Here is a 43,487-nt window from a genome sequence, read left to right on the forward strand (position 1 = left end):
ACGTGGAACTTCTATGGTCGCGAAGAAAGTCAGCGCTCCAAACATCACCAAGACTCGATTGCTGGATGCGACAGAGGCTCTCTTCATAAAGTATGGCTACGACGCCGTTCTGCTTCGGCAGATTACCGAGCGTGCCCAGGTGAACCTGGCCGCGGTGAACTACCACTTCGGGGACAAGGACTCCCTGATGCAGACCCTGCTCAAGCAACGCCTGGAACCGCTCAACGAGCAGCGCCTGGAACTGCTCGCGCGCTGTGAGGCCGAATCCGACGGCCCTCTGGACTGCGACACGTTGCTCGGCGTGCTGTTTGCCCCGGCCATGGGCCTTGAGCGCAGCGATCCCGCCAGCGCCAGTGGGGAAGGGCGTTCATTCATCCGTTTCCTGGGGCGGGTGTACAGCGACACGTCGCCGTTTATCCAGGAATACCTCAAGGTTCACTACCAGCCGGTGTTCCAGCGGTTCTTCGAAGCCTTTGCCCTGGCCCTGCCGGACCTGCCGCGCAATGAGCTCGGCGTGCGCCTGCAATTTGCCCTCAAGGCGATTTCCGGGGTGATGGCCGGTACCGAACTGCGCCTGCTGATGAACTCCATGAGCCTGGGCCGCCCGGCCACGGATGCCGAGGTGATGGCCAAGTTGATCACGTTGGTGTCGGCAGCAATTCGCGTGCCGCAGCAAAGCCCTGAGGCGGAACATGCCTTGGCCAAGGTGCTGGATACCCAGCGCGCGATTCGCGAGCAATCTGCCGCGCCAGCGAGCAAGGCCGCGCGTTGACTCAAATCCCAGGCAAAAAAAAGCCCGCTGGGGCGGCGGGCTTGATGTGCAACATTTGTAACGGATGAGGCTTCACACTACGTTCCAGGATGTGAATAAAACGTGAAAAATATGTAAGAAATGGTGTGTAAATTGCGATAGTTCAAGCATTCAAACCACTACTTCAAATGATCACTCTTCGCTACTGTCAACTTTGACAGCTAGACACGTTGAGTGATCAGGCGTGTGATTTTCCCCTGACTCGTGTACGACCTGCACGGGCTTAAACCCGGAGAAAAATCATGTCTGCCAAACCCAAGGCCCCCAAATCCTCAGTCGAGGACGCCGAGACACCGGCTTCCGCATCCTCTGAATTGTCCGCGTCAGGCACTGCCAGGCCTGCTCCGCGAAAAAAGCCATCTCCCGTGGTGAAGTCGTCGGACACCCGACCCGGGTTTACCATCGATGAGGATCTGAGCTCTCCCTATACCTCCCCTGCGCAGGTTATACCCGTAGAGGGCGCGGCCTATGGTGTGGGCATCCGTCATATTGAGGAGGGGCTGGACGTCGTCTTTGATCGTTGGGAAACATTTACCGAGCTTGACATCTATCGGTTCAAGTGGGGAGATCTGGTGCTGGGGGAGGACACCCTTAAGGCTGACGAAATCACTCATGATCGAGTCTCCCTAAACATTCCTCGTAGCACTGTGCCGTTGGGCTTCGTACACAATGTCTACGGCGAAGTTCAGCGTGTTGGCAGCTCAACCCTCAGTACCTCGCCGCCCCAAGTTATATTTGTAAAGGACACCCGTCCGGGAGGTGCCGACGACCGTCCCGATGAAAAATGGCACTCCAAATTGATGCTGACCCTTTCGGATACATTTATTGACGCTGTCGTCGCAGACAGGGGGGTTACTGCAACGATTCGGGCATGGGAGAACATGCGGGTTAACGACTTGGTGATGTTCTACTGGGGCGAGCATCGTTTTGACCTACTCCCTATCACAGCTGACCAAGTGGATTCTGACCTGACGTTTGTGATTGAGGGTGAATTCATAAAGGCGGCCGGATCAGGTGATTTTGTCGTGCAGTTTTATCTGTATGACGAGGTGCGCAACCGCTCGGGTGAGCTGCAGCCGTGGTGCAAACCGGTACCGGTAGAAGCCAGGTTGGACATAACGTTGCCGCCGGAACCGTTGATCGTCGAAGCGGACGTAATCACCAGGGTCCTGGACGCAGATGCTCTAGGTCAAGCTTCTGCCACTGCCGAAGTGGAGGTGCCGCGTAACAGTGCTTTTTTTCGGGTGGGTGATGTTATCTTGCTCACCGTGCACGGCACGACTCCAACAGGTGAGTATGTGACTGAATCCTTGGGGCTGCCGGTTGACAGGATTCCAAAGTATTACGAATTTCCTATCCGGAACGAGTTGGTCCGCTCACTTATCCAAAGCACCCTGACGGCTTCCTATGTTAGGCAAAGAGACGGTGAAGATGATCTGCCCTCCAGGAATACGACGGTTACCGTTGCCGGCCGGCGTTTTGAATTGCCAAGGCCCCTGGTTCGCCAAGCCCATGGACCGTTCATCGCGCCGAACTTGGCGCTCATTACCGTGGAAATGCCGGACTACCAACCGCCGGGCAGCCCTGGGGACGATTTGACAGTTCGAATTCAGGGGTTCCACTTGGACAACACCTCTGAACTGGTTTCGTCTTCGCGTCTGGCTGGCTCGCATGTGCGCACGCGTGATTTTCTCAATGCCCAATACGCGCGTTTCGAAGGCTTGCGCGACACCAACGTGCACTACATCGTCACTGGCGCATTGGGGGTACGTGAGTCAGACCGCCGTTGGATACAAGTAGGACGCCCAGCGCGAACGCTGCAGGCACCTGTGTTCCAGGATGCAATCAATGGCAACGTCGACCCCGCGCTGGTCGGCAGCGTGGGTACGCTGGAGCTGCGTGCGGATTTCAAACAGGGCGATCTGGTCATCATTAAGTACACGGGCTCCGTCAGTGGGGAAGCGCAGTATGAATACCCGCTGTTTGTAGCGGGCAATCCACTCTTGGTGGATATTCCAAAACAGCTCTTCGATGACAATCTGGACGGCACGCTCACTGCCAGCTTCCTGATTGAGCGCTTTGGTGTCTTCGAGTATTCCGAGGAGGCGGTGGTGACAATCGGCACGGCATTGGGCGAACTGTTCATGCCCGAAGTGCTGCAAGCCAACCCCGACACCCATGAACTCGACCCGATGCATACATGGCCGGAGGGTGCGACGGTCCGGGTGCGTTACGAGTTCATCAAGCTCGCCGACAAAGTCCAGGTTGACTGGGTGGGGCTACCAGGAATAGGCCGCTATTCGGAAATCAAGGAAGGGCAGACCGGAGACCATATCGACTTCACCATCCCGGTCGAAGCCATAGGCTACAACATCCATCCTGATGGCCGTGATATCGAAGTGTCTTTTAAAGTGATCCGCAATGGATTTGCTACACCGTCACCGACACTGGTGGTGCGTTTACTCTCGCTGCATCATTTGCCTGGGCCTCTGATCGACAGCATTGGCGATGACATCGTGTTGCAGAAAACGTTGTTGGACGATCTGGACATGACTCGTGTGTCGCCCTACCCATACGCCGCAGTGGGGCAACGCATGTGGTTGCACTATTTGGGCAGGCTCGACACGGGAGCTCCCTATGAGGAGTCGACGTTTGTCGCCCGCGAGGTTGTCGACGATGATGTCACATTTGGCCCATCGGCATATACGCCAGTGGGTCGTCTGCGCCGCCTTCAAGACTGGTCTGCACTGACGATCAGCTTCTGGGTGACGTTCGATCACAGTTCGCAGAAGGACAACGCTGTGCTATTTGGCGTTCGTCATCATGTGGTCCAGGACCAACCGAACGAATTTCCTCATCCGTCGATCAAAGACTCGACGCCTGCCAGCGGGCCGGAAGTGTCGGTTGACCCACTGACAGTCGAAAACAAGTGCCAGGTGCTGGTGAGCTACCCCAACATGAACGTGGGTGGTACGGACCGGGTAACGCTTCACTGGGCCTTTGAAAATGGTTTGACGATTGATTTGGGGCCGCTGGATGGTTTGGATGGTGGTACGGTTACCTTCAACGTGCCCAATGATTTGGTCGCCAGGAGTGTAAACAGAACTGTTCATTTGCAGTACTTCGTACAGTTGGGTCGAGGTGGCGAGGGTACATCCGATGAGCAGAAAGTCACGTTCGGTACGATTGCGTCCGCCAACCTGCCACGTGCCCTCATCAATGGCGTGGCCCATGGAGGGAGCCTCAATCCACCCACATTTACCGGTGACGGCCGGATCGCAGTTGCCAAATGGCGCTTGAGTAACCCCGGGCAGCGGGTGTGGTTGTCGGCTTCCAGTCCAGGAGCTGACACGCAGGACCTGTTAACGGGCTATCCGATCAACTCGTCGCAGGCTGCCAATGGCCTGCGCGACGAGTTGATCTCGCGCGCCTGGTTATTGGGACTGCCGAATAACAGCGTGGTCACGATCACGTTGGCGGTCACCTTCGACGGCAGTGAGGAGCGCAGTGATGCGATACCTTTCCCTTCCACGCAGTACACCATTCGCCTGACGTCGCCGCTGATTTTCGACCAGACTGCGGTCACCTTGAATGCGCGGACTTACATACTTCCCGGAAATCCCGGTGTATTGCCAGCCTTCGGCGCAGGAAACTCGATCAGGCGCCAGGCTTCGGGCGGTACACCTCGCTACAACTACTCATCAAACAATACATCGGTGGCCGTTGTGGATGGCGACGGGCTGGTGACCGTGCGTGGCAATGGTTCTGCGACGATTACCGTCAGTGATTCGTCGGTGCCGGTGCAGACCCGCAGTTACAACGTTTTTGTCAGCAACGTCGTGCAAGTGTATGGCGTGGGTAGGAACACGTTCAGGAATATCAGTACGGCGGTGGCGAATGCTGGGCTACGCATGCCCAGTCTTGATGAGCTACGCGCCATCAACAATGCCTATGGAGCCAGGTGGCCCATGGGGTATGCGTGGTACTGGTCGGGTAGCTTCTCCCATTCATTTCTCTTTACCAATTATTACTACTTTCTGGATATTCCTGGCGGTGGCACAGGGACGGAAGCCGACAAGTTGCTCGGCGGCCACCTAAATGGTATCGGGTTGAGATAATGCAAGCGTGAAGTGCTGGCCGGTGGATCGTATAGAGAAACCGGCCTTTTCATGATCAGTTGAGTGAGGAGGCTTAGATCTTCCAGCGACCTGCACTATTGGCCAATCTTTGACGCATCGCATCCACATTCGCCGCCAGCTGTACGGTCAACAACCGATAGCCATCCAAAGCACTGTAGATCGGCGCTTTCATTGCAGGCTCACTGCCAATTGCGTGTCCGCTGCGCTCCAACCGCTCCGTCACCCCCGACTTCAACGCCCGCGCCATCCCCACCAACTGCACTCGAATCTGCCGATGTTCAGCTTTTAACATTACCTGCATCCGCGCCATCACCTGTTCATCCCGCGGATCGGGTCGGGTATTGCCAAGAATCTCCAGGGTGCTGATACACATGCGCAAATGGCGCTGGATCGCGTCGAGTTCGGTCATGGAAATCCGCACTTCCTTTGACACGGACGGCATCAACGAACGCAGTTGCACCATCGACGCATTCAAGCGATTGAGCAGCTTGAGATGCTCGTCATCGGTGACCGACTGGCCATTGATGATCCGGCTATAAATAGCGGCGCAATCGCGCAATGCACTGGCCAGGTTGTAACGCCACGAATACACCGCATACAGCGGCAGGGCGAAGGAAAAGGCCAGCGCCAACACGATGCCGATCAGGATATCCACGGTGCGCCACAATCCGTCCGAGACCGGATTGTCACCATGCCCGGCGACGATAAACACCGTGATCGCCGACAGCAGCGCGATATAGCCGCCCTTGCCGATGGCGTGATAGGAAAAGAACCCGCACACCACTGACATCAGCAGATAGGTCAGCAACGGCTGGCCCAGCCATGCCTGTTGCAGCACCAGCGCCAGGCCGACGCTGGCGCCGATCAAGGTGCCATAGGCACGCTCCACGGCTTTCTTGCCGATATTGCCGTGGTGCTGCAAACCGCCGATCACGATCAGCATGGTCACCGATGCCCACTCACCGTGAGGCAGGTTGATGCCGGTGGTCAGCAGGATCGTCGCCAGCAAGCCGATGGACACGCGCACGGCGTGGATCAGCTTGGCATGGCGATAGCGGCGGTACGGGTCGAGCAGGGGGCGCAACAGGCGCCGGGCAAACACAGGCAGATGCAGGTTAATCAACGACGAATCGTCCTCTAGAAAATGTAATCGGTGGTCAGGAAGCTTGAATCGCGGTTGCGCAATATGTCGCTGACCAGCGCCTTGTTGCTCTCCTGGAACTTGGTCGCCACCAGCGTGCGGATCGAAAACACGCGCAATGCGTCATGCACCGACAGCGTGCCCTCGGCCGAGTTCTTGCGCCCGTTGAACGGGAACGTGTCCGGGCCGCGCTGGCACTGGGCGTTGATATTGATCCGGCCGACCTGGTTGGCGAAGGTGTCCACCAGGCGCCCGACTTGCACGGCGTTGGTGCCGAAAATGCTCAACTGTTGGCCGAAATCGGAATCGAGCACGTAGTCGATCACGGTTTCCAGGTCGCGGTAGGGCACGATCGGCACTACCGGGCCGAACTGCTCCTCGTGGTACACACGCATCTGCGGGTTCACCGGGTACAGCACCGCCGGGTAAAAGAACGATCCACGGCTTTCAGCGCCATGCTCATTCACCACCTTGGCACCGTGCTGCGCGGCATCCGCCACCAAGCCGTTGAGGTAATCCACCTTGCCCGCTTCGGGCAATGGCGTCAGCGCCACGCCGTCTTCCCACGGCATGCCGGGTTTGAGCGTGGACAACTTCTGGTTGAATTTCTCGATGAAGCGGTCGACCACGTCTTCATGCACGAAGAGGATTTTCAACGCGGTGCAGCGCTGGCCATTGAACGACAAGGAACCGGTGACCGCTTCGCTGACGGCATTATCCAGGTCGACTTCGGGCAGCACGATGCCGGGATTTTTCGCGTCCAGGCCCAGCGCGGCACGCAGGCGATGCGGCTTGGGATGCAGTTTCTTCAAGTCACTGGCGGCTTTATTGGTGCCAATAAACGCGAAGATATCGATCTTGCCACTGGCCATCAGCGCGCTGACGGTTTCGCGGCCGCTGCCGTAGATCACATTGATCACCCCGGCCGGGAAGCTGTCGCGGAACGCTTCCAGCAAAGGGCGGATCAGCAGTACGCCCAGCTTGGCCGGTTTGAACACCACGGTGTTGCCCATGATCAACGCCGGGATCAGCGTGGTGAAGGTTTCGTTCAGCGGGTAGTTATAGGGGCCCATGCACAACGCTACGCCCAGCGGCACGCGACGGATCTGGCCGAGGGTGTCCTGTTCCAGCTCGAAGCGGCTGGAGCGGCGGTCGAGTTCCTTGAGGGCATTGATGGTGTCGGTGATGTAGTCGCAGGTGCGGTCGAATTCTTTCTGCGAGTCCTTGAGGTTTTTGCCGATTTCCCACATCAGCAGTTTGACCACCGCGTCGCGCTGTTCACGCATGCGCCGCAGAAAGGCTTCGACGTGCTGGATACGTTCGGCCACGCGCATCGTCGGCCATTCTCCCTGACCACGGTCATAGGCACGCACGGCGGCATCCAGAGCGGTGAGGGCGGTGTCGGCGTCCAGCAGCGGTGTGCTGCCGATATGCACACGTTCGTCACCAAACTGCACCGGGCTTTGCACCTTGGCCAACGGGCCGTTCCACACCTGCAACTGGCCGTCGACCAGGTAATCACGCTGTTCAATGGGCGCCCCCAGCTGGAATTGCTCGGGAATCTCGGTGGCGGAGGCGGGAAACAGCTGGGTGAGCAGGTTACTGGTGGTCATGTCGCTACCCCTGGAATAGTTGCAAAACATGACTAGAGAGTCACCCAACAACAGGCTCTATGGCAAGGCTTGCGCGCTTTCTTGTACGCAGCGCTGTGGCTGAAGGTTAAACTGCGCGGCTTTTCAGAAGGAGTTCACATGAGTCAGTACCAGCCGGGCATTCTTGCCGCACCGGTGCCATTGCAGGCACGTCATCTGTTTTTCGCCGTGGATTCGCTGGCCGCCGTGCCCGCTGCGTTGGATGCGCTGGTGCAGTTGACCGATTCGGCGGCGGTGGTCGGTTTTGGCGAGCCGCTGGTAACTGCCTTGGGCGCCCGGATTGAAGGCCTGCGCACATTCCCCACGGTCAGCGGGCCGGGCGCGCACAACCCGACAACCCAACAGGCGTTGTGGGTGTGGCTGCACGGCGTGGATCGCGGTGAATTGCTGTTGCGCAGCCGCGCATTTGAAAAAGCGCTGGCCCCGGCGTTTCGCCTGGTGCAGATGACCGAAGGCTTCCGCTACAAGACCGGCTTCGACCTCACCGACTACGAAGATGGCACCGAAAACCCCCACGATGACGCGGCGGTTGAAGCGGCCCTGACCGACAGCGGCGCCAGCTTTGCCGCGATCCAGCAATGGCAGCACGACCTCGATGGCTTCGCGGCCTTGCCCGCGCAAGAACGCGACCACATCATCGGCCGCCGTCATGGCGACAACGAAGAACTCGACGATGCCCCCGAGTCCGCTCACACCAAGCGTACCGCCCAGGAAAGCTTCACCCCGGAAGCCTTCGTGGTGCGCCGGTCCATGCCTTGGGCCGAGAACGGCCAGGCCGGGTTGATGTTCCTTGCGTTCGGCCACTCCTTCGATGCATTCGAAGCGCAACTGCGCCGCATGAGTGGGCTGGAAGATGGGATTGTCGATGGCCTGTACCGCATCAGCACACCGTTGACCGGTGGTTACTACTGGTGCCCGCCGATCAAGGATGGGCACCTCGACCTGAGTTCGATCACGCCGTAAATCGAAACTGTAGGCGCCGGCTTGTTGTGGCGAGGGAGCCGACTTCTACAGGGTGGTGGGTTTTTTAGATTACGCGGCAGGCGGCCATCAACTGTTTTGCATACCCATCTGCGCAAACAGCGGCATCGTCACCATGCGCGGTTTTGTGTTCTCGACCGACCCGATCAAGCCCGAGTTCAAGCGCATCAACCCGGCGGAGGGCATGAAGAAGATATTTGCCCTGCGCAACCTGGTGGAGTTCATCAAGGGCCTGATCAAGGTGCAGGTGCTGGCGATCGCGTTCTACGTGGTCGGCAAGCATGCGTTGCAGGCCTTGATGGAGTCGACGTTTTTCCTGGTACTCAAGCCGCTGGTATTCACCGTGCTCTGCGCGTTCATCCTGGTGGGCGGTGTGGACGTGATGATGCAGCGCTGATCAAGAGCCAGCGCCGGCGCCAGCGCAACGAGATGCAGGCCTTGGCCACCAAGCTCGGCTTGAGCCGCGCGTCGATGATGATCGGCACTACCGATGGCCGCGCGGTTGATTTAGGCAGTGGCCGGGCTACGCTTGTTGAACGCTTTTGTTACAGAGGAAGTATCTGCTCGGCAGGAGCTGAGGTTGTATCTGTCAGCGTAATGAACGGTGGGGTCGACGGGAGATTTCCGTTGCTCCGCCTCCTGCGCTCAAGGGAGTTTCACCATGACAGATACAAATCGTGAATTGATTCAGAAATGGGCTGACCTCTGGTCTGGCACCTCCAAAGCCGATTTTCTCGGGATTTTTTCAGAGGCTACTGTCTATGAAGACAAGGCCGCGAGGCTAACCATGCGAGGACGGCCCGAGCTGGGTGACTTCTTCGACCTGATCAGAAAGGCCTTGCCCGATTTCAAGGTCATCAGCGACTTGATCAGCCTTGGCGAGCATGGCGGGACGATCCAGTGGCATATGACGGGAACCCATGAGGGCGAGCTGTTCGGCCACGGCGCCTCTCACAAGGCGATCAATGTCGATGGTTGCTGCGTGATCAGGATCAAGGACGGTGAGATCGTGAAGAGCACCGACTACTACGACATGAAAACGCTGTACCGGCAGTTGGGCTTTGACAAAAACTGACGGTTTCCCAAAGCCGGGCTCCATGCAGCAGGGCCCGGAGTGTCGGGTTTCAGGGGTTGTCTACATCGTGGTATTCAGCGCCATTGGGCTTGAGCAAACCATCCTGCTTGAAGTCCTGGATCTGGTCCCATCGAACATCTGCGGGTTGGTGTCTTCGCTGACGACGATTTTCTTTTCGGCCCCAATCCAGTCGCCGCATGTTTTCATCTAGAACCGGGTCGTCTGGCTTTAGGGCCGCTTCGCAGCCCGGCGCGGGGCAAGCCCGCTCACCACAACAGCCCCGCTCACCACAGAAAATCATTCTAGATTGACGTCTCTATCGGTGCTGGAAGCGGGGCAGGGAGGCGATGCGCAACTTAGGCTCCTGCAACCGCGCCCAGTCGAGCGCCGCGCGGATGGTGTTGATTTCCGGGCCGTACAGCGCCAGCCGGGTTTCCGGCGACAGGCCAAGGCGTAGGCGCGGGTGGTTTCCAGCAGGCGATAGCGTTTGAGCGCCTTGGATTCATCGGCGATCAGCAGTGACTTGTCCATCGGAAAGGCGAATATTTCTAATTGTGTCGTTCTGGATGCCGAATAAAACGCTAGGGTTTTGGCACTGTTTTATTGACTGTGTATCGAACTGTATCCCCGCACCCTCCTGATACACCCGAATGACGTTCTATCGCGTTCGCGACACAGACCGGATACACGCCTGGCTTTAACTCTGTTCACCAGCTGGCGCAGGCGGTCACCGACCCCAAGGCGCCCTGGCCACACTCAGTCAAGCCAGGAGACTCACCCCATGAAGCGTCCTTACGCAGCCCTCGCGGCAACTCTCGCCCTGTCCCTCAGCGCCTTCGCGGCCGTGGCCCATGCCGATGAACCCAAGCCCCAGGAAAAATGCTTCGGCGTGGCCCTGGCCGGTGCCAACGATTGCGCCGCAGGCGCTGGCACTTCGTGCGCCGCCACCTCCACCACCGATTACCAGGGCAACGCCTGGGTGCTGGTGGACAAAGGCACCTGCACCCAGATCAAGACCCCTAAAGGCTTTGGCAGCCTGACGGAGCAACCGTGATCCAGCGCCTGCTCCCCGAAGCCCTGCTGTTGCTGGTGGCGCGGGTGGCGATCGCGGCGGTGTTCTTCTTGTCGGGGCGCACCAAGGTCACGGGTTTTCTTGAACTCAAGCCGTCGACCTACACGCTGTTCCGTTCGGAATACGCCTTGCCGCTGATTCCGCCTGATTGGGCTGCGCACCTGGCGACTTACGCCGAGCACCTGTTCCCGCTATTGCTGGTGCTCGGCCTGCTGACCCGTCCGGCCGCGGCTGCGCTGTTGGGCATGACCCTGGTGATCGAGGTGTTTGTGTACCCCGCAGCGTGGCCGGTGCACCTGACCTGGGCGGGCCTGTTGTTGCCGCTGCTGGCGTACGGCGGTGGGGCCTGGTCGCTGGACCGCCTGATCTCAGGCAAACGTTCTTAACTTTGATGGAGATTTCCAATGCGTATGCTTTCTTCACTGGCTATTGCCATGGCCCTGACCGTTCCGATGTTGGCCCAGGCGGCGGATGCCCCACAACCCGGCACCGGTAAAAGCGTGGTGATCGTGCCCGGTTCGTTTGTCGACGGTTCCGGCTGGCGTGTGGTGCACGACATCCTGATTCACAAAGGCTACAAGGTCACCGTGGTGCACCAGGGCCACGAAAGCCTGGCCGCCGATGTGGCCGAGGCGCGTGAAGTGCTGGAACAGCAAGTCGGCCCGGTGGTGCTGGTGGGCCACAGCTCCGGTGGCGGGGTGATCTCGATTGCCGGTGACCGTGACAAGGTCAAGTCGCTGGTCTACGTCTCGGCGCTGCAGCCAGAAGTGGGCGAGAACATGGCCCAGTTGATCGGCTCGATGCCGGCGCCCAGCGATGACATCAAGGCCAGCCGCGACGGTCATCTGTTCTTCGACCGCACCAAGTTCAACGCCGACTTTGCAGCCGACCTGACCACCAACCGCACCGACTTCATGGCCGCCTCCCAAGTGCCGGCGACCACCGCCTTGTTCGGCGGCACCGTGTGGGCTGCGGCCTGGCACAAAAAACCGACCTACGCCGTGGTCTCCACCGAAGACCGTGCCCTGAGCCCGGACCTGCAGCGTTGGATGTACAAGCGCGCCGGTTCCAAGGTTACCGAAATCAAGGCCAGCCACTCGGTGTACATCTCCCAGCCTGAGGCTGTGGCGAAAGTCATCGAAGACGCTGCTTCCGTAATCAAGTAACTCACCCCAACCCCGGAGAAACACCCATGAACACTGCACTCAAATCCCGCCTGAGCCTCGCTGCCGCTGCTGCCCTGATCGCCATGGCGTCTGCTTCGTTCGCCACCGCTGCCAGCGCCGCCGACCAACCGGAAAAACCCGGCCGCTGCTACGGCGTCAACACCTGCAAAGGCACCAGCCTGTGTGCCACCGCCAAGAACGACTGCAAGGGCCTCAATAGCTGCAAAGGCGAAGGCGTGATCGTCAAGACCCCGTCCGAGTGCCTCAAGGCTGGCGGCACACTGACTGAACCGAAGTAATCCACCCGGCGGGCCCCTTGCTGGCTCGCCACTTATTCTTTGCGGAGATCCGCCATGTCGACATCCAACCCTCACTTTTCAGGCTACGGCCTGGGGCTGCGCAAGGAGCATTACTGCGACTTCCTGGAGACTTCGGTGCCTGTGGATTTTGTCGAAGTGATCTCCGAAAACTTTATGGTCGCGGGCGGCCAGCCCCGGCACATTTTACGTCAGGTGCGCGAACGGTATCCGGTGGCGCTGCACGGCGTGTCCATGTCCATCGGCACCGCTGAAGGGCTGGACGGGGATTACTTGAAGCGCCTCAAGGCGCTGGTAGACGAGATTGAACCGCTGTTTGTGTCCGACCACCTGAGTTGGTCGCGCAGCGGTGACTTCAACTCCCATGACTTGTTGCCAGTGCCCTACACCCATGAAGCCCTGGACCGGGTCTGCGCCAACATCCATCAGGCCCAGGACGTGCTGGGCCGCACGATGTTGTTAGAGAACCCCTCGAGTTACCTGGCGTTCGAAGGCGCTTCCATGACCGAGTGGGAATTTATTGCGGCCATGGCCCAGCGTACCGGCTGCGAGTTGCTGCTGGACGTCAACAATGTGTTCGTCAGTGCCAGCAATCACGGTTTCGACGCCCTGGCGTTTCTCAAGGGGATTCCCGCCGAACGTGTGCGCCAGGTGCACCTGGCCGGTCACAGTCAAGGCCGTGACATCTTGATCGACAGCCATGACAGCCCGGTGTGCAGCGGCGTCTGGGAGCTGTACGCCGAGGCCATGAGCCGGCTGGGCCCGGTGGCGACCATGATCGAGCGCGACGATGAGATCCCGCCACTTGCCGAGCTGCTCCAGGAATTGGCCATGGCCCGCACGTTGGGAGCGCAACGATGAACCTGGCGCAGCTACAGCACACCTTTCGCCGCTGGTTGGTGAGTGCCTCGGATGAATCCGCGCAGTCGCTGGGCAATCATCACGCCGGCCTGGCGGTGTACCAGAACAACTACCGCGCGCAGTTGGTCGGGTGCCTGGAGCAGGCGTTTCCCAACCTGCGCCGTTGGGTTGGAGAGGAGGCCTTTCTGGCGGCGAGCATCACCCATATTGACAACCATCCACCCCACGGCTGGACGCTGGACGCTTATCCGGAGGGCTTCTACGCCACCTTGAAGGAGGTGTTCCCACGCAACCCGGATGTGCATGAACTCGCCTGGATCGAGTCAGCCCTGAATGAGGCTTTTGTCGCCGCTGACGCGCAGCCGTTGGCCCTGGAGGTCGTGGCCGAGCTGGATTGGGACACGGCCGTGTTGCAACTGACGCCGTCGTTGCGCTGCCACGCCCTGACCACCAATGCCGAGGCCATCTGGTCGGCGCTGTGGCAGGAAGCGCCCGCGCCGGAAGCGGTGATGCTGGAACAGGCGGGTGGCTTGCTGGTGTGGCGTCGGCAGTTGACGTCGCGTTTACGCCAGGTGGATGCGCTGGAGCTACTGGCCGTGCAACAGCTGCAGGCCGACGGCAGTTTCGCCGGGCTGTGTGAGTTCCTGGTGCAGCGCCTGGGGGAAGAAGCGGGTGTGATGCAGGCAGGGGAATACCTGGCCGGTTGGCTGGGCAGTGAATTAATAGTGGGAGTCAGTCATGTTTGATCGTCGTGGTTTTTTGCTGCTGGCGGCGGTGGTCATGGCCGCGCCGGCGTTGGCGGTGCAACAGGTGAGCACCGATGACCAGGAGATCCGTTATGAACAGTTTGGGCCGGAGGAGGGCCGGGCGATCATTTTGCTGGGGGCAGATGTCAGGCCGTTCTCCGAGGTGACGGCGCCGCTGGCTGCCCAGGGCTTTCGGGTGATCGTGCCGTACTTGCGCACGGCAGACGACGCTGTGCTTGGCCAGGATGTGCTCGACCTGATGAATGCGCTGCACATCCCCGAAGCGGTGTTCGCCGGTGCGGAGCAGGGCGCACGGATCGCTGCGCGGGCCGCGACGTTGAAGCCGAGCCGCTGTGTCGGGCTGGTCACGCTGAACACCGCGCCCCAGGCGGGTTTTGCGCAAGCCGTGGGGTTGATGGCCAGCACCGGGCACTGGCGTTGAGGGTCAGTCGATCAGCTCGACCCGGCCACTGTGCAACCTGTAGATACCGCCGACAATGTGCAGTTTGCCGGCGGCCAGGGCGTCCGCCAGCAGCGTCGACTCGGCCTTGAGCCGCGCTACCGTGTCGCTGACATTTTGCGCAATGGCGTTCGCAAGCAGATCGCCAGGCGCTTTCAAGACCTTGCGCACCGACGGCTTGAACGCGTCGGCCAGGCCCTGGATCTTGCCGGGGAACGTGGCGTTGTCCTTGGTGGCTTTCACCCCGGCGGCAAGGGCGCCGCAGCTGTCGTGCCCGAGCACCATGATCAACGGCGTGCCAAGCACCGCCACCGCGTATTCGAGGCTGGCGAGCCCGTCGTCGGTCACGAAGTTACCCGCCACCCGTACGGCAAACAGGTCGCCAAGGCCGGTATCGAAGGCGTATTCCGGAGTAATCCGTGAATCAGCGCAGCTCAGGACCGCTACGAACGGATTCTGCCCGCCCTCCAACGCCTCGCGCCCGCTCATGAATTCATGGCGCTTGGTGACGCCTTCGGCATAGCGACCGTTGCCTTCCATCAACCTGGCCAGGGCTTGTTGTGGGTTGAGGTTATTGGCCGCCTTCGGTGCCGGCGAGGCGTGTGCGAGCGCTGCAGGTAACGCGCCCGTGAGCATCAGGGCGCCAGCGCCGACCGTAGCAAGGCGTAGGAATTGTCGACGGTCGTGGGTCAGGGGTGGCTGCTTGTGCATGGGCGGCGCTCTCCGGTTCGTTAAGAGAAGAAACGCCAAGGGTGCAAAGAATGGTCGAGGGGAAATGTAGGCGCTGTCCGTTTTTTTGTCGGGAATCGCGTGGCCGTCAACATGAAAATTCTGACAGCCAGGCCATCGGCCACTGAAAAAAAAACGCTCTACCCGTAATCTAAACGCCTTTGTCACCTGCGCGGATTGTCCATGTCTTCTGTTGCCGATGGGTTGCCCCTCAATAAACGCCTGCCGGCCGTGATTGCGATCTCCCTGGGGATCGGCATGGCGACCCTGGACACGGCCATCGTCAACACGGCCTTGCCGACCCTGGCCGAGGGGATTGGCACCGATTCCGCCTCGGTGATCTGGGTGGTGAATGCCTACCAGTTGGCGATCATCGCCACGGTGTTGCCGTTTGCGTCCCTCAGTGATGTGCTGGGGCATCGCCGGGTGTATCTCGGCGGGTTGCTGTTGTTTATTGTCTCGTCGCTGTTTTGCGGGCTGGCCGGCTCGCTGGTCACCCTGACGGCGGCGCGGGTGGTGCAGGGGCTGGGCGCGGCGGCGATCATGAGCGTGAACACGGCGCTGCTGCGGCATATCTACCCCTCAAAAATGCTCGGTCGGGGTCTGGGTTACAACTCGCTGGTGGTGGGACTGGCGTTTACCCTGGGGCCGACCGCTGCGTCGGCGATTCTGTCGGTGGCGACCTGGCACTGGCTGTACCTGATCAATGTGCCCTTGGGCTTGCTGGCGCTGACGTTGGGCCTGCGCTCGTTGCCGACCCTGCCGATGACCGGGCATGCCTTCGACCGTCTTGCCGCCGCGTTGTGCGCGGGGCTGTTTGCCTTGTTGGTGTTGGGTCTGGGCACGGCGGTGCACGGCGGCCAGGGCGCCTTGACCTTGGGACTGATTGCCGTGGCACTGCTGTGCGGTGCATTGCTGCTGCGGCGCCAGGCCGGGCACCCGGCACCGATGCTGGCGCTGGACCTGTTCAAACGTCCGGTGTTTGCCTTGTCATCCCTCACTGCTATTTGCGCGTTCAGCGCCCAGGGCCTGGCGTTTGTGTCGCTGCCGTTCCTGTTGCAGGCGGTGCTGGGGCATAGCCAGGTGGAAACCGGTTTCCTGATGACACCCTGGCCCGCTGTTGTGGCGGTGATGGCGCTGGTGGCGGGGCGCTTGGCCGACCGCGTGAACCTGGGCGTGCTGTGCGGCATCGGCCTGTTGATGCTCAGCGTGGGCATGGCCGCGCTCGCGACCCTGGGCAGCGGCGCGTCGGCATTGGATATCGGCTGGCGCATGGCGCTGTGTGGCGCGGGCTTCGGCTTCTTCCAGTCGCCCAACCTCAAGGCCTTGATGACCAGTGCGCCGTTGGCCCGCAGCGGCGGGGCCAGTGGCATCGTGGCGATTTCGCGGTTGTTGGGGCAGACGGTGGGCGCGTCGTTGGTGGCCTTGTGTTTTCACCTGTCCCTGGGCAGCGGGCCGCAATATGCGCTATGGCTGGGCTGCGGGTTTGCCTTGGTCGGGGCCGTGGCCAGCGGTCTGCGGTTGTTACCCTATGGGAAAAAGGGCTGATTAACGCTACCGTGGCGACCTGAATATTTCGGGATGTTTCAGATTTATGTCCAGCCTGGCCCTTCGCACCGCTGATACGCACTCCCGCCGCGCCGCGCTGACCCTGGCGTTATGCCTGCCCAGTGACGTGTTGCTCTACCTGCTGCTGCCGATGGAATCCCAGGCCTTCGGCATCACCCTGGCCCAGGCCGGTGTGCTGCTGGCGGCCAACCGCCTGGTGCGGATTTTCGGCTACCGCCATGTGCTGAATTTCTACGCGCGCAACGGCGACCGCCTGACCTGCATGATCGCCGCCGGCGCCGCCACCCTGTGCGCCGTGGGCAACTCGTTGCTGTCCGGGTTCGCCGCCTTGCTCTGTCTGCGGTTGGTGTGGGGCCTGTGTTTTGCTGCGCTGAACCTTTCGACTCAAGTATTGGCCACCTCGGAACCTGCCGGTGCCGCACGCCGGGCCGGGCGTTCCCGCGCGCTGATCGCCCTCGGGCCGATGCTGGCGTTGCCGTTGGGCGGCTGGCTGACATTGATGGCCGGGCCACGTCCGATCTTTCTGATTCTGGCTGGGTGCTGCCTGGTGGGCTTATGGATGGCGCGTGGCTTGCCTACGGTCGGGCATGATTTGCACAGCACGCCGGGGCGGCGCTTCAAGTGGCCGGACAGTGTGGCGATGTGGTCGTTTATCGAGGGGGTGGCGCTGGACGGCCTGTTTATCTTCGGCCTGTCGATCCAGGCGCAGAAGCTGCTGGGCGGCGATGCGGTGCTGATCGCCGGTGGCTTGATGGCGCTGCGGTACGTCTCGGAAATGCTCCTGAGCCCGCTGGGCGGTCGCGCCGCCCAGCGGTTTGGCGCGACCTCGATGCTGCTGCTGTTTTCGTTCCTGAGTGCCCTGGCCCTGACCGCATTCGGCAGTTACTGGGTGATTGTCGGCGCGGCGGCGGTGCTGGTGCTGCGTGCGCTGCAACTTCCGCTGGTGACGACATTGGTGGCCGAGCGCAACCCCGGTTCCATGCGCGTGTCGGCGCTGGCCTCGAACGCCGTGTGGCGCGATATCGGCGCCGGCCTCGGGCCCTTGCTCGCCGGCTTGTTGCTGCCGATCGCCTCGGCGCCCTGGGTGTTTGGCCTGGCCGGTGCGGCGATTGCCGTCAGCGCGGTGTTCTGCTGGCGGGCAAAAATTTCCAACTGACGATGTGAGGGTGTGCGTGTCCCATCAAGAAGACTTCGTAGGTGTGCTGGACAAGGAGGGACTGCCGGCCCCCGACCACCTCGACCGCAACGCATCGGCGTGCTGGCCTAAGCGCTTTTAAACGCGTCGAGCCAAGCGGGGTCGAACCGGGTCTGCTCGGGGTCGATCCCCAGCGCTTGCATCTTGGCCTTATGCGCTTCGACCTCAGCGACCAGTTGCACCTGGGCGCTGGAGTTGGCGTCCAGTTCATGCATCTGCGTCAGGCCCAAGTGATAAAAGCGCAGCACCTTGATCGCCGTCGGATCATTCGCCTGCACCCGCTCGCTGACCTTGTGCATCACATTGGTCACGCTCATCAGGTTGCGCTTGAGTTGCCAGCCATACACCGCCGCCGCCAGCCACGGCTGAGACCAGAACGGACCGCGCACCAGCGCCACCGTAATCAGCACCCCGGCGAATACCCCGCCGACATTAAAGCGGAAATTATCCCCGCCAGGCTCGCCAAACAGCATCACCGCCAGGCTCGACAGCAACATCGCCAGGGCCACGAACAGCACCGCCACAATCAGGGTGCTGCGCCGGGTCTGTTGACGGAAGGTGACAGGGTCGCAGGGTTTGAGCTCGAACATCCGGTTCATGCCTCAAGAAGGGGTGGGCATCATCTCACGCTTGGGCAAACAAGTTGAACGATGGCGCACGGCGGTTTCTCTAAACCTGTGTAGACCCCTTGAGGTGAACCATCATGTCCGACTACAACCAGCCACCCCCCGGCACCCCAAACCCTGACCGCACACCCGGAGAAGAAGAGCGCGACAACGATGCGTTGCGCCCCAACGACCCGGCGGAGCGTCAGGACGACGACGTGGAACGCGTCGAAGAAGACCTGGAAAACCTGCACGACAAGGCCCGCCCGCTCTGAACGAGGAGAACGCCGTGAGTAACACACCAAAAGGCCCGGCTTCGGGCGAGCATTCCAGTGGCAAGGATGAGTTGGGGTTTGACCCGGATTCGCCGGATGTGGCGGATCCGCAGGTGGATCCTATCGGGCCGGCGATTGCGCCGTTGGATAAGGAGAATAAAGACAAGGATGAAAAAAAGCCGCCTTATGATCCGTTGGGCGACTTGAAGGTTTGAGTTGCGTATTGTTGGATTGAAGTGAAGGTCTAGGCGAGAACAGAATGCTAAGCTGTGGATCTCATAATCTCGACTTTTTCAAACTTAGCGACACACCTAGAACAATCTCATTTAAGTTCATGTATATGTTGATTTTTTCCTAGTCAAAATATGCGGTTTCTGACGCCTGTGATATCTGTCCACTAAATGGTAACCACCAATCTTGATTTTTTGCCTTTGGGGTGTTCTTCAATATTTTTACCCAGCGACTTGAGTGGGCAGTGTCATTTTGAAATCAGCTGCTAGCCTATTCAGAGCCATCCCATAACTTGATAGGAGGACAATATGGGGCTCGGTAAAAATCAGCTGGCAATCGTGAGAGAGACATTAATGGAGCGGTTTGTTTATTCCGCATGTCCATTGGTACTTAGCGAAGCCCTCGCGAAGAGCAAGCCTACTACTATTTTTGCAGATCAAATAATTGTGGACACCCTAGCTTCGTCCGACGGCCAGAATGTAAATCTTGTCTGTCGAGAGCTCATCTTCAAACAGGGCGGGAAGATCAATCTCGATGGCTTACCAGGTGTTCCTACTTTTCCTGCTGAGCAACGACCAGAAGCGCAACACACTGCGGGTGCTGATGGCCCTGACGGCGACGATGGTGGCCATGGTGTAAGTGCTGGCACTTTGTCAATAACTACGGGAGTGATCATTGGCCAAGTTTCTATATCGGCACGTGGAGGTGCTGGAGGACGGCCTAGAGACGGAGGACATGGCCGCCAAGGAGGAACTGGTGCTAAAGGGAGATCAGACACTGTGAGAAGGCGAGATGAATATCCGCCCAGTGCAACTGGAGGAACTGGTTTGCCGGGAGGAAAGGCTGGCTTACCTGGCTATCGAGGTCGTGGCGGAGACGGCGGGATGGTTCACATCGTTTGCCTGGACCAAATAGCCCTCCAGCCAGGCGAAGTTGACGTTACTCATGGTTTGCATGGTGGGGTTGGTATCCCAGGAAACCCGGGTTCAGGTGGAGCCGGTGGGCAAGGTGGCGATCTGTCATTTATTTATTGCGAACCTCGTGATCGCGCTCCAAAACTTGTGGGTTATATATCAGAAGAAGTGTTCGAGGCAGACACTCAGGAATCACTCCTTTTACGGTCTGGAGTTGCTTTCCAAAAACTGACGATTACATCTCCGCATCCCGATTTTTGCTATAAGGAATTTAGCCATTATGGGCATGATGGGCAAGTTGGGGCGGAGGGTGATACGCGGCTAGCAGAATTGGCTGTTAGGCAAGCTAATCCCCTCGGGAAGGAAGGCGTTCTTAAGGTTGAACAATGTACTGAAATTGATTTTGCAAAAAAATTCGATGGGGTGATTCTGGACTTGCTTGCTTGTGCGACAGAGGATGAATATCGGTGTGCGGGTAATGCGGTTACCGATTTGCTACGCATAAAAATAGAGTTTCTACTGTCGGTTTGTACCAGCGATCCAACGCCTAGTCGAATAAAGCTTGAAGTTTGTGCCAGAGCTTACTCTATGGCCCAGAAAATTAGCGTGGGGCTGGATTTCTTTGGGTTTTCAAGAGAGCATGCACCGCTTCTTGCTTTCGATACATATTCAAGGCTGGTGGAGAAAACCTTTCTCCCGCAGGCAACTATTATAGAAGAGTCATTTAATCGGTATTGGAGTGCCTATGAAAGCGTCGAGCAAAGGCGAGAAGAACTTCGGAAGGTTGTGGCGGGTGCAAAATTTACCATCGACGGTTTAGAGCGTGAATACAAACGTGCCACTGCTGAAGCAACTTCATTGGTTCTCCAAATTCCAGCGCTTGACCTAAAAGTCGCTGCAGCGGAAAAAGTGTTGCGCTTAGCTGAGGCCTCACTGACAAAAGCGATTAATAAGAAGAACTCAGGCTGCGACTTGATTAAGACGTTGACGGCTGTATCAACGATCGTTGTTGGGGTGTATACCGGTGGAGCAGGTTTTTTGGCTGCCGGAAAAGCGGGGATACAGTTGCTTGATGATTTCAAAGCAAACAACGACAGTTTGGCTACCCTTTGGGATAGCAAGAATGTCTTCGCAGCCGGGCTTAAGGATCTTAATAAGGGTGTAACTGATACAAAGAGTGGTATTGAGTCTATTCAAAAAGGCATGACTCAGCTTGATCAAAATCGCTTGCGGGTTCCTCAGTTCACAATGGAGCGAGAAAATTTTGATAGAGTGGCCAGAGACTTCGCGGAAATGCCAGAGGCAGCGGAGTACAAAGAGGCGGGCTATGACTTTCTCAAAAGCGTAGAAGCACGTAACCAAGCTATTCTCGATTACAACGGCATCTTGTTTCAATTAATAGAAATGCAAGCGCGAGTGGCTGCTAGCCAACGCTCACTTGCTGTGATTGACACTGTTCTTACAGGAACGGTTGATCCGAGCGAAGGGCACATAATGGGAGTGATGACTAGGCTCTATATCGATACACTCGCTCTCGCCGCACAGATGGTTCACTCTGAAAAAAAAGCGCTTAACTATCACTTTGCGAGGCCAGATGATGCACCGTTATCAGCTTTGAATGTAGCAACAATTGCATTTGCGCACCAAAAAATCCTTGGCGAAGACTGGGTCTCGGCAAAAGAACGCTACGACGCTCGAAGGGAATTAACTCCCGGCCGGCTTGAACTGGATTTGCAAAAATTGGTATCAAACGTATCCTGGGAAAACTTTAAGAAAACAATGGCTCTGTCTTTCACTATCAGGGCAGAACAAAGCGACTACTCAGCTCTCTGGGGGGCGTTGGCTGGCGTACGTATAACTGGAATGGAGTTGATCCTTGATGGCGCCAAAGTGGCTAACGGGCAGGAGCACATTCCATGGGATATGACGCACTGTGGTACAGAGATTATCTATCGAAAAAATGGTCTGGCAGTGCCTTTCACGCATCGCGCTATCACGTTCACCGGAATTACTTCAGTCAGTGGGGGACCCTCAATTCTGGACTCTGACTTCTCGGAAAAGGACTTGTACGCAGGGCTTAGTCCATTCGCAAGCTGGCTTCTTATTTTCAGTCGAGATACCAACCTAAAACTTGATCTAAATAGCTTAAAAAGCGCGAAGCTCCGCCTATCTGGCTATATGGTTCAAGGGTGAATGATCGGTAAAAAGCCCCGCCTCACCCAGCGGGGCTTTCCCCCCTCACTTCGGCGCCACCCACGTCACCTCCGTAATCCCAAACTTCTCCGCCCACGGTCGGGTCGTCTTCTTCACTTGCTCGTGCCCAACCCGCCCCACGCGGCTCACATGGGCGATATCGGCATCCACCGCCGCCCAGTGCCAGGCCTCGGCGTTGTTCATCACTTCGGCGCGCACCACAAAGGATTTCGGTTTGCCGTGCAGCTGATAATTGATGGTGTAGATTTTTGCGGTACTCATGTTGCCTCCCTGTGTTGTTATAGATGGATAGGGCAGCGCTCAAAAAGGTTCATTCAAAATGACAATCTGCACGTCGACGCGGCATAGTGTCGGCTTCATCCCGTGCCCAAGGATTGCGCCATGTCACTGTTGACCCATAGCCGCCTCTATCTGCAACGCCTGGGCTATGACTCGCCGCCAGCGCCGACCCTGCAAACCCTGCAGGACCTGCAATTGCGCCATGTGTGCACCTTTGCTTTCGAGAATTTGTCGAGTCTGATGCGTCTGCCAGTGCCCATCGACCTGCCGAGCGTCGAGCAGAAAGTACTGCTGGAAGGGCGGGGCGGGTATTGCTATGAGTTGAACCAGATGTTCCTGGCGTTGTTGCAGGAACTTGGCTTTGACGCGCGCGGCATCACCGGGCGGGTGGTGATGGGCGGGGCGCCGGATGCGCGCACGGCGCGGACTCATCGTTTGAGCCTGGTGACGTTGGATGGCGTGCGCTATATCACCGATGTCGGCTTTGGCGGCATGGTGCCCAGCAGTCCGTTGCTGTTGGACACCGAGGCGGTGCAGGCCACGGCTCATGAGCCTTATCGGTTGACCTTCGACGGGCAGGGCAGTTACACCCTGTGGGCGCAAGTGGTCGAGGAGTGGCGTGGCCTGTATGTGTTCGATCTGCAGGTGCAGGCGGCCATCGATTATGAAATCGGCAACTGGTATGTCTCCACCCACCCGGATTCGGTCTTCATTGGCCAGTTGAAAGTCGCGCGCTTGGCTGCGGGTAAGCGCCATACCTTGAACAACGCCCATTATGCGATTCACTACCTGGACCGGCCGAGTGAAAAGCGCACCTTCGCCAGTGCCGACGAGGTGTTGCAGATATTGACTGAAACCTTCGGGATTCGCGTGTCGGAAACGCCGGCGCTGCGGGCAGTCCTTGATGGCTTGTTAGTGGCTAATTCATAACAGTATTGAGATAGAGCCTTCGCTGAACCGTTTTACCTCCAAATCATCGCAAATTAATTCGAACCTTTGGCGCCGGCCGGGGTTCGAACCGGTTCCTGAATAATTTGCTCACCAGACAAGGAGATGTAAAACGATGTCCAAGCTATTCGGAAAATTCCTCAAGGGTTCCTCGCTGCTGGCGTTGGTCGCTGCGCCTGCTGCGGTGTTCGCCGCACCGTCCACTGACCCGATTTCCACCTTCGGGATCCTAGGCAGCTATAACGATTTCAAATTCGAAGGGGGCAGCGAAAGCGACAAGAGCCACATGCCCGAGGCGGGCCTGTTCTATAACTTCGGCAACAAGCTCACCGCTGAATCCGGCTTTATCTACCAGGCCGGTATCGAAGCCAAGTACGGCGAAAAGAGCGACAACAAACTCAAGGAAGGCCAGGCCGACCTTGACCTCGGCTGGCGTGCCGCGCTGGATGCGCGCAACTTTGTCGACGTGATCGTCGGCGGTGGCTACAGCTGGACGCGCTACGAGCCAGAGATCAATGACCTCGATGTGAAGCTCACCAACAAGTCGCCGTTCGCCAAGGCGGCCCTGGGCTACAACCATCAGTTCGATGACATGACCCTGCGTGTCGAAGCCGGCGCCCGTCGCACCATCGACGGCCGTACCAAGCTCAAGGTCGATGATTTCGGCAGCGACACCGTGGACCTCAAGGACCGCACCAACCCTTACGCTGAGGTCAGCCTGCTGATGAATCAGAAGGGCGACCTGCCGGTGGTCGCGGGCCTGTACTACACCCGCACCGAGTACAAACTCGACGGTGATTCTGAAGTGGCCGATAACACCAAGCTCAAGCGCAACGAGTACGGCTTCAAGGTCGGTATCGCGTTCTGACGCAATGTACCGAAAAACGCCCCGAATATCCGGGGCGTTTTTTTTAAGGCAATTGCAGATCAACCCAAAGCGGCAAGTTGCGCCACGGTCTCAGGAAAACGTGCCACCAGGCGAATCAGCGTGGCAGCCTGTGCATTCGGCTTGGCTCGGCCTTGCTCCCAGTTTTCCAGGGTGCGGGTGTTGGTGCGCAGGTACATGGCGAACACCGACCGGGAGAGGTTGAGTTGTTGGCGCACGGCGACCACTTCCTCAGCGGTGAGTGACGCCAGGTTTTTAAGGTGAACCTTGTGGGTCCGCAGGGTGACTTTGCCTTGGCGTTCGTCTGCCAGGGCGTCGAAGCCTTCGACCAGTTCGGAAAATATTTCACGTTTCATGATGTGTTCTCGCTTTGATTTCCCTGTCCAGCATGTGTTTTAGGGCTTTTTTGTGCTGTGGTGTCAGGTCATCCTGTTCGTGCTTGCCGTACAGGGTGAACAGCCAGAATTGCGTGCCGCCCGACCACCAGTAGTAAATGACCCGCAGGCCACCGCGCTTGCCTTTGTTGCGTCGCTCATCGATGAAGCGAACTTTGCGCAGTCCGCCTGTTCCCTCGATCGCATCTCCTGCTTCCGGGTTCTTCATCAACTCTTGTTGAAAACCCTGGAAAAGCTCGTCACTCAGATAGTCCTTGCGATGCCGCCCGAAGGCCGGCAGTTCGATAAATAGAGCATCCATGTTTTGTACGTAGACTGCGTATAGTTTGGTGGCCCACTCGCAAAGGGTCAAGTGACCCTGCTGTGGGAACTTTCCTAAAACGCAGACACCATACGGCGGCCTTCATCGGGTAGATGCCGGATGGGGAGGCAGGCGGGCGAGGAAATTTCCGTGAATAGGGGAGGGTAAAAACCCCTGCCCCTGAAACGCAAAACGGCGCCCGAAGGCGCCGTCTTGTTTACTGCATCCCGCTAAGCGATCAAACGCCCAGCACCGCGTGCTGCACCAGGGTGAGCAACGGTTGTGGGTAAACGCCCAGGAAGAACGCGAGCAGGGCGATGGCCAGCAGCATCACGCCGCCTGCCTTCTGTTCCCAATGCAGCTCGGCATCCACACGGCGCAGGTTTGGCTCGATCAGGTACAGGGTGACCATCACGCGCAGGTAGTAGAACACGCCGATGGCGCTGCCCAGTACCAGGGAGGCCACCAACCACCATTCGTGGGCTTCGACACCGGTGGCGACGATGTAGAACTTGCCGATGAAGCCTGCGGTCAGCGGAATACCGGCCAAGGACAGCATCATCACGGTCAGTACGGCGGTCAGGTACGGACGGCGCCAGAATAGGCCGCGATACTCGTACAGGGCGTCGGCGTCACGGCCTTTGAACGGCGAGGACATCAGCGTGATTACGCCGAATGCACCCAGGCTGGTGATCACGTAGGTGACCAGGTACACGCCCATGGCTTCCACGGCCAGGCCTTTGCTTGCCACCAGGGCGATCAGCAGGTAGCCGAAGTGTGCGATGGACGAGTAACCCAGCAGACGCTTGAGGTTGTTCTGGGTCAGGGCCAGCAGGTTACCGAACAGGATCGACGCGATGGCGATCACGGTCAGCACGGTGCTCAGCACGCCGGTGTTGGCAGCAGGGGAGATTTGGAACAGACGCACCATCACCGCAAACACGGCAACCTTCGACGCCGTGGCCAGGAACGCAGCCACTGGCGCCGGGGCGCCTTCGTACACGTCCGGGGTCCACAGGTGGAAGGGCACCAGCGACAGCTTGAACGCCAGGCCGATCAACATCATGGCCAGGCCCAGTTGGGCGATTGGCGCAGGCATGTTGGTGGTGGCCAGGGCGTGACCGATACCGGTGAAGCTCAGGCTGCCGGCTTCGGCGTAGAGCAGGGCCATACCGAACAACAGGAACGCGGAACCGGCGGCCGACAGCACCATGTACTTGATGCCGGCTTCCAGGGAGCGCTTGTTGAAGAAGGCGTAGGCCACCAGGCCGTAGGTCGGGATCGACAGCAGTTCCAGGCCGATGAACAGGCCCGCCAGGTGCTGTGCGCTGACCAGCACGATACCGCCGGCCGCAGCCAGCAGGATCAGCAGGTACAGCTCTTCCTTGTTGCCTGGGTAGCCGGTGCCGCCTTCGCCCATATAGGCGTGGGCGAGGGTGACGCACGCCAGGGTCGCGACCAGGATCAGCGCGATATACAGCAGGGCGAAGTCATCCACCATCATCAACGGCGTGACCGCCAATGGCGCGACCTTGAGGGCCGGGATGATCGACAGCAGGGCCAGGTTGAGGCCGGCACAGGACAGCAGGAACGTTTGCGAATGATTGCGGCGCCAGGCGATTGCCAGCATCACCACCACGATGGTGAGGCTGGTAATCAGCAGCGGCGCAAGCGCGATAAAGTGTTGGATCGTGAATTCCATAGCGCTCTTACCGGGCCGAAGCGAGTTGAGAGAAGGCGGTGCCGAACCACTGCTGCACGCCATGCATCGTCGCGGCAGAAGTGTCCAGGAACGGTTGCGGGTACACGCCGATGTAGATCAGCAGCACCGCAAGGCCGAGCACCATGATCAGTTCGCGAGCATCCATCCCTTGCAGGACGGTGTCGGACTTGGCCGGGCCGAAGTAGGCGCGGTGGATCATGATCAGCGAGTAAACCGAACCAAACACCAGGCCGGAGGTAGCAATCGCACTGATCCACGGTGTTTGCACGAATGCACCCATCAGGATCAGGAACTCGCCGATGAAGTTGCCGGTGCCCGGCAAGCCCAGGGACGCGGCGGCGAAGAACAGGCTGATCGCCGGCAGGTACGCGATGCGCGACCACACGCCACCCATTTCACGCATGTCACGGGTGTGCAGGCGCTCGTACAACTGGCCACTCAGGATAAAGAGGGCAGCGGCCGAGACACCGTGGGCCAACATCTGGATGACTGCGCCTTGCAGCGCCAGTTGGCTGCCGGAGTAGATGCCGATCAGTACGAAGCCCATGTGGGACACGGACGAGAAGGCAATCAGACGCTTGATGTCAGTTTGTGCGAAGGCCAGGAACGCACCGTAGAAGATCCCGATCAGACCCAGGGTCATGGCGATCGGCGCGAACTCCGCCGAAGCATTCGGGAACAGTGGCAGTGCGAAACGCAGCAGGCCGTAGGCCGCCGTCTTCAGCAGGATACCGGCCAAGTCCACGGAACCGGCGGTCGGCGCCTGTGCGTGGGCATCCGGCAGCCAGGAGTGGAACGGCACCACCGGCAGCTTCACCGCGAACGCGATGAAGAAGCCCAGCATCAGGATGTACTCGGTGGTCAGGGACATCTTGGTTTTCAACAGGTCGGCGTAGTTGAAGGTAATCACGCCGGTGTTGTTGAAGTTGACCAGTACCAGGCCCAGGATCGCCACCAACATGATCAGGCCGGAAGCCTGGGTGAAGATGAAGAACTTGGTCGCCGCGTAGATGCGGGTTTTCTTGCCGTCCGAAGAACTGTGACCCCAGAGCGCGATGAGGAAGTACATCGGCACCAGCATCATTTCCCAGAAGAAGAAGAACATGAACAGGTCGAGGGCGAGGAACACGCCGACAACGCCGCCCAGGATCCACATCAGGTTCAGGTGGAAGAAGCCCACGTGACGCTGGATCTCTTTCCAGGAGCAGAGTACCGAGAGGATACCCAGCAGGCCGGTCAGCAGGATCATCAACAGCGACAGGCCGTCGAGGGCCAGGTGCACGTTGATGCCGAAGCGCTGGATCCACACGTGCTTGAATTCAAGCGCGAAGGTCGGATCGACACCCGGTGCCGGAGCAAATGAATAGTCGCCATGGGCCCACAGCCAGAGGCCGAGTGCGAGTTCCAGGGACATGGTCAGCAACGCAATCCAGCGGGGGAGGGTGGCGCCGAAGCGTTCACCCATCCAGCAGAGCAGGCCGCCGATAAAGGGGATCAGGATTAGCCAGGGCAGAATCATGACAGGCTCGTTTCCTTTCGCAAGTTCGCAAAGTTCATATCAGACCGCTACCACTACAATGGCGCCGATCACCAGCACGGCACCGGCCGCCATGGAAGCTGCATACCAACGCAATTGGCCGGTCTCGCTGCGGCTCAGGGCGGTGTGACCGGCCTTGGCGGCACGCGGGATCAAACCGATGGTCTGGTCGAGCGGGTCTTTACGCAGAATGTGGCTGATGGCCAGGTAAGGCTTGACGAACAGTTTGTCGTAGATCCAGTCGAAGCCCCAGGCAGCGAACCACCAGGCCGACAGGAAACGGCCAATGCCACTGTTGGCCACGGCGGTCACGAAGCGACGCTTGCCGAGGAACAGCAGCGCGGCCAACAGGATACCGGCAATGGCGATGGCGCCCGAGGCGATTTCCAGGCTGTGCTGGGCTTCGCCGCCGGCATGGCCGACGCTTTGCGGCAGTACACCGTGCAGCGGCGGGGTGATCATGGCGCCGACGAAGGTCGAAAGGATGATCAGTACCGACAATGGCAACCAGTGCGAAATGCCGTGGCCTGCGTGTGCTTCGGTCTTGGCTTCACCGTGGAAGGTGATGAAGATCAGGCGGAAGGTGTACAGCGAGGTCATGAACGCACCCACCAGGCCTGCGTACAGCAGGTTCTGGTTACCGCTGGCAAAGGCTTCCCAGAGGATTTCGTCCTTCGAGTAGAAGCCGGCGGTCACCAACGGCAGGGCGGCGAGGGCGGCACCACCGACGATGAAGCTGGCGTAGGCCAGTGGCAGTTTCTTCCACAGGCCGCCCATCTTGAAGATGTTCTGCTCGTGGTGGCAGGCAACGATCACCGCACCGGAAGCGAGGAACAGCAGGGCCTTGAAGAAAGCGTGGGTCATCAGGTGGAAGATCGCCGCGTCCCAGGCGCCAACGCCCAGGGCCAGGAACATGTAGCCGATCTGGCTCATGGTCGAGTAGGCGAGGATGCGCTTGATGTCGGTCTGCACCAGCGCGGCGAAGCCGGCCAGTACCAGGGTCACGCCGCCAACGATGCCCACCAGATGCAGGATATCCGGCGCCAGGGTGAACAAGCCGTGGGTACGGGCGATCAGATAGACACCGGCGGTTACCATGGTTGCCGCGTGGATCAGTGCGGAAACAGGGGTAGGACCGGCCATCGCATCCGCCAGCCAGGTTTGCAGCGGCAGTTGCGCGGATTTACCCACGGCGCCGCCCAGTAGCATCAGGGTCGCCAGGGTGATCCAGAAGTCGCCAACCTGGAATTTCTGCGGTGCCAGCACCAGCAGTTCCTGGATATTCAGTGTGCCCACCTGTTGGAACAGGATGAACAGGCCGATGGCCATGAACACGTCGCCGATCCGGGTGACGATAAAGGCCTTGAGTGCCGCGTTACCGTTGTTGCGGTTGCTGTAGTAGAAACCGATCAACAGGTACGAGCACAGGCCCACGCCTTCCCAACCGAAGTACAGGAACAACAGGTTATCGCCGAGCACCAGGAACAGCATGCTGGCGATAAACAGGTTGGTGTACGAGAAGAAGCGCGAGTATCCGGCTTCACCGCGCATGTACCAGGACGCGAACAGGTGGATCAGGAAGCCCACACCCACCACCACGCCGAGCATGGTGATCGACAGGCCGTCGACGTAGAGGGCGAAGTTGGGCTTGAAGCCCTCCACCGACATCCACTGCCACAGCACCAGGGTGTAGTGACCGCCTTCTGGCGGCGCCACGTTGAATTGCCAGATGACGTAGGCGGCAACGATCGCCGACAGGCCAATGGAGCCCACGCCTATCAAGGCCGAGAGGTTTTCCGACCAGCGCCCGCGAGAGAACGACAGCAGCAGGAAACCGATCAGGGGAAATACGAAAGTCAGAAAGATCATGTTCATCCGCGCATCTCACTGGCAGCGTCGATATCAAGCGTGTGGAAGCGACGATACAGTTGCAGCAGGATCGCCAGGCCGATACTGGCCTCGGCGGCTGCCAGGCTGATCACCAGGATGAACATGACTTGTCCATCCGGCTGGCCCCAACGTGCACCTGCAACGATGAACGCCAGTGCCGCGGCGTTCATCATGATTTCCAGGCTCATCAACACGAACAGAATGTTACGGCGAACCATCAGGCCGACCAGGCCAAGGCAGAACAGGATGCCGGCGACCGCCAGACCATGCTCCAAAGGGATAGCAGGCATCGTCATTGCTCCTTGGCTTCGTTGCGGCCCAAGTGGAAGGCGGTGATGGCTGCGGCGAGCAGCAGCATCGAAGCCAGTTCGACCACCAGCAGGTACGGGCCGAACAGGCTGATGCCCACGGCCTTCGCGTCTACGGTGGTGTGGCCGATGGCCTGGCCGCTCTGGTGAGCGAACAGCACATACAGCAGTTCACCCAGCAGCAGGGCTGCGAGGATAACCGGGCCGAGCCAGATGCCGGGCTTGAGCCAGACGCGTTCCTGGGCGACCGAGGCCGGCCCCAGGTTTAGCATCATCACCACAAACACGAACAGCACCATGATGGCGCCGGCGTAGGCGATCACTTCCAGCACACCGGCGAACGGTGCGCCGAGTGCGAAGAAGGTCATGGCCACGGCGATCAACGAAATGATCAGGTAGAGCAGGGCGTGCACAGGATTGGTGTTGGTGATCACGCGAAGCGTGGACACCACTGCAATACCGGACGCGAAATAGAAAGCGAATTCCATCTTTCTTCCTTAAGGCAGCAAGCTCTTCACGTTGATCGGCTCGGCTTCGTTTTGTGCGGCGCCTTTCGGCTTACCGGCAACGGCCATACCTGCAACACGATAGAAGTTGTAATCAGGGTTTTTACCGGGACCAGAGATCAGCAGATCTTCTTTCTCGTACACCAGGTCCTGACGTTTGAACTCGGCCATCTCGAAATCCGGTGTGAGCTGGATCGCGGTGGTCGGGCAAGCTTCCTCGCAGAGGCCGCAGAAAATGCAGCGCGAGAAGTTGATGCGGAAGAAATCCGGGTACCAGCGACCGTCTTCGGTTTCAGCTTTCTGCAGGGAGATGCAACCCACCGGGCACGCCACGGCGCACAGGTTGCAGGCTACGCAACGCTCTTCGCCATCGGGGTCGCGGGTCAGCACGATACGGCCGCGATAGCGCGGCGGCAGGTACACCGCTTCTTCCGGGTATTGCAGGGTGTCGCGTTTGCGGAAGCCGTGACCGAACACCATCACCAGGCTTCGCAACTGGGTACCGGTACCCTTAACGATGTCGCCAATATATTTGAACATGGGTCAAATCCTCACTGAACCGCGCCGGCTGGCGTGTTCAACAACACAACGGCAGCCGTCACCAGCAAATTGATCAGGGTCAGTGGCAGGCAGAAGCGCCAGCTGAAATCCATCACCTGGTCGTATCGTGGACGCGGAATGGAAGCGCGCAGCAGGATAAACAACATGATGAAGAACGCGGTCTTCAGGAAGAACCAGAAGAACGCCAACTGCGGCAGGATGCCGAACGGACCGTGCCAGCCGCCGAAGAACAGCGTGACCAGCAGGGCCGAGATCAAGATGATGCCGATGTACTCACCGACGAAGAACATGCCCCATTTCATGCCGGCGTATTCGATGTGGTAGCCGTCGGCCAGTTCTTGTTCCGCTTCCGGCTGGTCGAACGGGTGACGGTGAGTCACGGCGACGCCAGCGATGAAGAAAGTGCAGAAGCCGAAGAACTGCGGAATGATGAACCACAGGTTCTGCGCCTGGTACTCGACGATATCGCGCATGTTGAACGAGCCAACCTGCACCACGATGCCCATCAGCGCGAGGCCCATGAACACTTCGTAGGACACGGTCTGGGCCGAAGCCCGCAAGCTGCCCAGCAGGGCGAACTTGTTGTTGCTCGACCAACCGGCGAACAGCACCGCATAGACCGACAAACCGGCCATGGCGAAGAAGAACAGCAAGCCGATGTTCAGGTCCGCCACGCCCCAGGTCGGGGTGATCGGGATGATCGCGAAGGCGATCAGCAAGGCGCTCATGGCCACGACCGGTGCCAGGGTGAAGATCACCTTGTCGGCAAACGGCGGGGTCCAGTCTTCCTTGAAGAACATTTTCAGCATGTCGGCCGCGATCTGGAACATACCGAACGGGCCAACGCGGTTCGGACCGTAACGGTCCTGCCACCAGCCCAGCAGGCGACGTTCGACGAAGCTGAGCAGGGCGCCCGCGACGACCACGGCCAACAGGATCACGATGGCCTTGACCACCGAGATGATCACGTCGATCACTTCAGGAGTGAACCAAGTCATTGCGCTGCCTCCTGCAGACCGTCAACGGTTTTGCCGAAGATCGCCGCTGGAATGCCGGCGATGCCTTTAGGCAGTGCAACCAGGCCAGCGCCCAGCTCTTCATTGATGCGCAGCGGCAGACGCAGGGTCTGGCCGGCCACGTTCAGGCTGAGCAGGGCGCCGTCGTTGACGCCCAGGCGGTCGGCTTCGGACTTGGCCACCGACACGTAGGCTTCAGGAATGCGACTTTGCACCGGCGCGGCTTTCGAAGAGTTCTCTTCGCTGCCGAACAGGTGGAAGAACGGCACAACCTGCCAGGTGCCTTGGGCCGGGTTGAACGGACGCGGTACGGCAGAGAACCAGTTCAGCGAATCACCGGTGCTTTCGATCAGGCGCGTGCCCGGGTCGCCAGCACGGATGTGACCACCGACTTCGTCCTGGAACTTGTTCCAGGCCTGCGGCGAGTTCCAGCCCGGCGACCAGGCGAACGGCACCTGTTGGCGCGGTTCGGCAGAGCCCGAGTAACCTTCCATGGAGAAGGCGAACGCGGTGTCCGGGTCTTGCGGAGTACGTGGCTCGTGCACGCTGATGTTGGCGCGCATGGCCGTACGCCCGGAGTAACGCAGCGGTTCACGGGCAAGCTTCATGCCCTTGATGCGGAACGCGGCGGACGGTGCAGCGTCGACGATACGGGCCAGTTGCGGCGCGCTGGCGGCGGCAGCGGCGGTGACGTGGTCGAGCTGGGTCCAGTCGATCGGCTGGTTCAGCAGGGTGGCGCGCAGGGCATGCAGCCAGCGCCAGCCTTCGTGAACCAGGATACTGGCGTCCATGTACTTCGGATCGAACACCTGGAAGAAGCGCTGGGCGCGACCTTCCTGGCTGACCAGGGTACCGTCGCCCTCGGCGAAGGTGGCGGCTGGCAGGACCAGGTCGGCGCGCTCGCTGGTAGCGGTCTTCTGGTGGTCGGCAACGATCAGCACTTTGGCGGCGTTGAGCGCGGCGTCAACCTTGGCGGCATCGGTGCGGGTGTACAGGTCGTTTTCCAGCACCACGATGGCGTCGGCATTGCCGTCGATCACCGCTTGCAGGGCTGCGTCCAGGGACTCGCCACCGAGCATGGCCAGGCCAAGGCTGTTGGCTTCCGGCACGACCAGGCTGATGGAACCGTTCTTGTCGCGCAGCTTCAAGGCCTTGGCGATGTTGGCAGCCGCTTCGATCAGCGCCTTGGAACCCAACGAGGTGCCGGCAATGATCAATGGGCGCTTGGCGGCCAGCAGTGCATCGGCGATACGCTGGGCCAATTCAACGGCTTCAGCGTCCAGGCCTTCGACGGCAGGCGCGCTGGCGTCGAGGGCGTGGGCCACGGCGAAACCGATGCGGGCCAGGTCGTCCGGTGCTGCGTGCACACATTCTTCGGCGATGTCGTCGAGCTTGGTTTCAGCCAGGCTTGCGATAAACAGCGGGTTCAGCGCGTGCTGGCCGATGTTTTTCACGGCGGCGTCGAGCCAAGGCTGTACGCGCATGGCGTCGGCCATGTCTTCAGCCTTGCCTTTGACCGACTGGCGCAGCGACAGGGCGATGCGCGCGGCGGTCTGGGTCAGGTCTTCACCGAGCACGAAGATGGCGTCGTGGTCTTCGATGTCGCGCATGTTCGGCACCGGCAGCGGGCTGTCGTTCAGCACTTGCAGGACCAGGCGGATACGCTCCAGCTCAGCGGCTTCGATGCCGGAGTAGAAGTGCTCAGCGCCAACCAGTTCGCGCAACGCGTAGTTGCTTTCGAGGCTGGCGCGCGGCGAACCGATACCGACGATGTTACGGCCGCGCAGCAGGTCGGCGGCTTTATCCAGGGCGTCGTCCAGGCTCAGCTTGCCGCCATTGGCCAGCAGTGGCTGGCGTGGGCGGTCTTCGCGGTTGACGTAGCCGTAGCCGAAACGGCCACGGTCGCACAGGAAGTACTGGTTGACCGAACCGTTGAAGCGGTTTTCGATCCGACGCAGTTCACCGTAGCGCTCGCCCGGGGAGATGTTGCAACCGCTGGAGCAGCCATGGCAGATGCTTGGGGCGAATTGCATGTCCCACTTACGGTTGTAGCGCTCGGAGTGAGTCTTGTCGGTGAATACACCGGTCGGGCAGACCTCGGTGAGGTTGCCGGAGAACTCGCTTTCGAGCACGCCGTCTTCAACGCGACCGAAGTACACGTTGTCGTGGGCGCCGAACACGCCGAGGTCGGTGCCGCCAGCGTAGTCTTTATAGAAGCGCACGCAGCGGTAGCAGGCGATGCAGCGGTTCATTTCGTGGGAGATGAACGGGCCGAGGTCCTGGTTCTGGTGGGTACGCTTGGTGAAGCGATAACGGCGCTCGTTGTGGCCGGTCATCACCGTCATGTCTTGCAGGTGGCAGTGACCGCCTTCCTCACAGACTGGGCAGTCGTGGGGGTGGTTGGTCATCAGCCATTCGACAACGCTGGCGCGGAACGCCTTGGATTCATCATCGTCGATGGAGATCCAGGTGTTGTCGGTGGCTGGGGTCATGCACGACATGACGATACGACCACGGGTGTCGTTCTCGTCGGTGTATTGCTTGACCGCGCACTGGCGACAGGCACCGACGCTACCAAGCGCGGGATGCCAGCAGAAATACGGGATGTCGAGGCCTAGTGAGAGACATGCCTGTAACAGGTTGTCTGCCCCATCGACTTCGAGCGCTTTGCCGTCTACGTGGATAGTGGCCATGGTTCAAAGTTCTTCGTTGGCCCGTTGTCAGCGGGCGTGGCTAATGGAATCTTGTTATTCATGGGCATCAACACAGCCTTTACGGCGTCAGCCCATGAGAAAGCGAAGGGCACGGACCCTTCGCCTTTTAAAGCGTTACGCGCCGACTACGATCGGCTTTGCCAGAGGCGGGACGGCGGCGCTGGTAGGCGCGATGCCGGCTTCGAACTCCGAGCGGAAGTATTTGATGGCACTGCCCAATGGCTCCACGGCGCCCGGTGCGTGAGCACAGAAGGTCTTGCCTGGGCCGAGGAAACCGACCAGGCCGAGCAGGGTTTCGATATCACCCTCGCGGCCTTCGCCATTTTCCAGGGCCATCAGCAGCTTCACGCTCCACGGCAGACCGTCGCGGCATGGGGTGCAGAAACCGCACGATTCACGGGCAAAGAACTGCTCCATGTTGCGCAGCAACGAGACCATGTTCACGGTGTTGTCGACCGCCATCGCCAGGCCGGTACCCATCCGGGTGCCCACCTTGCCGATGCCGCCGGCATACATCTGTGCGTCGAGGTGCTCGGGGAGCAGGAAGCCGGTACCGGCGCCACCTGGCTGCCAGGCTTTCAAGGTGTAGCCGTCGCGCATGCCGCCGGCGTAGTCCTCGAACAGCTCGCGGGCGGTCACGCCGAATGGCAGTTCCCACAGGCCAGGGTTCTTGACCTTGCCGGAGAAGCCCATGAGCTTGGTGCCCATGTCTTCGCTGCCTTCGCGGGCCAACGATTTATACCAGTCCACGCCGTCGGCAATGATCGCCGGCACGTTGCACAGGGTTTCGACGTTGTTCACGCAAGTCGGCTTGCCCCACACGCCGACAGCGGCGGGGAAGGGCGGCTTGGAGCGCGGGTTGGCGCGGCGGCCTTCGAGGGAGTTGATCAGTGCGGTTTCTTCACCGCAGATGTAACGCCCGGCGCCGGTGTGCACGAACAGTTCGAAGTCGAAACCCGAACCGAGGATGTTCTTGCCCAGCAGGCCCGCTGCCTTGGCTTCTTCCACGGCACGGTTGAGGTGCTTGGCGGCGGTGGTGTACTCGCCACGCAGGAAGATGTAGCCACGGTAGGTTTTCAGCGCGCGGGCGCTGATCAGCATGCCTTCGATCAGCAGATGGGGCAGTTGCTCCATCAGCATGCGGTCTTTCCAGGTGTTCGGCTCCATTTCATCCGCGTTGCACAGCAGGTAGCGGATGTTGATGGATTCGTCCTTGGGCATCAGGCCCCACTTCACGCCCGTGGGGAAGCCTGCACCGCCGCGGCCTTTGAGGCCGGCGTCTTTCACGGTCTGGACAATGTCGTCCTGGGCCATGTCGGCGAAGGCTTTACGTGCGGCGGCGTAACCGTTCTTGGCCTGGTACTCGTCGAGCCACACGGGCTCGGCATCGTCACGCAGGCGCCAGGTCAGGGGATGGGTCTCGGGCGAACGCTTGATCAGGTTGGCCGGGCCGAAAGATGTAAGGGTCATGGGTAGCCCTCGAGCAATTGGGTCACGCCAGTTGCCTGCACGTCACCGAATGTGTCGTCGTCGATCATCAACGCCGGCGCCTTGTCGCAGTTGCCCAGGCAGCACACTGGCAGCAGCGTGAAGCGGCCGTCAGGGGTGGTCTGGCCGAGGCCGATGCCCAATTTGGTCTGGATCGCGTCAACCACCGATTCGTGGCCGCCGATATAGCAGACCATGCTGTCGCACACGCGAATGATGTGGCGGCCCACTGGCTGACGGAAGATCTGGCTGTAGAACGTGGCCACGCCTTCAACGTCGCTGGCGGGGATGCCGAGGATCTCGCCGATGGCGTAGAGGGCGCCGTCCGGCACCCAGCCACGTTCCTTCTGGACGATCTTCAAGGCTTCGATCGACGCCGCGCGCGGGTCTTCGTAGTGATGCAGCTCGTGCTCGATGGCCGAGCGCTCGGTTTCACTCAGGGTGAAACGGTCTGTCTGGATAAGCGTGCTGTTCATGCTTAGCGGTCCACGTCGGCCATAACGAAATCGATACTACCCAGGTACGCAATCAAGTCCGCGACCATCTCGCCTTTGATCACCGAAGGGATCTGCTGCAAGTGGGCAAAGCTTGGGGTACGGATCCGGGTGCGGTAGCTCATGGTGCCGCCATCGCTCGTCAGGTAATAACTGTTGATACCCTTGGTCGCTTCAATCATCTGGAAGGATTCGTTGGCCGGCATGACCGGGCCCCACGAAACTTGCAGGAAGTGCGTGATCAGGGTTTCGATGTGCTGCAGCGTGCGTTCTTTCGGCGGCGGCGTGGTCAGCGGGTGATCCGCCTTGTACGGGCCTGCTGGCATGTTGCGCATGCATTGCTCGATGATCTTCAGGCTCTGGCGCATTTCTTCGACGCGCACGATGCAACGGTCGTAGGCATCGCCATTGGCGGCCAGCGGGACTTCGAATTCGAAGTTTTCGTAGCCCGAGTACGGACGCGCTTTACGCAGGTCGAAGTCGCAACCGGTGGAACGCAGGCCAGCACCGGTGACGCCCCATTCCAGGGCTTCTTTGGTGTTGTACTGGGCGACGCCGATGGTACGACCCTTGAGGATGCTGTTATCCAACGCTGCCTTTTGGTACTCGTCCAGACGCTTGGGCATCCAGTCGATGAATTCCTTGACCAGGCGCTCCCAGCCATTCGGCAAGTCGTGGGCAACACCGCCGATACGGTACCAGGCCGGGTGCAGGCGGAAACCGGTGATGGCTTCGATGACCTTGTAGGCGCGCTGACGGTCGGTGAAGGTGAAGAACACCGGGGTCATGGCGCCGACGTCCTGGATATACGTACCCAGGAACAGCAGGTGGCTGGTGATCCGGAAGAACTCGGCCATCATGATGCGGATGGTGTCGACGCGGTCGGGCACCTTGATGCCGGCCAGCTTCTCGACCGAGAGCACGTACGGCAGGTTGTTCATCACGCCGCCGAGGTAGTCGATACGGTCGGTGTACGGGATGAAGCTGTGCCAGGACTGACGCTCGGCCATCTTCTCGGCACCACGGTGGTGGTAGCCGATGTCCGGGACACAGTCGACGATTTCTTCGCCGTCCAGTTGCAGGATGATACGGAAGGCACCGTGAGCCGAAGGGTGGTTCGGGCCCAGGTTGAGGAACATGTAGTCCTCGTTTGTGCCAGAGCGTTTCATGCCCCAGTCTTCCGGACGGAAACGCGCCGCTTCCTCTTCAAGCTGTTGCTTGGCGAGGTTGAGGCTGAACGGATCGAATTCGGTGGCGCGGGCAGGGAAGTCCTTGCGCAGCGGGTGACCTTCCCAGGTCGGCGGCATCATGATGCGCGTCAGGTGCGGGTGGCCCGGGAAGTCGATACCGAACATGTCCCATACTTCACGCTCGTACCAGCTGGCGTTCGGCCAGATACCGGTGACGGTCGGGACGCTCAAGTCGCTTTCGGACAGCGCGACCTTGATCATCACGTCGCTGTTACGTTCCAGCGACATCAAGTGGTAGAACACGGTGAAATCGGCGCCGCTCGGCAGGCCCTGGCGCTTGGTGCGCAGACGCTCGTCCACGCCATGCAGGTCATAGAGCATGACGTACGGCTTGGGCAGGTTGCGCAGGAAGGTCAGGACCTCGACGAGCTTGGCGCGCGCCACCCACAGCACCGGCATACCGGTGCGTGTGGCCTGGGCGGTGAAGGCGTCAGGGCCAAAACGGTTATTGAGTTCGACGACCACATCCTGGTCGTCTGCCTTATAAGGCGGGATGTACAGAGCGCTGCCTGTAGTCATGGTTTTTTTATCGCTTTCGGTCAACGTAAAGAATGAAGCCAGGTGTTCGTTCTATAAAAGAAGCGGTCTGGATCAGACTTCGTCAGGGCTGCGCAGATTGGTGACTGCGATTCGCTGTTCGCGGCGCTCTTCCTTTTGCGAAGGCATCTCGGCGCGGTACACGCCTTGATCACCGACGACCCAGGAAAGCGGGCGACGCTCCTTGCCAATCGATTCTTGCAACAGCATCAAGCCTTGCAGGAATGCTTCAGGGCGGGGCGGGCAGCCAGGCACGTAGACGTCCACGGGCAGGAACTTGTCCACCCCTTGAACGACGGAGTAGATGTCGTACATGCCACCGGAGTTGGCGCACGAACCCATGGAGATAACCCACTTCGGCTCGAGCATTTGCTCGTAGAGACGCTGGATGATCGGCGCCATCTTGATAAAGCAGGTGCCGGCGATAACCATGAAATCCGCCTGACGCGGTGACGCCCGGATAACTTCGGCGCCAAAGCGTGCGATGTCGTGGGGCGCCGTGAAGGCGGTGGTCATTTCCACGTAGCAGCACGAAAGGCCGAAGTTGTACGGCCACAGGGAGTTCTTACGTCCCCAGTTGACCGCGCCACTCAGCACGTCTTCGAGCTTGCCCATGTAGATGTTTTTGTGGACTTGATCTTCTAACGGATCGGAAACGGTTTCCCGTTCGCCGATAGGGTACTGATCGTTAGGAGCATCCGGGTCGATCCTGGTGAGATTGTATTGCATCGCCAAAGCCTCATTGTTTCAGCTTCGCTTGCCGCTTACGACGAGCTTCCGGAGCCCAGTCAAGGGCGCCCACTCGGAATAGGTAGACAAGGCCTGCCAACAGAATTGCTATGAAAACGAGAGCTTCGACGAATCCGGTCCAGCCGCTTTCGCGGACGGACACAGACCAGGCAAAGAGAAAGAGGGCTTCGATATCGAAGATCACGAAGAGCATCGCGACCAGATAGAATTTGGCTGAGAGCCGCAAGCGGGCGCCACCTGTAGGCAGCATGCCGGATTCGAACGGTTCATTTTTGCTGCGGCCCCAGGCTTTTGACCCGAGGAGGCTGGAGACACCAAGCATGAAGGCGCAGAGGCCGACAACACCGAGGAGGAAAATGGCAAAGCCCCAGTTGTGGGCCATGAGTCCTGTCGCTTCGGTCATGCTGGAAATCCTTAACAGAGAGCAAAGGTCTCTGAGCTCGAAAAAGTAACGATGCAGTGACGATATGTCGCACTGCAATCAATCGCGGTGATTTTATGGCTAAACACCGGGCAAGTAAAATTCCTATAGCGAAATTATTCGATGGAATAAGGACATAGTGCACCTTCGTGGGGCTGTAGCCCTTGCGTGGCGGGCATTAGCGGGCATTTAATCAAATGTGTTTTGTTTAGCCTGTAACGAAGTTTTCATGCGCCAAATGATAATGAATATTGTTTGCGCGGGGTTTAAGCGAATGTTTCTCGTGTGGCGAGGGAAGTTGCCGTTACTTGCTAGAGTGTCGCTTAGTTGCTGGCGGAGATCTTTTAACCGATCTGATCGGTGGAAATACCGCTCTGGATCAATGTTTTGCACAAAATCTTCAACTCGGCGCGTTCCCTGTGGGAGCCGGGCTTGCCCGCGATGGCGGTGCATCAGATATGAATGTGGTGTCTGCCCCGGCGCTATCGCAGGCAAGCCAGCTCCCACATTTTGATCGGTGTTGTGTCAGTCGAATGTTTATCAGCGCAAAAAAAAACGCCCCGAACAGGTCGGGGCGTGATTGTTGTGCGGCACTGCGGTTAGGTCTTCCTTGGTGCCGCAGTGGCCGTGTACGCGGTGCTTAGTGGAACTGCTCTTCTTCGGTCGAACCGGTCAGCGCGGTCACGGACGAGGTGCCGCCCTGGATCACGGTGGTCATGTCGTCGAAGTAGCCGGTGCCCACTTCCTGCTGGTGCGCCACGAAGGTGTAACCCTTCGATGCGTCTGCGAACTCCTGCTCTTGCAGCTTCACGTAGGCGGTCATGTCGTTGCGGGCGTAGTCGTGCGCCAGGTTGAACATGCTGTGCCACATATTGTGGATGCCGGCCAGGGTGATGAACTGGTGCTTGTAGCCCATCGCGGACAGTTCGCGCTGGAACTTGGCGATGGTCGCGTCGTCCAGGTTTTTCTTCCAGTTGAAAGAAGGCGAGCAGTTGTAGGACAGCAGTTGGTCCGGGTATTCCTTCTTGATCGCTTCGGCGAAACGACGGGCTTCGTCCAGGTCCGGCTTGGCGGTTTCGCACCAGATCAAGTCGGCGTACGGCGCGTAGGCCAGGCCACGGGCAATCGCCTGGTCCAGGCCGGCACGTACCTTGTAGAAACCTTCCTGGGTGCGCTCGCCGGTCACGAACGGTTGGTCGTACGGGTCGCAGTCCGAAGTCAGCAGGTCAGCAGCGTTGGCGTCGGTACGGGCCAGGATGATGGTCGGAGTACCGGCAACGTCAGCAGCCAAGCGGGCAGCGGTCAGCTTCTGTACGGCTTCCTGGGTCGGAACCAGTACCTTGCCGCCCATGTGGCCACATTTCTTCACGGATGCCAGTTGGTCTTCGAAGTGCACGCCGGCAGCGCCAGCCTCGATCATGCTCTTCATCAGCTCGTAGGCGTTCAGTACGCCGCCGAAACCGGCTTCAGCGTCAGCCACGATAGGCGCGAAGTAGTCGATATAACCTTCATCACCCGGGCCTTTACCGGCTTTCCACTGGATCTGGTCGGCACGACGGAACGAGTTGTTGATGCGCTTGACCACGGTTGGAACCGAATCCACCGGGTACAGCGATTGGTCGGGGTACATGGATTCAGCGGAGTTGTTGTCCGCTGCCACTTGCCAGCCGGACAGGTAGATCGCCTGGATACCGGCTTTCACCTGTTGCACTGCCTGGCCGCCAGTGAGGGCGCCCATGCAGTTAACGAAATCTTTGTCGGGACGGAAGGAAGGCTTGGCACCTTGGGTCACCAGGTTCCACAGCTTCTCGGCGCCGAGTTTTGCAAAGGTGTGCTCAGGTTGAACCGAGCCACGCAGGCGGACGACGTCAGCAGCGGAATAAGCGCGGGTCACGCCTTTCCAGCGTGGGTTTTCAGCCCAGTCTTTTTCGAGGGCTGCAATTTGCTGTTCGCGTGTCAGTGCCATGGAAGTAAACCTCGTCGCGTCTTCTTGTGGTGGAAAAAATCCATTTGCCAGCCCTGCATTCAAATGCGTGGGCAGGGCTGCTCGCTGACCAGAAGCTTAGGCGGTCATGTCGGGTCTGGCGGGGAATGCGACGGGATGAACGAGTGGCGAGAGGGGCGTTAGGTAAAGGCGGGCCGCGAACAGTCTGAGGGCGTCGTGGGCCCTTGGGTGTTCAACAGCGTGTAGCCGGGTTACCTGGTTAGCTTCCGTCCCTCGGGACAACTTCGTTCCAGTCGCAACCTCGTCAAACACGCCTTGTGGGCGGTACAGACACGAATCGGCTCAGGTGGGTAGCTTAGAGCGGCGATCCGAAGGCCCTTGCCAGGGCCCCTGATTAGCGGGAGCGAGGCCATCATGCCCATGCTTTTTTGGATCGTCAAATGTTTTGTAGTGCTTTTTTTCAAGCACTACATCTTTAGTCTAATACGACTCATCAGTCAGTTTTTGGTGCTTCAGTTCAGGGTGTCGACCTTCACCCGTACAGTCAGGTCGTCACGGCCCTGAGTAGAGTAGCTGCGGGTTGTAGAGGATTTGTCGGCCTGGGTCTCGCGATTGATGCCGGCCAGGGTGATCCATTCGCCCAAGCGCCCGCTGACCGTTGTGTCGGTACTTTGCACATTCACTACATCCGGACGTTCCTGGCTCATGCGGTCACGGTTGGTACTGATCGCCAGGTGCACGGTTTCGCCAGTGACGCTGGCAGTCACGTAGAACCCCTGGGTGACGTTGCGATACTGGGTCTGGTTTTGCAGGCGGCCGTAGCTGTCTTGCTGGGTGGTGGTCAGTGGTACGCTCTGGCCGACCTGGATCAGCGCGGGCACGCCTTCGCTGGCCTGGATCTGCTGGATGCCACCGTCACGACTGGCGGTGCCGTAGCTGATGATGCGCGTCTGGCTGTCGCCGCTGTTCTGCTGATTGTTTTCGTTGGTGTCGACGGTGATCAGCAGGCGCTTGGCGGGTGTGTCGAGTTGAGAGAGCAGGGCGCGCAGATTCTGGATCTTGGCCGGGTCAGCGTTAACAATCAGTTGGTTGCCGTAAGCGCTGACGGTGCCGTCCTTGCCGATGAAGTTCTGCGCCACGGGCAACAGGTCGGCACTGGTGCGGTTGCTCAGGTTGACGACTTCGGTGTCAGCCATGGCTGAAACGCTGGCGGTCAGGAGGAGGGCGGTGAGCAGGGTGCGTAGGGACATGTCCGTTATCTCTGCGAGTCATTTAGGCTGGATAGTGCCAGTTTGTCGGCCTGGCGGGTGGCAAGTTTAGTGAGGATTGAGCCTGCTGTGCCGGGTAGAGCTGTTGTGGTGAGCGGGCTTGCCCCGCGCTGGGCT

At 59.5% G+C, this 43,487-nt stretch carries 40 protein-coding genes and 1 pseudogene; 19 read left to right on the plus strand and 22 right to left on the minus strand.

Annotated elements, in window-relative coordinates:
- Positions 1-13: 13 nt before the first annotated feature.
- Entirely contained in the window at positions 14-772 is a 759-nt protein-coding gene (locus tag WH299_RS03210; RefSeq protein WP_016977465.1) for a TetR/AcrR family transcriptional regulator, read from the plus strand.
- Between the two features lie 281 nt (positions 773-1,053).
- A complete protein-coding gene (locus tag WH299_RS03215; protein WP_339549588.1) occupies positions 1,054-4,929 on the plus strand; it encodes an Ig-like domain-containing protein in 3,876 nt (1,291 codons plus the stop codon).
- 73 nt (positions 4,930-5,002) lie between these two features.
- Here WH299_RS03215 and WH299_RS03220 read toward each other — a convergent pair whose 3' ends face one another.
- Together WH299_RS03220 and WH299_RS03225 are read right to left on the minus strand one after the other, a co-directional pair.
- Positions 5,003-6,064, minus strand: coding sequence for an FUSC family protein (locus tag WH299_RS03220; protein WP_339498681.1), 1,062 nt, complete (start codon positions 6,062-6,064; stop codon positions 5,003-5,005).
- Between the two features lie 23 nt (positions 6,065-6,087).
- Positions 6,088-7,704 carry an NADP-dependent glyceraldehyde-3-phosphate dehydrogenase gene (locus tag WH299_RS03225; RefSeq protein WP_122729054.1) on the minus strand — a complete coding sequence of 539 codons (1,617 nt, stop codon included), beginning with the start codon at positions 7,702-7,704 and terminating at the stop codon, positions 6,088-6,090.
- A gap of 138 nt (positions 7,705-7,842) precedes the next feature.
- Between WH299_RS03225 and WH299_RS03230 the strand changes: the two genes are divergently transcribed.
- The 10 genes and pseudogenes from WH299_RS03230 (at position 7,843) to WH299_RS03275 (ending at position 14,403) form a co-directional block, all read left to right on the plus strand.
- Positions 7,843-8,706, plus strand: a complete 864-nt coding sequence (locus tag WH299_RS03230) for a Dyp-type peroxidase (protein ID WP_122729052.1) — start codon at positions 7,843-7,845, stop codon at positions 8,704-8,706.
- Between the two features lie 118 nt (positions 8,707-8,824).
- Positions 8,825-9,228 (plus strand): annotated as a pseudogene (locus WH299_RS03235) (EscU/YscU/HrcU family type III secretion system export apparatus switch protein); the annotation flags it as partial.
- A gap of 157 nt (positions 9,229-9,385) precedes the next feature.
- A complete protein-coding gene (locus tag WH299_RS03240; protein ID WP_339549589.1) occupies positions 9,386-9,799 on the plus strand; it encodes an ester cyclase in 414 nt (137 codons plus the stop codon).
- A 781-nt stretch (positions 9,800-10,580) separates the two neighbouring features.
- Positions 10,581-10,853, plus strand: a complete 273-nt coding sequence (locus tag WH299_RS03245) for a BufA1 family periplasmic bufferin-type metallophore (protein WP_010209548.1) — start codon at positions 10,581-10,583, stop codon at positions 10,851-10,853.
- A complete protein-coding gene (locus WH299_RS03250; protein ID WP_016979677.1) occupies positions 10,850-11,257 on the plus strand; it encodes a DoxX family protein in 408 nt (135 codons plus the stop codon). Before WH299_RS03245 ends, WH299_RS03250 begins: the two co-directional genes overlap by 4 nt.
- 18 nt (positions 11,258-11,275) lie before the next feature.
- Complete coding sequence (locus tag WH299_RS03255; RefSeq protein ID WP_010209550.1) at positions 11,276-12,037, plus strand: alpha/beta fold hydrolase; 762 nt, start codon at positions 11,276-11,278, stop codon at positions 12,035-12,037.
- A 26-nt stretch (positions 12,038-12,063) separates the two neighbouring features.
- Positions 12,064-12,336, plus strand: coding sequence for a BufA2 family periplasmic bufferin-type metallophore (gene bufA2 / locus WH299_RS03260; protein ID WP_038850270.1), 273 nt, complete (start codon positions 12,064-12,066; stop codon positions 12,334-12,336).
- A 54-nt stretch (positions 12,337-12,390) separates the two neighbouring features.
- Positions 12,391-13,215: an MNIO family bufferin maturase gene (gene bufB, locus WH299_RS03265; RefSeq protein ID WP_126570869.1), complete on the plus strand. Its 825-nt coding sequence runs from the start codon at positions 12,391-12,393 to the stop codon at positions 13,213-13,215.
- On the plus strand, positions 13,212-13,961 hold the full coding sequence (locus WH299_RS03270) for a DNA-binding domain-containing protein (RefSeq protein ID WP_339549592.1): 750 nt from the start codon (positions 13,212-13,214) through the stop codon (positions 13,959-13,961). Before bufB ends, WH299_RS03270 begins: the two co-directional genes overlap by 4 nt.
- Positions 13,954-14,403 (plus strand): alpha/beta fold hydrolase, encoded by a 450-nt coding sequence (locus tag WH299_RS03275; RefSeq protein WP_339549594.1) that lies wholly within the window; start codon positions 13,954-13,956, stop codon positions 14,401-14,403. The genes WH299_RS03270 and WH299_RS03275 overlap by 8 nt, the downstream gene beginning before the upstream one ends.
- A 3-nt stretch (positions 14,404-14,406) precedes the next feature.
- On the opposite strand, the gene WH299_RS03280 is transcribed toward WH299_RS03275, so the two are convergent.
- Positions 14,407-15,132, minus strand: coding sequence for a carbonic anhydrase (locus WH299_RS03280; RefSeq protein ID WP_122729041.1), 726 nt, complete (start codon positions 15,130-15,132; stop codon positions 14,407-14,409).
- Between the two features lie 201 nt (positions 15,133-15,333).
- Between WH299_RS03280 and WH299_RS03285 the strand changes: the two genes are divergently transcribed.
- A complete protein-coding gene (locus WH299_RS03285; RefSeq protein ID WP_339549595.1) occupies positions 15,334-16,698 on the plus strand; it encodes an MFS transporter in 1,365 nt (454 codons plus the stop codon).
- Positions 16,699-16,744: 46 nt separating this feature from the next.
- Positions 16,745-17,875 carry an MFS transporter gene (locus tag WH299_RS03290; RefSeq protein ID WP_016979669.1) on the plus strand — a complete coding sequence of 377 codons (1,131 nt, stop codon included), beginning with the start codon at positions 16,745-16,747 and terminating at the stop codon, positions 17,873-17,875.
- Positions 17,876-17,982: 107 nt separating this feature from the next.
- On the opposite strand, the gene WH299_RS03295 is transcribed toward WH299_RS03290, so the two are convergent.
- The gene (locus WH299_RS03295) at positions 17,983-18,504 is read right to left on the minus strand and encodes a DUF3087 domain-containing protein (protein WP_126570871.1); all 522 of its coding nucleotides are present in this window, start codon (positions 18,502-18,504) and stop codon (positions 17,983-17,985) included.
- Positions 18,505-18,617: 113 nt separating this feature from the next.
- Between WH299_RS03295 and WH299_RS03300 the strand changes: the two genes are divergently transcribed.
- From WH299_RS03300 to WH299_RS03310, 3 genes are all read left to right on the plus strand, one after another.
- Entirely contained in the window at positions 18,618-18,794 is a 177-nt protein-coding gene (locus WH299_RS03300; RefSeq protein ID WP_016979666.1) for a hypothetical protein, read from the plus strand.
- A 14-nt stretch (positions 18,795-18,808) separates the two neighbouring features.
- The gene (locus tag WH299_RS03305; RefSeq protein ID WP_339549596.1) at positions 18,809-19,009 is read left to right on the plus strand and encodes a DUF6021 family protein; all 201 of its coding nucleotides are present in this window, start codon (positions 18,809-18,811) and stop codon (positions 19,007-19,009) included.
- A gap of 324 nt (positions 19,010-19,333) precedes the next feature.
- Entirely contained in the window at positions 19,334-22,132 is a 2,799-nt protein-coding gene (locus WH299_RS03310) for a hypothetical protein (protein ID WP_339549598.1), read from the plus strand.
- Between the two features lie 45 nt (positions 22,133-22,177).
- Here WH299_RS03310 and WH299_RS03315 read toward each other — a convergent pair whose 3' ends face one another.
- Positions 22,178-22,414: a DUF6555 family protein gene (locus WH299_RS03315; protein ID WP_016979650.1), complete on the minus strand. Its 237-nt coding sequence runs from the start codon at positions 22,412-22,414 to the stop codon at positions 22,178-22,180.
- Between the two features lie 120 nt (positions 22,415-22,534).
- On the opposite strand from WH299_RS03315, the gene WH299_RS03320 reads away from it, so the two are divergent.
- Positions 22,535-23,362, plus strand: a complete 828-nt coding sequence (locus tag WH299_RS03320; protein WP_339549599.1) for an arylamine N-acetyltransferase family protein — start codon at positions 22,535-22,537, stop codon at positions 23,360-23,362.
- 133 nt (positions 23,363-23,495) lie between these two features.
- A complete protein-coding gene (locus tag WH299_RS03325) occupies positions 23,496-24,248 on the plus strand; it encodes an outer membrane beta-barrel protein (RefSeq protein ID WP_016979648.1) in 753 nt (250 codons plus the stop codon).
- A gap of 59 nt (positions 24,249-24,307) precedes the next feature.
- On the opposite strand, the gene WH299_RS03330 is transcribed toward WH299_RS03325, so the two are convergent.
- The 17 genes from WH299_RS03330 to WH299_RS03410 form a co-directional block, all read right to left on the minus strand.
- The gene (locus WH299_RS03330; protein WP_339549600.1) at positions 24,308-24,622 is read right to left on the minus strand and encodes a helix-turn-helix domain-containing protein; all 315 of its coding nucleotides are present in this window, start codon (positions 24,620-24,622) and stop codon (positions 24,308-24,310) included.
- Positions 24,612-24,962 (minus strand): toxin, encoded by a 351-nt coding sequence (locus WH299_RS03335; protein WP_339549602.1) that lies wholly within the window; start codon positions 24,960-24,962, stop codon positions 24,612-24,614. Before WH299_RS03335 ends, WH299_RS03330 begins: the two co-directional genes overlap by 11 nt.
- 238 nt (positions 24,963-25,200) lie before the next feature.
- On the minus strand, positions 25,201-26,664 hold the full coding sequence (gene nuoN / locus WH299_RS03340) for an NADH-quinone oxidoreductase subunit NuoN (RefSeq protein ID WP_028616809.1): 1,464 nt from the start codon (positions 26,662-26,664) through the stop codon (positions 25,201-25,203).
- A gap of 7 nt (positions 26,665-26,671) precedes the next feature.
- Positions 26,672-28,204, minus strand: coding sequence for an NADH-quinone oxidoreductase subunit M (gene nuoM / locus WH299_RS03345; protein ID WP_010209575.1), 1,533 nt, complete (start codon positions 28,202-28,204; stop codon positions 26,672-26,674).
- Between the two features lie 39 nt (positions 28,205-28,243).
- Positions 28,244-30,097: an NADH-quinone oxidoreductase subunit L gene (gene nuoL / locus WH299_RS03350; RefSeq protein WP_021492765.1), complete on the minus strand. Its 1,854-nt coding sequence runs from the start codon at positions 30,095-30,097 to the stop codon at positions 28,244-28,246.
- Positions 30,094-30,402 carry an NADH-quinone oxidoreductase subunit NuoK gene (nuoK, locus tag WH299_RS03355; protein WP_003174727.1) on the minus strand — a complete coding sequence of 103 codons (309 nt, stop codon included), beginning with the start codon at positions 30,400-30,402 and terminating at the stop codon, positions 30,094-30,096. The genes nuoL and nuoK overlap by 4 nt, the downstream gene beginning before the upstream one ends.
- Positions 30,403-30,404: 2 nt before the next feature.
- Positions 30,405-30,908, minus strand: a complete 504-nt coding sequence (gene nuoJ, locus WH299_RS03360) for an NADH-quinone oxidoreductase subunit J (RefSeq protein ID WP_016974946.1) — start codon at positions 30,906-30,908, stop codon at positions 30,405-30,407.
- Between the two features lie 9 nt (positions 30,909-30,917).
- Complete coding sequence (gene nuoI / locus WH299_RS03365) at positions 30,918-31,466, minus strand: NADH-quinone oxidoreductase subunit NuoI (protein ID WP_003174725.1); 549 nt, start codon at positions 31,464-31,466, stop codon at positions 30,918-30,920.
- Between the two features lie 11 nt (positions 31,467-31,477).
- The gene (gene nuoH / locus WH299_RS03370) at positions 31,478-32,485 is read right to left on the minus strand and encodes an NADH-quinone oxidoreductase subunit NuoH (protein WP_017137518.1); all 1,008 of its coding nucleotides are present in this window, start codon (positions 32,483-32,485) and stop codon (positions 31,478-31,480) included.
- The gene (nuoG, locus tag WH299_RS03375) at positions 32,482-35,196 is read right to left on the minus strand and encodes an NADH-quinone oxidoreductase subunit NuoG (protein WP_339549603.1); all 2,715 of its coding nucleotides are present in this window, start codon (positions 35,194-35,196) and stop codon (positions 32,482-32,484) included. Before nuoG ends, nuoH begins: the two co-directional genes overlap by 4 nt.
- Before the next feature lie 135 nt (positions 35,197-35,331).
- On the minus strand, positions 35,332-36,687 hold the full coding sequence (nuoF, locus tag WH299_RS03380; protein ID WP_016975547.1) for an NADH-quinone oxidoreductase subunit NuoF: 1,356 nt from the start codon (positions 36,685-36,687) through the stop codon (positions 35,332-35,334).
- The gene (nuoE, locus tag WH299_RS03385) at positions 36,684-37,181 is read right to left on the minus strand and encodes an NADH-quinone oxidoreductase subunit NuoE (protein WP_016975546.1); all 498 of its coding nucleotides are present in this window, start codon (positions 37,179-37,181) and stop codon (positions 36,684-36,686) included. Before nuoE ends, nuoF begins: the two co-directional genes overlap by 4 nt.
- Before the next feature lie 2 nt (positions 37,182-37,183).
- A complete protein-coding gene (nuoC, locus tag WH299_RS03390; protein WP_028616805.1) occupies positions 37,184-38,968 on the minus strand; it encodes an NADH-quinone oxidoreductase subunit C/D in 1,785 nt (594 codons plus the stop codon).
- A gap of 72 nt (positions 38,969-39,040) precedes the next feature.
- Positions 39,041-39,715, minus strand: coding sequence for a NuoB/complex I 20 kDa subunit family protein (locus WH299_RS03395; RefSeq protein ID WP_016975544.1), 675 nt, complete (start codon positions 39,713-39,715; stop codon positions 39,041-39,043).
- 10 nt (positions 39,716-39,725) lie between these two features.
- Positions 39,726-40,139, minus strand: coding sequence for an NADH-quinone oxidoreductase subunit A (locus WH299_RS03400; RefSeq protein ID WP_003219575.1), 414 nt, complete (start codon positions 40,137-40,139; stop codon positions 39,726-39,728).
- 658 nt (positions 40,140-40,797) lie between these two features.
- Entirely contained in the window at positions 40,798-42,123 is a 1,326-nt protein-coding gene (aceA, locus tag WH299_RS03405; protein WP_010458877.1) for an isocitrate lyase, read from the minus strand.
- 491 nt (positions 42,124-42,614) lie between these two features.
- Complete coding sequence (locus WH299_RS03410) at positions 42,615-43,352, minus strand: secretin N-terminal domain-containing protein (protein WP_123475884.1); 738 nt, start codon at positions 43,350-43,352, stop codon at positions 42,615-42,617.
- Positions 43,353-43,487: the final 135 nt, after the last annotated feature.

This window comes from Pseudomonas sp. MYb541, from assembly GCF_037479595.1.
Lineage (GTDB): Bacteria > Pseudomonadota > Gammaproteobacteria > Pseudomonadales > Pseudomonadaceae > Aquipseudomonas > Aquipseudomonas canadensis.

What these genes read in the sequence shown, in the direction of transcription:
- nuoM (WP_010209575.1), bottom strand. Translation starts at nt 28,204, where the DNA reads ATGATTCTGCCCTGGCTAATCCTGATCCCCTTTATCGGCGGCCTGCTC.
- WH299_RS03210 (WP_016977465.1), top strand. Translation starts at nt 14, where the DNA reads ATGGTCGCGAAGAAAGTCAGCGCTCCAAACATCACCAAGACTCGATTG.
- WH299_RS03270 (WP_339549592.1), top strand. Translation starts at nt 13,212, where the DNA reads ATGAACCTGGCGCAGCTACAGCACACCTTTCGCCGCTGGTTGGTGAGT.
- WH299_RS03300 (WP_016979666.1), top strand. Translation starts at nt 18,618, where the DNA reads ATGTCCGACTACAACCAGCCACCCCCCGGCACCCCAAACCCTGACCGC.
- WH299_RS03315 (WP_016979650.1), bottom strand. Translation starts at nt 22,414, where the DNA reads ATGAGTACCGCAAAAATCTACACCATCAATTATCAGCTGCACGGCAAA.
- WH299_RS03330 (WP_339549600.1), bottom strand. Translation starts at nt 24,622, where the DNA reads ATGAAACGTGAAATATTTTCCGAACTGGTCGAAGGCTTCGACGCCCTG.
- nuoL (WP_021492765.1), bottom strand. Translation starts at nt 30,097, where the DNA reads ATGAACATGATCTTTCTGACTTTCGTATTTCCCCTGATCGGTTTCCTG.
- WH299_RS03275 (WP_339549594.1), top strand. Translation starts at nt 13,954, where the DNA reads ATGTTTGATCGTCGTGGTTTTTTGCTGCTGGCGGCGGTGGTCATGGCC.
- WH299_RS03335 (WP_339549602.1), bottom strand. Translation starts at nt 24,962, where the DNA reads ATGGATGCTCTATTTATCGAACTGCCGGCCTTCGGGCGGCATCGCAAG.
- WH299_RS03325 (WP_016979648.1), top strand. Translation starts at nt 23,496, where the DNA reads ATGTCCAAGCTATTCGGAAAATTCCTCAAGGGTTCCTCGCTGCTGGCG.
- WH299_RS03310 (WP_339549598.1), top strand. Translation starts at nt 19,334, where the DNA reads ATGGGGCTCGGTAAAAATCAGCTGGCAATCGTGAGAGAGACATTAATG.
- WH299_RS03320 (WP_339549599.1), top strand. Translation starts at nt 22,535, where the DNA reads ATGTCACTGTTGACCCATAGCCGCCTCTATCTGCAACGCCTGGGCTAT.
- WH299_RS03285 (WP_339549595.1), top strand. Translation starts at nt 15,334, where the DNA reads ATGTCTTCTGTTGCCGATGGGTTGCCCCTCAATAAACGCCTGCCGGCC.
- WH299_RS03280 (WP_122729041.1), bottom strand. Translation starts at nt 15,132, where the DNA reads ATGCACAAGCAGCCACCCCTGACCCACGACCGTCGACAATTCCTACGC.
- nuoK (WP_003174727.1), bottom strand. Translation starts at nt 30,402, where the DNA reads ATGCCTGCTATCCCTTTGGAGCATGGTCTGGCGGTCGCCGGCATCCTG.
- WH299_RS03230 (WP_122729052.1), top strand. Translation starts at nt 7,843, where the DNA reads ATGAGTCAGTACCAGCCGGGCATTCTTGCCGCACCGGTGCCATTGCAG.
- nuoF (WP_016975547.1), bottom strand. Translation starts at nt 36,687, where the DNA reads ATGACCCTTACATCTTTCGGCCCGGCCAACCTGATCAAGCGTTCGCCC.
- nuoC (WP_028616805.1), bottom strand. Translation starts at nt 38,968, where the DNA reads ATGACTACAGGCAGCGCTCTGTACATCCCGCCTTATAAGGCAGACGAC.
- bufB (WP_126570869.1), top strand. Translation starts at nt 12,391, where the DNA reads ATGTCGACATCCAACCCTCACTTTTCAGGCTACGGCCTGGGGCTGCGC.
- bufA2 (WP_038850270.1), top strand. Translation starts at nt 12,064, where the DNA reads ATGAACACTGCACTCAAATCCCGCCTGAGCCTCGCTGCCGCTGCTGCC.
- WH299_RS03225 (WP_122729054.1), bottom strand. Translation starts at nt 7,704, where the DNA reads ATGACCACCAGTAACCTGCTCACCCAGCTGTTTCCCGCCTCCGCCACC.
- WH299_RS03245 (WP_010209548.1), top strand. Translation starts at nt 10,581, where the DNA reads ATGAAGCGTCCTTACGCAGCCCTCGCGGCAACTCTCGCCCTGTCCCTC.
- nuoH (WP_017137518.1), bottom strand. Translation starts at nt 32,485, where the DNA reads ATGACTTGGTTCACTCCTGAAGTGATCGACGTGATCATCTCGGTGGTC.
- WH299_RS03240 (WP_339549589.1), top strand. Translation starts at nt 9,386, where the DNA reads ATGACAGATACAAATCGTGAATTGATTCAGAAATGGGCTGACCTCTGG.
- WH299_RS03395 (WP_016975544.1), bottom strand. Translation starts at nt 39,715, where the DNA reads ATGCAATACAATCTCACCAGGATCGACCCGGATGCTCCTAACGATCAG.
- WH299_RS03410 (WP_123475884.1), bottom strand. Translation starts at nt 43,352, where the DNA reads ATGTCCCTACGCACCCTGCTCACCGCCCTCCTCCTGACCGCCAGCGTT.
- aceA (WP_010458877.1), bottom strand. Translation starts at nt 42,123, where the DNA reads ATGGCACTGACACGCGAACAGCAAATTGCAGCCCTCGAAAAAGACTGG.
- WH299_RS03295 (WP_126570871.1), bottom strand. Translation starts at nt 18,504, where the DNA reads ATGTTCGAGCTCAAACCCTGCGACCCTGTCACCTTCCGTCAACAGACC.
- WH299_RS03400 (WP_003219575.1), bottom strand. Translation starts at nt 40,139, where the DNA reads ATGACCGAAGCGACAGGACTCATGGCCCACAACTGGGGCTTTGCCATT.
- nuoJ (WP_016974946.1), bottom strand. Translation starts at nt 30,908, where the DNA reads ATGGAATTCGCTTTCTATTTCGCGTCCGGTATTGCAGTGGTGTCCACG.
- nuoG (WP_339549603.1), bottom strand. Translation starts at nt 35,196, where the DNA reads ATGGCCACTATCCACGTAGACGGCAAAGCGCTCGAAGTCGATGGGGCA.
- nuoN (WP_028616809.1), bottom strand. Translation starts at nt 26,664, where the DNA reads ATGGAATTCACGATCCAACACTTTATCGCGCTTGCGCCGCTGCTGATT.
- nuoE (WP_016975546.1), bottom strand. Translation starts at nt 37,181, where the DNA reads ATGAACAGCACGCTTATCCAGACAGACCGTTTCACCCTGAGTGAAACC.
- WH299_RS03215 (WP_339549588.1), top strand. Translation starts at nt 1,054, where the DNA reads ATGTCTGCCAAACCCAAGGCCCCCAAATCCTCAGTCGAGGACGCCGAG.
- nuoI (WP_003174725.1), bottom strand. Translation starts at nt 31,466, where the DNA reads ATGTTCAAATATATTGGCGACATCGTTAAGGGTACCGGTACCCAGTTG.
- WH299_RS03255 (WP_010209550.1), top strand. Translation starts at nt 11,276, where the DNA reads ATGCGTATGCTTTCTTCACTGGCTATTGCCATGGCCCTGACCGTTCCG.
- WH299_RS03290 (WP_016979669.1), top strand. Translation starts at nt 16,745, where the DNA reads ATGTCCAGCCTGGCCCTTCGCACCGCTGATACGCACTCCCGCCGCGCC.